This window comes from Myxococcus guangdongensis (genome assembly GCF_024198255.1).
Taxonomy (GTDB): domain Bacteria; phylum Myxococcota; class Myxococcia; order Myxococcales; family Myxococcaceae; genus Myxococcus; species Myxococcus guangdongensis.
Genome location: NZ_JAJVKW010000005.1, coordinates 171,485 through 228,281, shown reverse-complemented (window position 1 = coordinate 228,281; position 56,797 = coordinate 171,485). Strand labels below are relative to the sequence as shown.

At 69.9% G+C, this 56,797-nt stretch carries 51 protein-coding genes (1 of these 51 only partly in view); 18 read left to right on the top strand and 33 right to left on the bottom strand.

The genetic code is table 11. The features are described 5' to 3' along the window. The 12 genes from LXT21_RS17490 to LXT21_RS17435 form a co-directional block, all read left to right on the top strand. Positions 1 to 489, top strand: partial view of an efflux RND transporter permease subunit gene (locus tag LXT21_RS17490; RefSeq protein WP_254039284.1) — the 3' end only. The gene continues 2,655 nt to the left of window position 1, outside the view; the window shows 489 of its 3,144 coding nt (coding positions 2,656-3,144); the start codon falls outside the window, past its left edge; the stop codon is at positions 487 to 489. Positions 490 to 863: 374 nt separating this feature from the next. Beyond that, the gene (locus tag LXT21_RS17485) at positions 864 to 3,236 is read left to right on the top strand and encodes a DNA gyrase/topoisomerase IV subunit A (protein WP_254039283.1); all 2,373 of its coding nucleotides are present in this window, start codon (positions 864 to 866) and stop codon (positions 3,234 to 3,236) included. A gap of 12 nt (positions 3,237 to 3,248) precedes the next feature. Continuing rightward, a complete protein-coding gene (locus tag LXT21_RS17480) occupies positions 3,249 to 5,180 on the top strand; it encodes a DNA gyrase/topoisomerase IV subunit B (RefSeq protein WP_254039282.1) in 1,932 nt (643 codons plus the stop codon). Positions 5,181 to 5,284: 104 nt separating this feature from the next. Continuing rightward, on the top strand, positions 5,285 to 6,811 hold the full coding sequence (locus tag LXT21_RS17475; protein WP_254039281.1) for a PEGA domain-containing protein: 1,527 nt from the start codon (positions 5,285 to 5,287) through the stop codon (positions 6,809 to 6,811). A 56-nt stretch (positions 6,812 to 6,867) separates the two neighbouring features. Then, positions 6,868 to 8,079 (top strand): PEGA domain-containing protein, encoded by a 1,212-nt coding sequence (locus LXT21_RS17470; RefSeq protein WP_254039280.1) that lies wholly within the window; start codon positions 6,868 to 6,870, stop codon positions 8,077 to 8,079. A 48-nt stretch (positions 8,080 to 8,127) separates the two neighbouring features. Beyond that, the gene (gene sppA / locus LXT21_RS17465) at positions 8,128 to 10,605 is read left to right on the top strand and encodes a signal peptide peptidase SppA (protein WP_254039279.1); all 2,478 of its coding nucleotides are present in this window, start codon (positions 8,128 to 8,130) and stop codon (positions 10,603 to 10,605) included. 262 nt (positions 10,606 to 10,867) lie between these two features. Next, the gene (gene rho / locus LXT21_RS17460) at positions 10,868 to 12,433 is read left to right on the top strand and encodes a transcription termination factor Rho (RefSeq protein WP_254039278.1); all 1,566 of its coding nucleotides are present in this window, start codon (positions 10,868 to 10,870) and stop codon (positions 12,431 to 12,433) included. Between the two features lie 51 nt (positions 12,434 to 12,484). Further along, the gene (locus LXT21_RS17455; RefSeq protein ID WP_254039277.1) at positions 12,485 to 12,754 is read left to right on the top strand and encodes a hypothetical protein; all 270 of its coding nucleotides are present in this window, start codon (positions 12,485 to 12,487) and stop codon (positions 12,752 to 12,754) included. Between the two features lie 3 nt (positions 12,755 to 12,757). Beyond that, a complete protein-coding gene (locus LXT21_RS17450; protein WP_254039276.1) occupies positions 12,758 to 14,647 on the top strand; it encodes a DUF4129 domain-containing protein in 1,890 nt (629 codons plus the stop codon). Then, positions 14,640 to 15,923 (top strand): DUF4350 domain-containing protein, encoded by a 1,284-nt coding sequence (locus LXT21_RS17445; RefSeq protein ID WP_254039275.1) that lies wholly within the window; start codon positions 14,640 to 14,642, stop codon positions 15,921 to 15,923. The genes LXT21_RS17450 and LXT21_RS17445 overlap by 8 nt, the downstream gene beginning before the upstream one ends. After that, positions 15,920 to 16,918: an AAA family ATPase gene (locus LXT21_RS17440; RefSeq protein ID WP_254039274.1), complete on the top strand. Its 999-nt coding sequence runs from the start codon at positions 15,920 to 15,922 to the stop codon at positions 16,916 to 16,918. The genes LXT21_RS17445 and LXT21_RS17440 overlap by 4 nt, the downstream gene beginning before the upstream one ends. Next, the gene (locus LXT21_RS17435) at positions 16,915 to 18,222 is read left to right on the top strand and encodes a DUF58 domain-containing protein (RefSeq protein ID WP_254039273.1); all 1,308 of its coding nucleotides are present in this window, start codon (positions 16,915 to 16,917) and stop codon (positions 18,220 to 18,222) included. Before LXT21_RS17440 ends, LXT21_RS17435 begins: the two co-directional genes overlap by 4 nt. Positions 18,223 to 18,323: 101 nt before the next feature. Here the strand turns inward: LXT21_RS17435 and LXT21_RS17430 are convergent, their stop codons facing one another. Both LXT21_RS17430 and LXT21_RS17425 read right to left on the bottom strand, forming a co-directional pair. Next, on the bottom strand, positions 18,324 to 18,767 hold the full coding sequence (locus LXT21_RS17430) for an inorganic diphosphatase (RefSeq protein ID WP_254039272.1): 444 nt from the start codon (positions 18,765 to 18,767) through the stop codon (positions 18,324 to 18,326). Between the two features lie 39 nt (positions 18,768 to 18,806). Next, positions 18,807 to 19,823: a stage II sporulation protein M gene (locus LXT21_RS17425; protein ID WP_254039271.1), complete on the bottom strand. Its 1,017-nt coding sequence runs from the start codon at positions 19,821 to 19,823 to the stop codon at positions 18,807 to 18,809. 72 nt (positions 19,824 to 19,895) lie between these two features. Here LXT21_RS17425 and LXT21_RS17420 point away from each other — a divergent pair, with 72 nt between their 5' ends. Then, entirely contained in the window at positions 19,896 to 21,398 is a 1,503-nt protein-coding gene (locus LXT21_RS17420) for a hypothetical protein (protein WP_254039270.1), read from the top strand. A gap of 113 nt (positions 21,399 to 21,511) precedes the next feature. Here LXT21_RS17420 and LXT21_RS17415 read toward each other — a convergent pair whose 3' ends face one another. After that, a complete protein-coding gene (locus LXT21_RS17415; RefSeq protein ID WP_254039269.1) occupies positions 21,512 to 23,071 on the bottom strand; it encodes a bifunctional metallophosphatase/5'-nucleotidase in 1,560 nt (519 codons plus the stop codon). 243 nt (positions 23,072 to 23,314) lie between these two features. Between LXT21_RS17415 and LXT21_RS17410 the strand changes: the two genes are divergently transcribed. Next, the gene (locus tag LXT21_RS17410; protein WP_254039268.1) at positions 23,315 to 25,174 is read left to right on the top strand and encodes a hypothetical protein; all 1,860 of its coding nucleotides are present in this window, start codon (positions 23,315 to 23,317) and stop codon (positions 25,172 to 25,174) included. A gap of 240 nt (positions 25,175 to 25,414) precedes the next feature. On the opposite strand, the gene LXT21_RS17405 is transcribed toward LXT21_RS17410, so the two are convergent. Then, positions 25,415 to 28,543 (bottom strand): cyclic nucleotide-binding domain-containing protein, encoded by a 3,129-nt coding sequence (locus tag LXT21_RS17405; protein WP_254039267.1) that lies wholly within the window; start codon positions 28,541 to 28,543, stop codon positions 25,415 to 25,417. A 151-nt stretch (positions 28,544 to 28,694) separates the two neighbouring features. Here LXT21_RS17405 and LXT21_RS17400 point away from each other — a divergent pair, with 151 nt between their 5' ends. Then, positions 28,695 to 29,552, top strand: a complete 858-nt coding sequence (locus tag LXT21_RS17400; protein ID WP_407666994.1) for an RDD family protein — start codon at positions 28,695 to 28,697, stop codon at positions 29,550 to 29,552. Here the strand turns inward: LXT21_RS17400 and LXT21_RS17395 are convergent. Further along, positions 29,494 to 30,012 (bottom strand): outer membrane beta-barrel protein, encoded by a 519-nt coding sequence (locus LXT21_RS17395; protein WP_223746608.1) that lies wholly within the window; start codon positions 30,010 to 30,012, stop codon positions 29,494 to 29,496. The two genes, LXT21_RS17400 and LXT21_RS17395, sit on opposite strands and share 59 nt — an antisense overlap. Positions 30,013 to 30,112: 100 nt before the next feature. Between LXT21_RS17395 and LXT21_RS17390 the strand changes: the two genes are divergently transcribed. Further along, positions 30,113 to 31,174: a tetratricopeptide repeat protein gene (locus LXT21_RS17390; RefSeq protein ID WP_254039266.1), complete on the top strand. Its 1,062-nt coding sequence runs from the start codon at positions 30,113 to 30,115 to the stop codon at positions 31,172 to 31,174. Positions 31,175 to 31,208: 34 nt separating this feature from the next. Further along, entirely contained in the window at positions 31,209 to 32,264 is a 1,056-nt protein-coding gene (locus tag LXT21_RS17385; protein WP_254039265.1) for an FHA domain-containing protein, read from the top strand. A gap of 73 nt (positions 32,265 to 32,337) precedes the next feature. On the opposite strand, the gene LXT21_RS17380 is transcribed toward LXT21_RS17385, so the two are convergent. From LXT21_RS17380 to LXT21_RS17245, 28 genes are all read right to left on the bottom strand, one after another. After that, on the bottom strand, positions 32,338 to 32,853 hold the full coding sequence (locus LXT21_RS17380; RefSeq protein WP_254039264.1) for a tetratricopeptide repeat protein: 516 nt from the start codon (positions 32,851 to 32,853) through the stop codon (positions 32,338 to 32,340). 50 nt (positions 32,854 to 32,903) lie between these two features. Further along, entirely contained in the window at positions 32,904 to 33,980 is a 1,077-nt protein-coding gene (locus tag LXT21_RS17375) for a DUF1521 domain-containing protein (RefSeq protein ID WP_254039263.1), read from the bottom strand. Between the two features lie 164 nt (positions 33,981 to 34,144). Beyond that, on the bottom strand, positions 34,145 to 36,268 hold the full coding sequence (sctV, locus tag LXT21_RS17370; RefSeq protein ID WP_046712721.1) for a type III secretion system export apparatus subunit SctV: 2,124 nt from the start codon (positions 36,266 to 36,268) through the stop codon (positions 34,145 to 34,147). 98 nt (positions 36,269 to 36,366) lie between these two features. Continuing rightward, the gene (locus tag LXT21_RS17365) at positions 36,367 to 36,849 is read right to left on the bottom strand and encodes a tetratricopeptide repeat protein (protein WP_254039262.1); all 483 of its coding nucleotides are present in this window, start codon (positions 36,847 to 36,849) and stop codon (positions 36,367 to 36,369) included. An 87-nt stretch (positions 36,850 to 36,936) separates the two neighbouring features. Further along, positions 36,937 to 37,386: a hypothetical protein gene (locus tag LXT21_RS17360; RefSeq protein WP_254039261.1), complete on the bottom strand. Its 450-nt coding sequence runs from the start codon at positions 37,384 to 37,386 to the stop codon at positions 36,937 to 36,939. 163 nt (positions 37,387 to 37,549) lie between these two features. Further along, positions 37,550 to 37,765, bottom strand: coding sequence for a hypothetical protein (locus tag LXT21_RS17355; protein ID WP_254039260.1), 216 nt, complete (start codon positions 37,763 to 37,765; stop codon positions 37,550 to 37,552). 156 nt (positions 37,766 to 37,921) lie between these two features. Further along, positions 37,922 to 38,515, bottom strand: a complete 594-nt coding sequence (locus LXT21_RS17350; protein WP_254039259.1) for a hypothetical protein — start codon at positions 38,513 to 38,515, stop codon at positions 37,922 to 37,924. Between the two features lie 122 nt (positions 38,516 to 38,637). Then, positions 38,638 to 39,102, bottom strand: coding sequence for a SycD/LcrH family type III secretion system chaperone (locus LXT21_RS17345; RefSeq protein WP_254039258.1), 465 nt, complete (start codon positions 39,100 to 39,102; stop codon positions 38,638 to 38,640). Between the two features lie 4 nt (positions 39,103 to 39,106). Then, the gene (locus LXT21_RS17340) at positions 39,107 to 39,586 is read right to left on the bottom strand and encodes a hypothetical protein (RefSeq protein ID WP_254039257.1); all 480 of its coding nucleotides are present in this window, start codon (positions 39,584 to 39,586) and stop codon (positions 39,107 to 39,109) included. 53 nt (positions 39,587 to 39,639) lie between these two features. Beyond that, complete coding sequence (locus LXT21_RS17335) at positions 39,640 to 39,921, bottom strand: EscU/YscU/HrcU family type III secretion system export apparatus switch protein (RefSeq protein WP_254039256.1); 282 nt, start codon at positions 39,919 to 39,921, stop codon at positions 39,640 to 39,642. 46 nt (positions 39,922 to 39,967) lie between these two features. Beyond that, complete coding sequence (gene sctU / locus LXT21_RS17330; RefSeq protein ID WP_254039255.1) at positions 39,968 to 41,050, bottom strand: type III secretion system export apparatus subunit SctU; 1,083 nt, start codon at positions 41,048 to 41,050, stop codon at positions 39,968 to 39,970. A 22-nt stretch (positions 41,051 to 41,072) separates the two neighbouring features. Next, positions 41,073 to 41,891 (bottom strand): flagellar biosynthetic protein FliR, encoded by an 819-nt coding sequence (locus LXT21_RS17325; RefSeq protein WP_254039254.1) that lies wholly within the window; start codon positions 41,889 to 41,891, stop codon positions 41,073 to 41,075. Continuing rightward, entirely contained in the window at positions 41,888 to 42,151 is a 264-nt protein-coding gene (fliQ, locus tag LXT21_RS17320; RefSeq protein WP_046712711.1) for a flagellar biosynthesis protein FliQ, read from the bottom strand. The genes LXT21_RS17325 and fliQ overlap by 4 nt, the downstream gene beginning before the upstream one ends. Before the next feature lie 13 nt (positions 42,152 to 42,164). Continuing rightward, positions 42,165 to 42,992 (bottom strand): type III secretion system export apparatus subunit SctR, encoded by an 828-nt coding sequence (gene sctR / locus LXT21_RS17315; protein ID WP_254039253.1) that lies wholly within the window; start codon positions 42,990 to 42,992, stop codon positions 42,165 to 42,167. A 13-nt stretch (positions 42,993 to 43,005) separates the two neighbouring features. After that, the gene (locus LXT21_RS17310; protein WP_254039252.1) at positions 43,006 to 43,569 is read right to left on the bottom strand and encodes a FliO/MopB family protein; all 564 of its coding nucleotides are present in this window, start codon (positions 43,567 to 43,569) and stop codon (positions 43,006 to 43,008) included. A gap of 620 nt (positions 43,570 to 44,189) precedes the next feature. Continuing rightward, positions 44,190 to 45,614, bottom strand: a complete 1,425-nt coding sequence (gene sctQ, locus LXT21_RS17305; RefSeq protein WP_254039251.1) for a type III secretion system cytoplasmic ring protein SctQ — start codon at positions 45,612 to 45,614, stop codon at positions 44,190 to 44,192. Then, a complete protein-coding gene (locus tag LXT21_RS17300) occupies positions 45,611 to 46,510 on the bottom strand; it encodes a flagellar hook-length control protein FliK (RefSeq protein ID WP_254039250.1) in 900 nt (299 codons plus the stop codon). The genes sctQ and LXT21_RS17300 overlap by 4 nt, the downstream gene beginning before the upstream one ends. A 33-nt stretch (positions 46,511 to 46,543) precedes the next feature. Then, positions 46,544 to 47,032, bottom strand: coding sequence for a flagellar assembly protein FliH (locus tag LXT21_RS17295; protein ID WP_254039249.1), 489 nt, complete (start codon positions 47,030 to 47,032; stop codon positions 46,544 to 46,546). Between the two features lie 86 nt (positions 47,033 to 47,118). Then, positions 47,119 to 48,432, bottom strand: a complete 1,314-nt coding sequence (sctN, locus tag LXT21_RS17290; RefSeq protein WP_254039248.1) for a type III secretion system ATPase SctN — start codon at positions 48,430 to 48,432, stop codon at positions 47,119 to 47,121. Positions 48,433 to 48,457: 25 nt separating this feature from the next. After that, positions 48,458 to 49,132: a FliH/SctL family protein gene (locus LXT21_RS17285; RefSeq protein WP_046712704.1), complete on the bottom strand. Its 675-nt coding sequence runs from the start codon at positions 49,130 to 49,132 to the stop codon at positions 48,458 to 48,460. A gap of 24 nt (positions 49,133 to 49,156) precedes the next feature. Further along, positions 49,157 to 51,535, bottom strand: coding sequence for a hypothetical protein (locus LXT21_RS17280; RefSeq protein ID WP_254039247.1), 2,379 nt, complete (start codon positions 51,533 to 51,535; stop codon positions 49,157 to 49,159). 74 nt (positions 51,536 to 51,609) lie between these two features. Next, positions 51,610 to 52,425, bottom strand: a complete 816-nt coding sequence (locus tag LXT21_RS17275; protein WP_254039246.1) for a type III secretion protein — start codon at positions 52,423 to 52,425, stop codon at positions 51,610 to 51,612. Positions 52,426 to 52,528: 103 nt separating this feature from the next. Then, complete coding sequence (locus LXT21_RS17270; protein ID WP_254039245.1) at positions 52,529 to 52,921, bottom strand: ATP-dependent helicase HrpB; 393 nt, start codon at positions 52,919 to 52,921, stop codon at positions 52,529 to 52,531. Positions 52,922 to 52,961: 40 nt separating this feature from the next. Next, the gene (locus LXT21_RS17265; protein ID WP_254039244.1) at positions 52,962 to 53,798 is read right to left on the bottom strand and encodes a sigma-70 family RNA polymerase sigma factor; all 837 of its coding nucleotides are present in this window, start codon (positions 53,796 to 53,798) and stop codon (positions 52,962 to 52,964) included. Between the two features lie 7 nt (positions 53,799 to 53,805). Next, on the bottom strand, positions 53,806 to 54,198 hold the full coding sequence (locus LXT21_RS17260; protein ID WP_046712700.1) for a hypothetical protein: 393 nt from the start codon (positions 54,196 to 54,198) through the stop codon (positions 53,806 to 53,808). Positions 54,199 to 54,217: 19 nt separating this feature from the next. After that, the gene (locus LXT21_RS17255) at positions 54,218 to 54,652 is read right to left on the bottom strand and encodes a tetratricopeptide repeat protein (RefSeq protein ID WP_046712699.1); all 435 of its coding nucleotides are present in this window, start codon (positions 54,650 to 54,652) and stop codon (positions 54,218 to 54,220) included. Positions 54,653 to 54,744: 92 nt separating this feature from the next. Beyond that, positions 54,745 to 55,308, bottom strand: coding sequence for a hypothetical protein (locus LXT21_RS17250; RefSeq protein WP_254039243.1), 564 nt, complete (start codon positions 55,306 to 55,308; stop codon positions 54,745 to 54,747). Positions 55,309 to 55,443: 135 nt separating this feature from the next. Further along, positions 55,444 to 55,725 (bottom strand): hypothetical protein, encoded by a 282-nt coding sequence (locus LXT21_RS17245; RefSeq protein ID WP_254039242.1) that lies wholly within the window; start codon positions 55,723 to 55,725, stop codon positions 55,444 to 55,446. Positions 55,726 to 56,000: 275 nt separating this feature from the next. On the opposite strand from LXT21_RS17245, the gene LXT21_RS17240 reads away from it, so the two are divergent. Beyond that, complete coding sequence (locus tag LXT21_RS17240; protein ID WP_254039241.1) at positions 56,001 to 56,648, top strand: hypothetical protein; 648 nt, start codon at positions 56,001 to 56,003, stop codon at positions 56,646 to 56,648. The last annotated feature ends 149 nt before the right edge of the window (positions 56,649 to 56,797 follow it).

Here is a 56,797-nt window from a genome sequence, read left to right as displayed (position 1 = left end):
CGAATCTTCGCGGGCGTCCCCTTCGCGCTGATGGGCGGCGTGCTGGCGCTGCTCGCGCGCGGGCTGCCGTTCTCCATCTCCGCCGCGGTGGGCTTCATCGCCGTCAGCGGCGTGTCCGTGCTCGGTGACATGGTGCTGGTGTCCCGGCTGAGGCAGCTGCTCGGACAGGGACGCGCCCTCCCGGAGGCACTGCGCGAGGCCGCCGTCTCCCGTCTGCGCCCCGTGCTCATGACGGCCTCGGTGGCGGCGCTCGGCTTCCTCCCCATGGCGCTCAACACGGGCATCGGCGCGGAGGTCCAAAGGCCGCTGGCCACCGTGGTGGTGGGCGGCGTCCTGTCCTCCACCCTGCTGACGCTGCTGGTGCTGCCGGCGCTCTACTCGGTGCTCAATGGGAGTCGGGGACGCGGGAGCGGAGGCGCTCCGGATGACACCAGGGCCGCGGACAGGCCCCTTCCGGCCCCGGACGAGCAGGCACGCGCCGCGTCCTGACGAAGCCCGTGACACGGTGCATCAGGGGGCGACCGGGCGGCCGAACGTTCCCTGGTCGCCCTACCCCATGGGCTCCAAAACCCACCTGCATGGCCCATCCTACCCGCACCCACCGTCTCGCCCACCGGGGAGTCTCGTACGCCCCGGCCGCCGGAATTTCAGGGGGTTACAGAGATGTTCCACCCTGGAGTGGGACTGGACGAAGATTCAGGTGGGATGCCTCGGAGTACGTGCAACCCCCCGAATTCGTTCCCTTTGTCAGGGGGCCATGGTAGTCCCGGCGCTTTGTTGAAGATTTCAGAGTCCATGGCGCGGGGTGCGCGAGTCACGCACCGCGTTCGGGTACGAGACGTTCTCACCTGGGTTCGAAGAGCATGCGCGCAGAAGCCGAATTGAAGACGCGAAAGAAGCAAGGGGGCTCGGGCGGCGGGGGTGGTGCCGCGGGCGCCGGTGGCGGGGGGGATGGGTTCGTCCCGGCCTCCCTGGCCGACGAGGCGCGTCGCCGGTACATCAACTACGCGCTGTCCGTCATCACCTCGCGCGCCCTGCCGGACGTGCGCGACGGCCTCAAGCCCGTGCAGCGCCGCATCCTGTACGGCATGTGGAACGACCTGAACCTGTCGTTCGACACGAAGTACCAGAAGTGCGCCCAGGTCGTCGGCGCCATCATGGGCCGCTACCACCCTCACGGCGACGCCTCCATCTACGACGCGCTCGTGCGCATGGCGCAGGACTTCTCGCTGCGCTACCCGCTGGTGGACGGCCACGGCAACTTCGGCTCGCTGGACGGCGACTCCGCCGCCGCCTACCGCTACACCGAGTGCCGTCTGGACAAGCTCGCCACCGAGATGCTCGGTGAGCTCGAGCGCAAGACGGTGGACTTCCGCCCCACCTACGACGGCACCCGCAACGAGCCCATCGTCATCCCCGCCCGCGTGCCCCAGCTGTTGATGAACGGCACCACGGGCATCGCCGTGGGCATGGCCACCAACATCCCGCCCCACCACCTGGGCGAGCTGGTGGACGCGCTCGTCGCCCTCATCGAGAACCCGACGTTCCAGACCAAGGACCTGCTCAAGTGGGTCAAGGGTCCGGACTTCCCCACCGGCGGGCAGATCCTCAACGACAAGAAGGAGCTGCGGGAGATCTACGAGACGGGCCAGGGCAGCATCCGCATCCGCGGCGAGTGGGACACCGAGGAGCTCAAGCGCGGCGGCACGCAGATCATCGTCACGTCCATCCCCTACACGGTGAACAAGTCCACCCTGGTCTCCAAGATCGGCGACCTGGTGCGCGAGCGGAAGCTGCCGCTCATCGTGGATGTGCGCGACGAGTCCACCAAGGACGTGCGCATCGTCCTGGAGCTCAAGAAGGACGCCAACGCCGAGCTGGTGATGGCGTACCTCTACAAGCACACGCCGCTGCAGACGACGTTCGGCGTGAACCTGACGTGCCTGATTCCCAGCGAGGACAACCCGGAGGTCGGCACGCCGCGCCGGTTGGACCTCAAGAGCATCCTCCAGTACTTCCTGGACTTCCGCTTCGCCGTCGTCACCCGGCGCTACCAGCACGAGCTGGGCGAGCTGCAGAAGCGCGTGCACCTGCTCGAGGGCTTCGAGAAGGCCTACGACGCGCTGGATGAGATCATCCGCATCATCCGCCAGTCCGAGGGCAAGCAGGACGCGGCCCAGAAGCTGATGAAGCGCTTCCAGTTGGACGAGCTCCAGGTGGACGCCATCCTGGAGATGAAGCTCTACAAGCTGGCCCGCCTCGAGATCCTGGTCGTCCAGAAGGAGCTCAAGGAGAAGCGCGCGGAGATCAAGCGCATCGAGGGCATCCTCAAGGACAAGAAGAAGGTCTGGTCCACCGTCAAGGACGAGCTCGGGGAGATCAAGGGCAAGTACAACGACAAGCGCCGCACCAAGATCGGCGGCGCGGGTTCGGAAGAGGTGGAGTTCAACGCGGACGCGTTCATCGCGGACGAGGACGCCCACGTGGTGCTCACCCGCGACGGCTGGGTCAAGCGCGTGCGCGAGGTGAAGGACCCGTCCTCCACCCGTCTGCGCGAGGGCGACGCGGTGATGGCGGTGCTCGCCGGCAGCCTCAAGGCCAACCTGGTGCTGTTCAGCAACTTCGGCACCGCGTACGTCACCCGCTTCAACGACATCCCGGCCTCCACCGGCTACGGCGACCCGATCCAGAAGCTGTTCAAGTTCGACGACGGCGAGCGCGTGGTCGCGGCCTGGTCGCTGGACGCCCGCCTGCACGCCCCGGCGAAGCTGGTCGGCGTGACGAAGCAGGGCATGGGCATGCGCTTCCTGCTCGAGCCGCACCTGGAGGTCTCCACGCGCGCCGGCCGTCGCTACGCGAAGACGGGCGAGGGCGATGAGATCATCGGCGTGCGCGAGGCGGGCGAGAAGGACCTGCTCGCGGTGCTGACCCGGAAGACCAACGCCCTGGTGTGCAAGGTCGCGGAGGTCAACGAGCTGGCCGGCCCCGGCAAGGGCGTCACCGTCATCAAGGTGGATGACGACGACCAGGTGGTGGAGTTCCTGGTCAGCGCGCCCAACCAGAAGGACGCGAAGATCGACTTCGACACGCAGAAGGGCCGCAAGCTGCAGCTCGCTCCCGCCAAGTACGGGGTGACGGGCCGCGGCGGCAAGGGCCACGAGATGTCCAAGCGCGACGCGGTGGAGGACGTGGCCAAGCTCCCCGTCTTCATCCCGTTGCCCGAGAAGAAGGATTAGCCAGAGGACGCCATGGCGACGAAGAAGGAAAGCTACACAGGCGCCGACATCCAGGTCCTCGAGGGCCTGGAGCCGGTGCGCAAGCGCCCGGCCATGTACATCGGCGGGACGGACGGCACGGGGTATCACCACCTGCTGTGGGAGATCCTCGACAACTCGGTGGACGAGGTCATCAACGGCCACGCCACCACCGTCGAGGTCGTACTCCACAAGGATGGCCGCAGCATCACCGTGGTGGACAACGGGCGCGGCATCCCCGTGGACATCATGCCCAAGCTCAAGAAGCCCGCCGTGGAGGTCATCCTCACGACGCTGCACTCGGGCGGCAAGTTCGAGCAGGGCAACTACATCCACTCCGGCGGTCTGCACGGCGTGGGCAGCTCGGTGGTCAACGCGCTCTCGCGCAAGCTGACGATTGAAATCAAGCGCGACGGCAAGAAGCACGTCCAGACGTACGCGCGTGGCAAGCCCACCAGCCAGCTGAAGGTGGAGGGGCCCGCGCGCGGCACGGGCACGTCCACCACCTTCGAGCCGGACCCGGAGATCTTCGGCGAGAAGCTGAAGTTCGACGCGGAGCTGGTGCGCGAGCGGCTGGAGGCCAAGAGCTACCTGCACAAGGGCATGACGGTCGTCTGGAAGGACGAGACGGCCAGCCCCGCCGTGTCCGTCACGTACAAGCACGACGGCGGCATCGCCGAGTACCTCACCAAGGTGGTGAGCGAGCGGGCCAAGCCGCTGGTCCCGACGGGCAGCGTCACGTTCTACCACTCGCGCGACAACGGCGTGCGGCTGGAGGCGGCGCTGGGCTGGACGGAGGCCACCGACGAGCACATCCGCTCGTACGTCAACGGCATCCCCACCAACATGGGCGGCACCCACGAGGCGGGCCTGAGGGCCGCCGTCGTCAAGGCGGTGCGCAACTACATCGAGACGCACGACCTGACGCCCAAGGGCGTGTCGCTCACCGCGGAGGACATCCGCGAGGGAATCACCGCGATTCTCTCCGTCTACGTGGTGGAGCCGCAGTTCCAGGGGCAGACGAAGTCGCGTCTGAACAACCCGGAGGTCACCGCCCAGGTGGACGGCGTGCTGCGCCCCGCCCTGGAGAAGTGGCTCAACGACAACAAGAGCATCGCCGAGGCGGTGGTGGGCCGCATCATCCTGGCCGCCCGTGCCCGCGAGGCCAGCCGCGCCGCGTCCCAGGCCGTCAGCCGCAAGACGGCCGTCAGCCACCGGCTCAACCTGCCGGGAAAGCTGGCGGACTGCTCGTCCACGGACCCCAACGTCAGCGAGCTGTTCCTGGTGGAGGGTGACTCCGCAGGTGGCTCCGCCAAGCAGGGCCGGGACCGGCGCACCCAGGCCATCCTCCCGCTGCGCGGCAAGGTGCTCAACGCGGAGCAGGCGTCCACGGACAAGGTCGCCGGCAACAAGGAGCTCCAGGACATCGTCAGCGCGCTGGGCTGCGGCATCGGCGCGGACTTCGACATCTCCAAGCTGCGCTACGGCCGGGTGTTCCTGCTGATGGACGCCGACAGCGACGGCCACCACATCGCCACGCTGCTGCTCACCTTCTTCTACCGGCACCTGCGTCCGCTCATCGAGAGCGGCGCCATCCACATCGCCCAGCCGCCCCTGTTCCGCGTGGACATCGGCAAGGAGACGTACTGGGCGCTGGACGAGGCGGACCGGGACCGCATCATCCGCGAGAAGGTCAAGGGCAACGCCAAGCCCAACATCATGCGGTTCAAGGGTCTGGGCGAGATGACCGCGGACGAGCTCAAGGAGACCACGCTCGACCAGAAGAACCGGATGAGCCTGCGGGTCACCATCGACAACCCCATCGAGACGGACCGCGTCATCAATGACCTGATGGGTCGAGACGTGAGCGCGCGCTTCCGGTTCATCATGGAGCGCGCCGGCGAGGTCGAGGCGCTGGACGTCTAACCATCCGTCATCCTGCCGAGAGTCCCCGCCACCCCGGGTGTTGCCCCGGGGGCCGAGGCGGGGGCTCGTGACGGCCCTTTCTAGCTCGGCTAGATTCCGACGCCGTGAACACCTTTCGCCGACTCGCCCTGCTGCTCACGCTGCTGTTGGCCGTCCTCCCCGCCCACGCCCAGACGACGCGTAAGAAGGCCGCGCGCAAGAAGGCCACCCCTTCCAGCAAGGTGGTGAAGGCGAAGAAGAAGAAGCCCAACATCAAGGGCCAGAAGACCCCGGTCACCGACGAGCCGACGGACGTCCAGGACGTCGACTCGCCCCAGCCGCTCGTCTTCGGGGACCCCGAGCAGACCCAGCCCGCCACCGACAAGCCCGTCACCACGGACAAGCCGACCGTGGCGACGCCCGTGAAGCCCCCCACGACGAAGCCCCCGGAGGCCGTCGACCCCAACGCCCGGCCCTCGCTGGCGAACACCCCCGCGGTGGCGTCCGGCTCGGTGGCGCTGTTCTCGGTGGCCCGCACGCCCGCCACGACGGAGGCGGCCGCCCGCCTGGAGGGTGAGCTGACGAGGCACCTGCAGCGCGGCGGGGACATCCCGTTCGTGGACCTGGGCACGGCCTTCCCGCCCCCGGAGCCGACGCCGCTGACGAAGGCGGACGGGCTCTACGATGAGGGCCGCACCGCGTACGACAACCTGGACCCGGAGCTCGCCGAGACGAAGTTCCGCGCCGCCGCCGAGGCATACGAGCAGTCCCCCGCCGACTTCCGGCCGGAGCGGCTGGGTGAGACGTTCCTGTTCCTGGGCGCCGCCAAGCTGCTCAACGGTGACGCCGCCGGCGCGAAGGCCGCCTTCGTACGCGCCGCGGTGGCGGAGCCCTCCACCCGTCCGGACAAGGCGCTCTTCGGCCAGGACGTGCAGAAGGCCTTCGACGACGCCCGCGCCGAGGTGAGCGCGCGTCCCGCCGGCACGCTCGTGGTGGAGTCCAAGCCCGCGGGCGCCCGGGTGAGCGTGCGCGGCCAGGAGCTGGGCGTGACGCCGCTGAGGGGTGTGACGGTGCCCGCCGGCCACCACGCCGTGGTGGTGACGCTGCCGGGCCACACGCCCTACGCCGAGTACACGGAGGTGAAGTCCGGCGCGAGCTCGCAGGTGAAGGCGACGCTCGAGCCCGGGCCGGGGCTCACGGCCATCCGCGACGCCTCCGCGCGGGCCGGTGGACAGGCCGCCTTCGAGAGCGAGACCCTGCCCCCGGACACCGCCGCCATCGCCGACCGGCTGGACGCGCGCTACGTGGTGGTGGCCGCCGTGTCGCAGGACAAGAAGGGCCGGCTCAAGGCGGAGCTTCAGGCGTGGGACGTGCGCACCCAGGCGCGGCTGCGCGGCGTGGACATCGACCTGTCGGGTCGCGAGCGCGACCAGAGCCCCGAGGCCGCCGCCCAGCAGGCGCGCGACTTCATCCAGGGCGCCATCTCCCCGCGCGTCGCCGAGAGCGGCTCGTCCGGCCAGTCCCTGCTCAAGCGCCCCTGGTTCTGGGCCGTCGTCGGAGGCGCCGCGGCGGTCACGGCGGGCGCCGTCTTCGTGGCGACCCAGGACAAGGGCCGCCCGTTCAACCCCATCACCGGAGGAACAGGCTTCTGAGTTCCGGGTTGAATGACGGTTCGCCCGCTCGCGTCGCTCGTTTCAGAGGTTACCCCATGAGAGCCCTCGTCCTCGCCCTGCTTCCCTCGCTCGCCCTGGCGGCGTCCCCCGCGCCCGCGCGGCGCGCCACCAGCCTCCTCATCCCCATGGACCCCGCGGCCGAGTCTGGCAGCGTGAAGATGGAGGGCTACATGAACGAGGCGCTGGGGAACTTCGCCGGGTTCACCGTCCGCAAATCCGAGGAGATTTTCGGGCTGCCCGCCGACCCCAACGCCCAGTCCGCGATGGAGCGCGCCCGCAAGGGGTACTCGGAGAGCGCGGCCGCCTTCGACAAGAAGGAGTACGACGACGCGGAGACGAAGGTGCGCGCCACGCTCAAGGAGCTGCAGGCCGCTCCGGCGGCCATGCGGGGCTGCTCGCCCCTGTGCGAGTCGCTGGCGCTGTACGCGGCGCTCCTGCACCTGCGCGGTGACGTGGAGGAGGCGAAGCTGGTTCTCATCGACCTCATCGCCGCCTCGCCTACCTTCGAGCTCAACCCCAAGCGCTTCAGCCGGGACTTCATCGCCCTGCGCGTGCAGGTGGCCACCGGGCGCACGTCCCAGCTGCGCGGCAGCGCCACGGTGAAGTCGCGGCCCGCCGGCGCCCGCGTCTACGTGGACGGGGAGCTGGCGGGGTACACGCCGGTGACGATTCCCGCCCTGACGGTGGGCAAGCACCTGTTGCGCATCGAGCGGCCCGGCTTCCGCCAGTACGGGCAGCTCATGGAGGTGACGCCGGATGACGTGGAGGTGAGCACGGAGCTGGTGCCCACGGCCGCGTACAAGGCCTACGACGCGCAGCTGGACCGGGTGGCCAGCGAGGTGTCGCGCGGCATCAGCCAGGCCAACGGCGTCGCGGGGCTGGGCAAGTCGCTGGGCCTGGAGCGGGCGATGATTGGCACCGTGCGCAGCCACGGCGAGGGCACCGAGCTCATCCTGGGCTACTACGACTTGCGCAACGGCCGGAAGCTGGGCGGCCGGCGCGTGGTGCTCCAGGGCGACGAGTTCGGTCAGCTCAAGTCGGAGATGGAGCGCATGGTGAATCAGCTGGTGAACACCAGCGAGGGCGGCGCGGAGAAGGTGGTGCGCAGCTCGGATCCGCTCGACAACCGGGGCGGCACCGAGGACTGGGGCGCCGAGGACCGCGGCGGCCGGACGCGCAAGCAGGAGAAGACGAAGAAGCCCGGGGATGATCCGCTCGACGGGGTGTCTGGAACCGAGGACTGGTGACACGAGGCGCTTGTCCCCGGACGGGCGATGCCTAGAGTCCGGGGTTCTATGCGCCTGCTCGCCCTCCTGCTGCTCCCGTCGCTCGCGCTCGCCCAGACGAGCTCCATCGTCCAGGCCCCCCTGCCCTCACGGGGGCTGACGTTGCCGCCCACCGGCGCCGCGCTGGTGGATGAAGCCACGGCCCTGTCGCTCAACCCCGCGGGCCTGGGCTTCATGCGCTCCGGCCAGCTGTTCTACCTGCACGAGCGCAACCTCGAGCAGGACAGCACCGCCGACGGCCTCTTCCTCGGCGCGAAGCTGCTGGGCATGGGCCTGGGCGCGTCCATGGAGTGGATGCGCCCGCGCCACGGACCGGACTACCGGCGCACGTCGCTGGGCCTGTCCTTGGGCGACCCCACGCTGCAGCTGGGCGCCTCGTGGCACACGTTCGGCTCGGACAACGTGGACGTGGACTCGCTGGACACCTTCGACGTGGGCCTCACCTCCCGGCCCGCCCGCTACCTGTCGCTGGCGGCGGTGGCCAAGAACCTCAACGCCCCGCGCGAGGGGGACTTCAAGCTCGAGCGCGCGTACGACCTCGGCCTGGGCCTGCGCCCCCTGGGAGAGCGCTTCACCCTGGGCGTGGACTGGCTCTTCTCCGAAGGGGCCTTCCGCCAGGGGCAGGCCACGTACACGCTGCAGGCGGAGGTGATTCCGGGCCTGCGGCTGGGCGGCGGCGTGTCCCACGGCTTCGTCGACGCGGTGCCGCTGGCGCTCCAGTTGGCCGTGACGGTGGACACCGGCCACCTGGGCCTCACCTACGCGGCGGGCGGCGGGGAGAACGGCACGGACCACGTGGCGCAGGTGCGCCTGTCCCTGGAGAACTACCGCTCGCTGCGTCCGCCCGGCGGCGTGGTGACGATGCTGGACCTCAACGACGTGCTGGCGGGCGGCGGCAGCCCCCTGTTGTCGCTGTTGGGCGTGAGCGAGGCGGACCCGTTCCTGCGGCTGTCGCGGTGGCTGGACCTGGCGGCGAAGGACGAGCGGCTGTCGGGCGTGGTGCTGAAGATGGAGGGCCTGCCCGGCGTGGACTGGGGCAAGGCGGAGGAGCTGCGCCAGGCGGTGCTGCGGCTGCGCGCTTCGGGCAAGCGGGTGATGGCGGTGCTGCTGTCGGCGGATGACCTGGGCTACTTCGTGGCGTCCGCCGCCGAGCGCGTCTACGCGCTGCCCGAGTCGTCGCTGCCCATCAACGGCCTGGTCGCCAATCTCCAGACGTACGGCGGGACGATGCAGAAGCTGGGCGTGACGTGGGACGTGGCGCGCGTGGGCAAGTACAAGACGGCCCCCGAGCAGCTCACCCTCACCGAGCCGAGCGAGGCCTCGCGCGAGGTGGTGAACGCCTACCTGGACAACGAGGTGGCCTGGTACGAGCGCGCCGTCACCCAGGCGCGCAACGTGCCGGTGGAGAGGCTGCGCGAGCTGTGGGCCGCGGGGCTGGCCACGCCGCAGCTGGCGCTGAAGCTGGGCTTCCTGGATGGCCTCATCCTGCCCTCGGAGCTGGACGGCAAGGTGCGCGAGCTGGTGCCGGGCGGGCGCTTCAGCGCCACGTACGCGCCGCGCGACGAGCGCGAGGGCCGCTGGGGCACGCGCCGCCGCGTGGCGGTGGTGCCGGTGCTGGGGACCATCGCCGGCGGCAAGAGCCGCGAGGACCCGCTGGGCTTCAGCCGCATCGCCGGCGCGGAGACGGTGGTGCGCGCGCTGGAGGCGGCCAAGGCGGACCCGTCCGTGGTGGCCATCGTCCTGCGCGTGGACTCGGGCGGCGGCGAGGTGCTGGCGTCGTACCTGATGTACCAGGCGGTGGTGGACGCGGCGAAGGTGAAGCCCGTCATCGCCTCCATGGGCGACGCGGCGGCCTCCGGCGGCTACTACGCGGCCATGGGCGCCACGGAGGTGTTCGCGCTGCCCACGACGATTACCGGCAGCATCGGCGTCTTCTACTTCAAGCCCGCGCTGGAGGGCCTGTTGGGCGAGAAGCTCGGCGTGAGCCAGGAGACCCTCTCGCGCTCGCCCATGGCGGACGTGTTCGGCATCTGGAAGGCGTGGACGCCCGAGCAGCAGACCGCGGTGCAGCGTTGGGTGGATACGTCCTACGACATGTTCATCACCGAGGTCGCCAAGGTGCGCAAGAAGGACAAGGCGGAGGTGGACGCCGTCGCGCGCGGCCGGGTGTGGAGCGGCAACGACGCCCTGGCGCGCGGGCTGGTGGACCGGCTGGGCGGCCTGCAGGACGCGGTGGAGTCGGCCCGCCGACACGCGGGCGTCCCGGCGTCGGAGGAGCTGGACCTGGTGGTGATGGGCGAGGCGCGCGGCTTCTTCTCCGGCCTGGGTGGGGAGCCGGGCGTGCAGGCGGCGCTCGCCCTGCTGCCCGCCACCCACGAGCCCTTCCCGTCGGCCTTGCGGGAGCTGGCGCGACAGGCGGGCGTGGACCTGGAGATGCTGCGCCCGGGGATGAAGGCGATGATGCCCTTCACCCTCACCGTCCGCTGAGGAACCCCCAGGCGGGCCGCGAGGTCGGCCCGCCAACACCGGGTGAAAAAACCGGGAGCGCCGCGAGGCTCCTCTGTTAGTGTTGTCTCCGCACTCCGGTCGGCCTTGGGCCACCAGGGTGTTCCAGGGACCGGCGGTTCGGCCTTTCGCGTATCTCGAAGGCCCCGCGCCCGGCTTCCTGTCCCACAGCCTGAGTCACCCTGCGTCCCCCCGCCCTCCCCTCGGGATGGCCCGTGAGGGGCGCACACGGTCTGGAAACCTCATGAGCGAAAACTCCGATAACCGCGACCCCCGTGATGCCACCCCGCCGCCCGCGGCTGCCCGTCCCGTCCCTCCTCCCGAGGCGGATGACGACGGCGACGAGGGCGACGACGAGGGTGGCGACGAGGGCGAAGGCGGAGGCGCATCCGCGTCGGGCGGGCAGCCCGGCCAGCCTGGTCAGGCCGGGGGCCGCCGCCGCCGTCGGCGCCGTCGTCGTCGTGGCGCGCAGGTGCTCTTCACGCCGGAGGGTCAGGCGTACCGCATGACGGCGGGCCCGGACGGCCAGCAGGTCCAGGTCTTCCTGACGCCGCAGGAGCTGGAGCAGTACAAGCAGCGCCAGGCCCAGCAGCAACAGCAGCCCCAGCAGCAGCCCCAACCCCAGCAGCAGCGGGAGCAGGGCCACAGCGGAGGCCATCAGCATCAGCGCCAGCAGCACCACGGCGGCCAGGGCCAGGCGCAGCAGCAGTCCAACCTGGCGCCGGTGGAGGGCGTGCTGGACACGGAGGCCAAGGGCCCCAACGCGTTCCTGCGCCAGCTCAAGCGCAACCTGCTGGCGGCGCCGGACGACCCTGAGCTGCCCAAGAACCTGGTGCAGAAGCTGCGGCTGCGTCAGGGCCAGTACCTGACGGCCTTCGCGCAGATGCGCGGCCAGAAGGGCGTCATCCAGAAGGTCGACACGGTGGACGGTCTCCCGCTGGAGGGCGTGCCCCGGCTGCCGCACTTCGCGGACCTGACGTCGGTGGACCCCACCGAGCGGCTCAAGCTGGAGAACGGTCACAAGGAGATGGTGACCCGGGTGCTGGACCTCATCTCGCCCATCGGCAAGGGACAGCGCGCGCTCATCGTCGCGCCCCCGAAGACGGGCAAGACCATCATGCTCCAGCGCATCGCCCAGGCGGTCATCTCCAACCACCCGGAGGCGCACGTCATGGTGCTGCTCATCGACGAGCGGCCCGAGGAAGTGACGGACATGCGCCGCAGCATCAAGGCGGAGGTGCTCGCGTCCAGCTCGGACCGGCCCACCGGCGACCACCTCAAGCTGGCGGAGCTGGCGCTGGAGCGCGCGCGGCGCCTGGTGGAGACGGGCAAGGACGTGGTCATCCTGCTGGACTCCATCACCCGGCTGGCGCGCGCCTTCAACAAGGAGGTCGACAACTCCGGCCGCACCATGTCCGGCGGCGTGGACAGCCGCGCGCTGGAGCGCCCCAAGCGCATCTTCGGCGCCGCGCGGGCGACCGAGGAGGCGGGCTCGCTGACCATCATCGGCACGGCGCTCATCGACACCGGCAGCCGCATGGACGAGGTCATCTTCGAGGAGTTCAAGGGCACGGGTAACTCCGAGGTCACCCTGGACCGCCTGCTCGCCGAGAAGCGCGTCTTCCCCGCGGTCAACATCGCCCAGTCGGGCACGCGCAAGGAGGAGAAGCTCTTCACCCTGCGCGAGTACGAGAAGGTGAAGAAGCTGCGGCAGATGCTCTTCGCGGTGAAGCCCGTGGAGGCGATGGAGGCCCTGGTGAAGCGGCTGTCGCGCTACACCTACAACGACGAGTTCCTCGACGAGCTCTGAGAGGTGCGCTGGGGGTGGTGTGGCGGGCCCGGCTCTGCTTAAGGTGGCGGCATGATTCAGGGCTCGGGCCGCTGCCACTACCACCCGGAGCGCGCCGGCCTCGGTGTCTGCGTGGAGTGCCGGCGGGTCATCTGCCGGGAGTGCACCACGCAGTTCGAGGGCATCAACCGGTGCGCGAGCTGCCTGGGGCGACGCCTCCAGGCACTCGAGGGCCCCGCTGAGCGGCGCGAGTGGACGGTCGGCAACGGCCTGCTCGCCCTGGTGGGCGTGGCCATCGTCTGGGGGGGCGTCTATCTGGGCATCCACCTGGTGACGGGCTGAGCCATGGCCGTCTCCGCGCTCGAATTGCGGCCCCGGAACGCCATCGCGGTGATGGACGCGGCGCTGCGCCTGTGCGCCCGGAGCACGGGCGTCTGGGCCCTCACGCTGCCGGGGGGCGCCGCCGTCATCGCCGCCGTGCTGTACGTGGCGGAGGCGATGCGGATGGGGCACTCGCTGGTGCTGCCGTCGCTGGCGTTCACCCTCGCGTGGTTCGTGCGGGGCGTGGGCCAGAGCGCCGCCGCGCACCATGTGCAGGGGGTGTTGCTGGGCACGGCGGAGCCCACCACGTGGGCCTCGCTGAAGGCGGTGCTGGCCAGGCTGCCCTCGGTCTTCGTGGCGGTGGCCTACCTCTTCGTCTTCAACACGCTGCTGTTCAACCTGACGTTGGGCATCGCGTTCTTCGTCGTGTCGGCGCAGAGCGTGGGCTACGCGGCGGTGATGGAGGGGCGCGGCTCGGTGCTGCGGCTGTATGGCCAGTGCTCGAGGCTGTTGGGTCCCGCGCGCGGCACGGCGACGAAGGTGCGCTTCCTCATGTCCGTGCAGGTGCTGGTGTTCTTCAACCTGCACATCGGCCTGAACTTCCTGCTGATGATGGCGCGCAAGCTGTTGGGCGTGGACCTGACGTTCGCCGAGCGCTTCGCCTCGCTGGACAACCTGCCCTGGCTGCTGTTCCTGGCCGCCCTCACCTTCACGCTCTTCGAGCCCGTGCGCGCCGCGGCGGCCACGCTGCTGCTCGTCGACGGGCGCGTGCGCCAGGAGGGGTTGGACCTGTTGGCCGCGGCGCAGCAGCTCCCCGCGCGCTCCACGGGCAAGCCCCTGGGACAGCGGAGCGCGGCGATGCTCGCGGTGGTGTTGGGGCTGGGACTGCTGACCGGGACACCGGCACGGGCGCAGGAGGACGCGCCTCGTGCGCCCGTCACCTCGAGCCGCGAGGCCGTGCGCCGGCTGGGACAGGTGGCCGCGGCCTGCGAGGGCGAGGGGCCGGAGGAGGACGCGCGCTTCGAGAAGCTCGGCTCGCTGGGGAATGGTGAGCGCGGCAAGTTGGATCGACTGGTGCGCGCGGTGGAGCGGCAGGCCTACGACGACGAGGACTGTGACTCGGCGCTCGGCACGCTGGAGCAGGGGTTGGAGCAGGGCTCGCGGACGGTGCAGGCCCAGGCGACCGTGGATGCACGCCAGGCCTCGGCGCGGGCCCGGGACATCCTCGCGCGGCCGGAGTTCACCGTGGCGCCCAAGGTGGAGAAGGCCGCCGAGGAGCCCCCTGAGCCGACCCAACCTCCGGGCTGGTGGCGCCGCTTCACCACCTGGCTGGGCGAGTTCCTCAAGAAGCTCTTCGAGCGGGACGAGGCGCCGCCCACGCGGAACTTCACGCCGCCCGTCGTGTCCGGTGGCGCCGTGGCCAACACGCTGGTGGTGGTCATCGCGGGACTGACGGTGGCGGTGCTGCTGTATGTGCTCTGGAGCGCGCTGAAGAAGAACGTGCGGCGCAAGGCGGGCGAAGGGCTGGAGGTGTCCACCCTGGACGCGTCGACGCTCGCGGGGGACGCGGGCCATGCGCTGTCCCGGCCGCCGGAGGGCTGGGCGCAGCTCGCGGACGAGCTGGCCGCGAAGGGGGAGTATCGCGAGGCGGTGCGCAGCCTCTACCTGGCGCTGCTGTCCCGGCTGCACCGCGATGGCGCGATTCTCTACGACGTGACGCTGTCAAACTGGGACTACCTGAGCCAGTTCAAGGGGCGCATGGAGTGGAAGCCTCGCTTCCGAGAGCTGACGCTGCGCTTCGACTTCGCGTGGTACGGCAACACGCCGGTGGGCAGCAGCGGGTACCAGGAGTTCCGAGCGCTCAGTGCGCCGATGCTCGCGGCGCCCACGCCCCAGGAGGCCGCCGGTGCGTGACCGCCTCCCCTTGCTGACGGTGGGCGCGCTGGTGCTCACCGTGGTGCTCGGCTCGCTCCTGCTCTCGAGCGCGCGTCGTGGTGAGTTCGCCGACACGCTGTCCACCTACCGCGCCCAGGAGGACGGCGCGCGCGCGCTGTACCTCCTGGCCGAGGAGAGCGGGCTGCCGGTGTCCCGCCGCATGGCGGACTTGCGCATCGGCACGAAGGGTTCGACGACGCCGGTGCTGCTCGCCGTGGAGGTCCAGGGCTCGCGAGAGGACGACCTGGAACAGACGCAGCTCGCCGCCGAGCCGGACGCGGGCTTGGGCGACGAGCTCGTGCCGCGCACGGGCTTCAACACCTTCCGAGCCACCGAACTCGACGACCGCGAGGTGACGGAGCTGCTCACGCAGGTGTCCGCGGGCCGCTCCGCCGTCTACGTCCCCTGGGGCTCGCGGGAGAACCCGCTGCTCGACGCCTTGAGCGTCAAGCTCATCAAGGCCGACACGACGCTGCCCATGCGCACGCTGGTTCCCCCCTTCCCCTCCCCGTACACGCTCGGCGTGGAGCGGGTGGAGGTGAAGGTGCAGGCGTACCTGGAGCTGCCGGCCACCGCGGTGCCGGTCCTCGAGGACGAGCGCCTGGGGCGCATGGTGGCGGCGGTGGTTCCGCACGGCCAGGGCCGGGTGCTCGTGCTGGGCGCGCCGGAGCTGGCGATGAACGTGGCCCTGTCGCGCGCGGACAACGCGCAGTTCTGGCTCTCCGCCCTGGCGGCGCTGGGCCCCGGCCCCTACGAGTTCGACGAGTTCCACCACGGCTTCACCAACGAGCGCTCCGTCGTCGACTTCGCGCGGCGCTACGGCCTGCACTTCGCGGTGCTCCAGCTGCTCGCGGGCGTGGCGCTCTGGTCCGTGGCGCTCAAGCGCTTCGGCCGCCCCCGCCCCCCTCCCGAGTCCGTCCGCGTGGGCGCCACCGACGCCCTGTTCGCCATGGCGCGGCTGTACCGCGAGGGACGCCACCACGGCTTCGCGGCGAAGCTCGTCGCCCGAGGACTCACCCAGGAACTCGCGCTGCACGCGGGCCTGCCCGCCCACGCGGCGCCCAAGGCCGTCTCGGAGGCGCTGAAGGAGCGCGGCCGGGAGGACCTCGCGCGCGGCCTGCGCGAAGTGGTCGGCCGGGCCGACACGGTGAACAACGACTCCGACCTCCAGCAGCTCACCGCGCGCGCGGCCACGCTGCGGCAAGGTCTCCACCCCGCCGGCCAGGTCCGGCGCAGCACTTCCGGTACCCCATGAACGCGAATGACTCCGCCTCCCCGCTCGTCCAGACCGGCTCCGCCGTGCAGGCCGCCCACGCCATTCGCGAGGGCGTGCTGCGCGAGGTGCGCAAGGCCGTGGTGGGCCAGGACGAGGTGCTGGAGCTGATGCTCTGCGGCCTCATCGCCGGCGGCCACGTGCTGCTGGAGGGCGTGCCCGGCGTGGCCAAGACGCTGATGGCCAAGGCGCTGGCGCGCAGCATCGGCTCCGACTTCAAGCGCATCCAGTTCACCCCGGACCTGATGCCCGCGGACATCCTGGGCACCAGCGTCTTCGACTTGAAGTCCCAGGGCTTCGTGCTGGTGAAGGGCCCCATCTTCACGGACCTGCTGCTGGCCGACGAAATCAACCGCGCCCCGGCCAAGACGCAGTCCGCGCTGCTGGAGGCCATGCAGGAGCGCGGCGTCTCGCTGGAGGGCCGCAACCTCCCGCTGTCTCCCCTCTTCACGGTGTTCGCCACGCAGAACCCGGTGGAGTCGGAGGGCACGTACCCGCTGCCCGAGGCGCAGCTCGACCGCTTCCTGCTGAAGATCGACGTGGGCTACCCCGCGCCCGAGGAGGAGGACGCCATCCTCGCCTCCGTGCACCGGGGCTTCGACGCCGGTGACCTGTCACGCGCGGGAGTCCACGCGGCGGTGACGAAGGAGGGCCTCTTGGGCGCGCGCGCCGCGCTCAACGAGGTCAACGTGGAGCCTCCGGTGCTGGGCTACATCCGCAAGCTGGTGTCGGCGACGCGGACCTCCAGCCGCATCCGCCTGGGCGCGGGCCCTCGCGCGGGCGTGCACCTGCTGCTCGCGTCCAAGGCGCTGGCCGCCCTGCGCGGGCGCAACTTCGTCACGCCGGATGACGTGCGCTTCCTGGCGGGCCCGGTGTTGAAGCACCGCCTGCTCCTGTCGCCGGACGCGGAGCTGGACGGGGCCACGCCGTCGGACGTGCTGCGCGAGGTGGTGCAGGCGGTGGAGGTCCCTCGGTGATTCCCACCGGGCGCCTCTGGGCGCTGTTCGCGCTGCTGGCCGTGCCCATGATGGCCGCGGGGTTCTTCCCGGGCCTGGGCGGCGCCGTGCTGGCGTTGGACGCGCTGGCCCTGGCGCTCGCCGTGGTGGACTTCCTGTGGGCGCGCTCGGTGCGGCTGGAGGCGCGGCGCGTGTTGCCGCAGCGGCTCAATGTGGGCGTGCCCAACAAGGTGGAGCTGCGGCTCGTGCACCGGGGCGGCCGGACGGCGCGGGTGCGCGTCAAGGACGGCGTGCCGGAGTCCTTCACCGCCGAGCCCGACGAGGCCACGCTGGAGCTGCCCCCGGACAGCGAGACGCGCTGGGTGTACCGGGTGACGCCCGCCCGGCGCGGCCGCTTCGACTTCACGGAGGTGACGGCGCGAGTGGCGGGCCCGCTGGGGCTCGTCCTCCACGAGCGCGTGTTCCCCACCACGCAGACCCTCTCCGTGTACCCGGACCTGCGCGGCGCCAGCCGACTGCTCTTGTCCGGAGCCGCGCTGGACCTGGTGAACCTGGGCCTCCGGCAGCTGCGCCGCGACGGACGGGGCAGTGAGTTCGCGCGACTGCGCGACTACGCGCAGGGAGACAGCGCGCGCGACGTGGATTGGAAGGCCACGGCCCGTCGCGGACGGCCGGTGACGCGGGTGCTGGAGTCGGAGCGCTCCCAGTCCATCCTCATCTGCGTGGACGCGGGCCGCTCCATGGCGGCGCAGGTGGACGGGCTCACCAAGCTGGACCACGCGGTGAACGCCGCGCTCTTCCTGGCCTTCGTCGCCGTGCGCAACGGAGACCGCGTGGGGCTCGCCGTCTTCGCGGATGGCGTGAAGACGTACCTGCCCCCCGCGGCGGGGCGGATGCAGTACCGGAAGATGGTGGACGCGCTCTACTCCACGACGCCCAGCCTCACGTACGTGGACTACCTGGCGCTCTTCAAGGAGCTCAACGTCCGCCTCACCCGGCGCAGCCTGCTGTGTGTCTTCACGGACTTCCTCGACGAGGAGCAGGCGTCCACCATGGTGGCCCCGCTCCATCGGCTCGCGCGGCGGCACGTGCCCCTGTGCTTGTCGGTGAAGGACACGGCGCTGCAGAAGCTCCTGCGCACGCCGCCTCCCGGTCCGGAGGAGGCCTTCCAGCACGCCGTGGCCTCGGAGCTGCTCTCGGACCGCGAGGTGCTCAAGGCGCGCGTGAGCCAGGGCGGCGTGCAGATGCTCGACGTACAGCCGGATGACCTGAGCCTCGCGGCCGTCAACCGCTACCTCGACATCAAGGCCCGGGGCGTCCTGTAGCCCCGCCATGCGCCCGCGCTCCCAGCTTGGGCGCCGCGCGGGATTCCAGGCGGAGACGTGGGTGGGACCGCTGACGCAGGGCGCGCCGAGCTACCGCGTCCTCAGGATGTGGAAGACACGGATGACGGCACCGGCAGCCACCCCGTGAAGCGGGTGTCCGTGTCGTTGCCGCGCACGAGGTGCAGGCCCCGCTTGAAGAGCGCGTAGACGCGGAAGAAGGACTCCAGCCCGGCGCGCTCGGCGGCGCTCATCGGGGCCGCGCCGAAAATCACCTTCGGGTCGCCCTTGCCCGAGTCGACGAAGCCGAGCACCCCCACCACCGGCAGCCGCACCCGCTGCCCGCGAGCGAGCCGCGCGCCCAGCACCACCGCGTCGAGCGGATCTCCATCATCCGCCACGAGCCCCGGGATGCTGCCGTAGTTGTACGGACACGGCACCGGCGACACGAAGTCCACCGAGCCATCCGCGCGCCGCTTCACGAACGAGAAGCGGGGGCACTCGATGAGGACCTCGGGCAGGGCCGGCAGTGGGGGCAGGAGCAGCACCCGCCCCGTGTAGCACGGCCCCGACTCCCACGATGCCCGTCAGGACGCCGGGGGAGCGTCCGAGCCTGGCTCGGCCGGGTGGGAGTCTCGCAGCCAGTCCGAGAACAGGTACGCATAGACGCCCGAGCCCACCACCAGGGCGAACGTCACCTTGAAGGCCACCGACAGCTTGGGCGGATGGATTTGCGACACGGTGCCCTCGATGAAGCCCGCGAGCACGAACAGCGCGAGCGTGCCGAACAGCAGCTTCACCGCCGTCACCGCCTCCATGCGCAGCGCCTGTCCCCGGGTGAGCCCCTTGGGGGCCACCAGCCCCCGCGCGATGACGAGCCCCGCCGCGCCCGCGATGCAGATGGCCGTCACCTCCGGGATGCCGTGCGGGAGGATCCACGCCCAGAACCAACCGGCCATGCCCTTCGCGGCGTACACCTGCGCGAGCGCGCCCAGGAACAGTCCATTGACGAACAACATGATGGCCGTGCCCAGCCCCAGCGTCACCCCCAGGGCGAAGGCCAGGAAGGCCACCTGGATGTTGTGCGTGAAGAGGTACGACGAGAAATGGGCCTGCTGGTCGGCCGTCATCCCCTCGCCCTTCGCCTCGTCGGCGGCGCGCTGGACGGGGTCCAGCTCCAGGTGCTCGGCGGGCACCAGGTAGTGCGCCGCCTCCGGGTCCACCAGCATGCCCAGGTAGCCGAAGCCCCCGCCCGCGAGGAACAGCAGCACCGCGGCGATGTACATGCGGACCTCGCGGTGGAAGAGCGCCGGGAAGCCCCGAGCCACGAAGCCCCACACGTCCGCGAACCGGGGACGCCGCCCCGGGTAGGTCAGCGCATAGGCCCGGCCCACCAAATCGTTCAGGTACGCGCTCACGTCCGCCGAGCCGCTGCGGGCCCGGACCCAGAGCAGGTCGCTCGACACGGCGCGGTAGAGCTTCCCGAGCGTCCTCGCGTCCTCCAGGCTCAGGCCCCGGAGGCCCCGGGTCTCCGACTGGTCCAGCAGCCGTTCGAGCTTCTCCCAGCGAGGCCGGCGCGACTCGATGAACTCCGCCATCTCCATGACGACACTCTAGCCCAGCAGGGAGGGATGCCCACCCTGCCCTACGGGCGACAGTTGTGGGAAAACAGGAACATGACGTGTCGGCTGGCGTTGCTGGGGAGCCTTCTGGCCTGTGTGACGGGGTGCAGCTCCATGCGAGCGCTGTGTCCCCTCGAGGGCGGCCGTCCCTGGGTGGAGGTGAAGAGCCCGCACTTCACCGTCCGGACGAACCTGGACGCGGAGACGTCCGCCGACGCCGCGCGGGATTTGGAGATGATGCGCCAGGGCCTCTTGCAGGCCTGGGGCGGCAGCTTCGACCCGCCGGGCACCGTGGAGGTCATCGTCCTGCGCAACCGCCGGGAGCTCTCCGAGTTCACCCAGGTCAGCATCGAGGGCTTCTCCGCGACGATGGCCGAAGGCCCCGTGCTGGTGATGGCGGGCCACAGCTACGCGCTCAGCGAGGAGGGCGCGGACGTCTCCACGCAGGCCCACGAGCTGACGCACTACCTCTCGCAGTTCGCGCTGGTGCGGCAGCCCCGCTGGCTGTCGGAGGGGCTGGCCACCTATCTGGAGACCATCGCGCTCAAGCCGGAGAAGCAGGAGGTGGTGCTGGGGGCGAAGCACGGCCCCTTCCTGGACATCGCCCGGCGCAACGGCTGGCGCACGCTGGACGAGCTGTGGGAGTGGGACCGCCGCGGGCCGATGAGCACCGCGGAGTCCCAGCAGTACTACGTGTCCGCGTGGCTCTGGGTGCACTTCTTCATCAGCCAACACGCCGAGCGCTTCGAGCGCTTCCAGAAGCGGTTGATGGGCGGGGAGGATCCGCGCGTCGCCTGGGATGCGTCGTTCCACGGCGTGAAGGACCTGGCCGGACAGGTCCACGCCTACGCCCTGGGCACGGTGCCCACGCGCTCTCCGACCATCACCGCGCCGCTCTTGCCCGTCTCCGGTGACATCGACATCCGGCCCCTGGAGCCCGCGGAGGTGCATGCCATCCGCGCGCGCCTCTTCCTGATGACCCCGGGAGGGTCCTCGCCCGAGGAGCGACTGGAGAAGGCCGAGTTCGAGATGGCCCAGGCGCTGAAGGAGGACCCGGGCAACTTCACCGTGGCCCTGTTGCGCATCCGCAACACGGCGGAGCCCGAGCAGCAGCTGGTGCTCGCACGGGCGCTGGTGGGCCGCAGCCCCGAGAACGGCAGGGCCTGGGACGCGCTCGCCCAGGCGCTGGACGCCGCGGGCTACGCGACGGAGGAGCAGGAGGCCGCGCGGCTTCGAGCGGTGGAGCTGATCCCCGACAACGTCGGCGCCCAGGAGGGGCTCGCCCGCTACTACGCGCGCACGGCCCAACCCGAGCGGGGGCTGGCGGCGGCGCAGCGAGCCCTCGCCCTGGCACCAGGGAACGCGAGCGTGCTGGACACGTACTCCACCATCCTCTTCCAGCTCGGCCGGTGCCAGGAGGCGCTCGCCACGCAGCAGCTCGCGGTGGAGGTCCTCTACGAGGGCACGCCGGTGAGGTTGAGCCAGACGGTGCATGACACGCTGGCGCGCTACGAGGCCGTGTGCGGCACGGCGACCTCGCCCATCGGCGGTGAGTAGCCGCGCCTCCGGCGGACGACGGGCCACGGACATCGAGGCCCGCAACGACGAAGCGCCGGAAGAGCCCCGCTGGGGACCCGTCCGGCGCCTCGGACACCCCGCGTGGGCGCGGGTTACTTCAGCTGCTTCTCCAGCGGCTTCTTCTCGTTGGAGTCGAGCTGCTTGGTCCAGTCCACCACGGGCGTCTGCCACGCCATGCCCGTCTCGGTGGGCTCGGGGGCCAGCTTCTCGAACTCGAAGCCGTCGCCACCGAAGTACAGGTACTCGACCGTGGCGACCGTGTACTCCTTCGCGGGGTCCAGCGCCTTGCCCTTGGCGTCCTTGAACTTGCCCTTCCCGGCGGCGGTGAAGCCGGAGATGAGCGCGTTGGGGTTGGCCAGCTGCTTGGCCAGGTCCTCGCCCTTGAGCTTCACGACGAGCAGCGAGTTCTCGAACGGCATCACCGTGTAGATGCTGCCGCGAGTCACCGCGCCCGCCGGCAGGTCGCCGCGGATGCCGCCCTTGTTGAGGATGGCCGCGTCCGTGCCGAGCGACTCACGCACCGCGCCCGCCACCCACTTCGCCATCTGCGGCGAGGCCTGGGTGATGCCCGTCTTGGTGAAGCCGATCTGCTGGCCCAGCACCTCGTCGAGCTGCGCCTTCCACTTGGCGACCAGCTGCGCCGTCTCGGCGTCGGGCGTTCCACCGGCCACGTCGACGAGCTTGCCCTCGAACTGGGTGACCTTCTCGCCCGCGGGCTTCGCCGGGTCGAAGGTGATGTGCGCGCTCAGGTACTTGGAGAAGCCGCGGTCCAGCGACGCGAAGATGGTGCCGTTCTCCTTCGAGTACACCTGCGCGGGGCAGCGGCCGCCGGCCACGAGCGCCAGCTTCCACTCGGGGTGCTTGGCCACCACCGGCTGCAGCTCGGTGACGCAGGTGTCGGCGACGACGACGACGGTGTCCGCGCCCGCCTTGCGGGCCTCGGGGATGGCGCTGGAGAGCGCCTCCTCGTAGCCGGTGACCTCGAGCCCCTCGGCGCGGCCGGCCATCGCCGTGCGCACGGTCTTCTCGGAGGCCAGGCCCACGACGCCGATCTTCAGGCCGCGGCGGTCGAACACCTGGAACGCGGGCAGGGACATGTCCCCCGCGAGCGCCGGGTCCTTCACGCGCAGGTTGGCCGCGAGGAACGGGAAGCCGCCGGAGGCGCGGTTCTTGAGGAAGGCCTCCTTGCCGAACGCCAGCTCGTGGTTGCCCATGGCGGAGGCGGCGTAGCCCATGCGGCCCATGACCTCGGCCGTGGGGGCGCCCAGGAAGAAGGACGACAGGGCCGGCCCGTTCCAGTGGTCGCCGGTGGCGAGCGCCAGGGTGCCCGAGTCCGCGCACGTGGCCTGGCCATCCTTGACGGGGCCCGGACAGTGCTTCTCGTTGTTCACCCATTGCCCGAGCAGCTCGGCGGCGCCGCCCTTGCCCTCGACGGGCTGGAGCTGGCCGAACGTTCCACCGGTGACCAGCAGCGTGACTTCGCTGGGCACGGCGGGCTTCGCGGAAGCGGCGTCCGGCTGTTCGGTCGCGGGCGCGGCGGGAGGGGGACTGCTCTTCTCGCAGCCGGCCAGAGCGCCGAGCGCGAGGACCAGCACGCCGGACAGGCGCGACTGGCGGGAGGGACGGAAGCGGTAGCAGGGGGTCGAGTTCACAGCAGCGCCGTTTAGCACAACTCCGGACGTGATACGGTGGCCGGCGTGTCGGATCATTCGGCCCCTGAAGCCCCACCCTCACGCGCAGGAGAGCAGAGACAAGACGCGGCGAGCGGGGAGAACCCTTCCGGTCGTACCTCGACCCAGCATTTCTGGGAAGAGCTGCAAAAGGGAGCAACCCATTTCCAGGAGCACGGCTCCGGGGTCGGCCAACAGGGTCGGCTGAGGCAGTTCGCCCACGGGTTGAGCCTGCCCTTCCACATCGCCCGAGCCTTGCTGGCGGACTCCGCCGCGCGCTCCCGGTACCTGCGTGTGGGGATGATGCAGACGATGGTCGCCCTGGCGCTCGCCCTGACGTGCATGGGCTCGGCGAAGAAGGCCGCGAACGCGGTGGACGAGCGGCGGGACGCGGCTGTCGAGGCGGAGGTCTCCAAGGTCTTCCAGGCGGCCGCGCAGGCACTGACGGCGGACAAGGCGAAGGAGCGCGATTCGGAGAGGATGGAGCGCCGCCGCGAGCGACGCCGATGGCGTGGGGCCAAGGAGCTTCCGGAGCAGGAAGCCACGTCGAAGACCCAAGCCGGAGATGAGACATCCGCGCCACGGGGAGCGGCCGGAGCCATCGCGGGCACGGCCGCCGACACCGAGAACGCCGAGCCGGTGGACGGCGATGAGTCCTCGGATGAGCAGGCGGTCGCGGAGCCGGGTGACGAAGAGGAGTCCTCCGAGCAGGAGCAGACCTCCGGGACACCCGCGCCAACGCCCTTCGCGAAGAAGCCCACCCCGACGCCCTCAGCTGGAACGTCCGAGACGGTGTCGCCGGAGCAGCCCGCGAAGACAGGAGACGAAACGCCGGCACCCAAGCGCCAGGCTCAAGCCTCCGAGAAGCACGCGGCGACGACGAAGACCACCGCGCCAACGGATGACCGCGCGACCTCCGAGAAGCACGCGGAAGCACCGCGGCCCGCGGAGACCGCCATCCCGGGTACGCCCACGAAGGAGCCGAACACCACCGAGGACGGCACCCCGAAGGCCCCGGAGAGCACCGAGGCCGTGCTGGATGACGTGGACTCACTGCCGCCCGATGTGCGGGAGAGCCTGAAGGCCGCCAGTGCCGCCATGAAGCAGGCCCTGGCTGCGGAGGCCGCGCGCGACAAGGCCTTCGAGCAGCGGGTTCGCGACGTCGAGGCCGCGGCGAGCGGACAGAGCGACGGCGGGCCGTCCTTCTCGAACGCGCTGGGCGCACTCATCGCCGACGCGATCGCGACGGAGACCAAGAAGGGCAGCGCCCGGGAACAGACGGGCGGCGACGCGGCGGGTGAGCCCCCCGCGAGCAAGCCCCGGAAGAAGGTCGAGCCTCCGGAGGAGGACGCCCTGCCCTTCCTCTCGTTCAAGGGGTTCTCGTTGATCGGCCTGCCGTTCTGGATCGCCCTGTTCGCGGCGATGCAGCTCGCGCAGTGGGTCATCATCGCGCTCTCGCGCGACTACCACGACGTCATCTCGCGCGACGCCAGCCTGCTCACGCGCATCGAGCCGGAGGACGAGGCCTTCACGCCGCACGTCCGCTTGAACGTGCAGTGGCTGCGCAAGAAGGTCCAGCGTCGGGTGCGCGCGATGCTTCTGTTCGCGGTGGGAGTCCCAGCCGCGGTCTTCATCGTCTCGCCCTTGTTCTGCACGGGATTGAGCAGCCCGTTGATCACGGTCATCACCTCGCTGTGGGGTGTGTGGTGGCTGATGGTGTTCACCGCCGCCAAGAGCTGCCATGCCTGGGACACGGTGGAGGGCCAGCGGCCTCCCTGGTTCCTGCGCGCGTGGACGGTGCTCACCACCAAGGTTCCCGGTCTGCGGTGGGGGATTCTCCAGCGCTATGGCGCCATGTGGACCCGGCGCACGAGCGAGGTCTACGCGCCCGTCGCCTCGGTGGAGCGTCACCCGTGGGCGTACGCGGGGCTGTCCCTGGTCCGCTTCGTGGGCTCCTTCGCCCCGCTGAAGTTCTTCGTGCGGCCGCTCATCCCCGTGGCCTCCGCGCACATCCTCCAGCACGAGCGAGCCCGCCGGCTCCCGCCCACCAGCACGGGCCCGGACCACCCCGCCAAGGACACCTGAGAGGACTCCGCGTCGCCGGGCTGAACGCACGGCGCTCGCCACTCAGCTGCCCTCGAGTGCCTCGCGGTCAGTGGCACGCGGCGCTCGCATCGAAGCACCCAGGACGCCGAAGCGCGATGAACCGCGCAGGCCGCGCTGGGTGCGCTCCTCCGTCGTCGGCTACGAGCCCGCTGACACAGGCCCCGTGCGCAGCGGCACGAAGCATCGAAGCCCCCGAGAAGCCGAAGCACGGCGAACCGCTCAGGCGTCGCCGCCCCGGGTGCGCTTCTCCGTCGTCGGCGGCTCCGAACCCTCGGGAGCAGGCCCCGTGGGAAGTGGCGGCGCGGTGGGCGCCGCGGGCGCGGTCATCTCCAGCCGCTCGCCCGTCTCGCGCGAGTCCGGCAGCGCGATGAGCGCCTGGAGCTGCAGACTCACGGCGCGGAAGAACCCCGTGAGCAGCTCGGGCCGGTCCGCGAGCAGGTCCAGGAAGTCACGTCGGTCGATGATGAGCACCCGCGTATCCACCGCGGCCACCATGTCCGTGGGGCGCGGCGCTCCGTCCAGCAGGCTCACCTCGCCGAAGGCCTGCTTGCCCTGGAAGCGCAGCACGTGCTCGCCGTCATGGAACGCGTCGATGGCGCCGTCGACGATGACGTAGAGCGCGTCGCCTGGGTCGCCTTGCGCGTAGATGCGCTCACCGGCGCGGAAGAAACCCTCTCGGGCCACCGCGGCGATGGCCGCGATGTCATCCACGTCGCTCTGGGAGAAGACGCTCACGCCCTCCAGCTCGAACATCCGTTGGACAATGCGGTCGCTCAATTCACCCTCCTGCGGGAGCACGTCCAGCCCGTTCACCCGCGCGATGTGGCGGGCGCACGCGCGCAGCACCACGTCCTCGCTCTGCACCAGCGCCGCCAGCCTGCGCCACAACCGGCCCGACGCCCCGGGAGGCAGCTCCCGGTGGTGCGCCTCCACCTGCTCCATCACCAGCTCCCGGTCCTCCTCGGAGAGCAGGTTGTCCAACAACTCCAACGCCAGCGCCCGCCGCCGCGCATCCTGCCCCACCAGGTTGTAGTGGATGCCGCGCATGCGGTGCGACGAGTCCAACAACCCCAGCAGGAAGAACGACAGCTCGAGCGCCTGGTCCAGCCGGTCGCCCACCGCGCGGGTGAGCAGCGAGCCATCCCCCAGCGCCGCGCGCACGTCGCGATAGGCCCCCACCAGCGCCCGATACGTGTCCCGTCGACGGCCCAGCGCCTCGCGCACGCGGTCCACATCCACCGGATGCTCGGGGTGCTCGTCGCGAAGCCGCGACAGCTGCGCGCCGATGCGGAAGTGCAGCGAGGCATCATCCCGCACGTTGGAGAACAGCAGCGCGTCCAGCGCCGCGGGCGTCCCGATGCCCCGAAGCACGCGAGGCAGCTGCAGCCGCATCGCCAGCGGAGCCTTCTTGTTGTTGAGGTGCTCCTCCACCAGCGGCGTCACCGCGTCACCCAACGCGATGAGCGCCTCGCGGGCCGTCTTGCGCTCCTCGCGCCACGTGAGGAAGGGCAGCAGCCGGGGCGCGAGCTCCACGTACCCGCCCTCCCCCACCGCGGCCAGCGTCACGCGCCGCACGGTGGTGTCCCCATCATCGAGATACCGCGCGAGCGGCCCCGCGAAGCGCGCGTCCTGGAGCCGCCCCAGGAGCTTCGCCACCTCGCGGCGCTCCATCACCGGAGCCCCTTCACCGCGCGCGAGCAGCTCCTCCAGCGACGACAGCGCCGCCGCGCTCCCCGTCGACTTCACCAGGGCGCCGATGGCCGCGCACCGCAGCCCCACATCCGGATGATTGAGCAGCGCCGGCAACAGCCGCTCCGCCCGCTCCGGAGACAACCGCGCCAGCGCCCACACGGCCTGGTCCCGAGGCCGACGAGGCCCCTCCTCCACCAGTCGCTCCAGCACGGGCGCCAGCTCGCGCGCCTCCAGCTCCAGCGCCAGGGCCACGCCCCGCTCCAGCACGCGCTCGTGGGGATGCCGCAGCAGGGCCGGCAGGTGCTGACGCAGCGACACCTCGGCCTGCTCCATCAGGTCCACGGCGCGGAGCACGCGGTCCGGCATGGGAGCCGACAACGCCTCGGTCAGCAGGCGCTGCTCCTCCTCCCCCTCCAGCTCCACCTCCTCTTCCTCGTGCGCGCCCACCTGCTCACCCAGCGCCGCGACGTAGGCGGGCTTGAGCCGCACCAGCAGCAACGCGAGCGCCGCGCACATGGCCACCACGGCCACCGCCATCGACATGCCCGTGGCGGCGCGCCCCGCGCCGATGAGCAGCAGGCCGGCCACCACCACGCCGCTCTTGCGCAGCAGCCCATCCACCGCCGCGCGCAGCCCCTCGCGCTGGTCATCCGGCACCGCCGCGTAGAGCAGCTGGATGCCCACCGGCAGGATGGAGTAGCTCACCGCCGTCTCCACCAGCCGCAACAGGTGCACCGGCCACAGGTCGGGCGTCACCAGCGTCGCGCCCGCCAACGGCGCGAGCACCAGCGGCACCAGCGCCACGTAGCGCAGCAGCCCCAGGCGCTTGAGCAGCCGCTGCGTCAACAGCAGCTGGAACGCGACGCAGAACAGACCAATCCACAGCTGCAGCGAGCCGAAGAGCGCCGCCAGCGCGTCCTCGCTGAGCTGGCCCTCCAGCCGGATGCGGAACAGGTAGTCGACGAAGGACGACAGCACCGCGAACGAGATGCCCAGCGCCGCGAGCACCTGCGCGTAGGGGCTCTCCGCCAGGTAGCTGAACGCCATGAACGACGTGGGCGCCGGACGCCCCCTGGGCGGAGGCGGCGGCTCACCGCGATACAGGTGGTGGAAGATGGCGCCCGCGACCAACAGCCCCAGCCCGCCACTCACCACCATGGCCGGCGTGCCCAGCCGCTCCGCCAGCCCCTGGACCAGCAGACCTCCGACGATGCCGCCGCCCATGGCGAAGCCATTGAGCGCGGTGAAGGCGCGCCGGGCCTCGCGCGCATCGAAGGCGGACGCCATGCGCGCCCAGAACCGGAACGACACGAACGTGGAGAACGTGTCCGCGAACAGGTACAGCGCCAGCGCCGAGGTGCTCACCCCCACCGACAGCGCCACCGCCAGCCCCATCGACACCACGCCGCCCAGCCCCGTCAGCACCCCCGGCGACTCGAACGGCGAGCCGGGCTTGAAGCGCGGCAGCACCGTCAGCGCCGCGGTGATGAGCGCGCCCAACAGGTACAGGTAGGGCAGCGCCTGCGAGTCGAAACGCGACAACACCAGCGCGTTGGCCGCCGTCTTGAGCTGCGTCACCCCTGCGATGAGCGCGAACTGAAAGGCGGCCGCCGGCAAGAGGCGGCGGTTCCAGGATGAGGTGGCGGAGGGGGGCACGTTGCGCGAGGGGCGGCGAGGCTACCCCACCACCCCGACAGCCATGATTAACACAGACGCCCGTCCGGCCGCGCCCCCCACGGGGCACTCGCCGGGTGCTCGGCCAGGCAGGGCTCCCGAAAGGCTCACCTGGGAATACCCGGGGCCACCCATGCTCCCCCGCATGCCCGGAGAGCCGGCTAGACTGCCCGCCGTGACGACGGCCACCGACACCTTGCTGGACGGCACCCACACGGTGCTCACACCGGAGTACGTGGAGTTCCGCTTCACGCTGGCGGGCCTGTACTCGCGCTTCCTGGCGTGGCTGCTGGACTCGGTCATCGTCGTGGTCATCAGCCTGGCGGTCATCCTGGGGCTGAGCCTGGTCATGGCCGCCTTCCCCGGCGTCGCGAGCGCCCTGGGCATCGTCGTCTACTTCCTGGTGGACTGGGGCTACGGCATCACCCTGGAGACGCTCTGGAGCGGCCAGACGGTGGGCAAGCGCGCCCTGTCCCTGCGGGTCATCCAGGAGAGCGGCGTGCGCATCGGCTTCTACCACGCGGCGCTGCGCAACCTGGCCCGTCCCGTGGACCGCCTCCCCCTGCTCTACCTGGTGGGTGGCGTGACGGCCCTCGTCTCCGGCTCGCAGCAGCGACTGGGGGACATGCTCGCCGGCACCATCGTCGTGCGCGAGCGGCGGCTCAAGGTGCCCTCCGCCATCAACGCCTCCGGCGAGGAGGGCCTGCTGGCGGATCCGCTCTTCGTCTCGCGCGTGAAGCGGCTGTCCACGGAGGAGCGGGAGCTGGTGCTCACCGCCGTCCTCCGCCGGGACGAGCTGCGCATGGAGGCCCGCCTGCGCCTGTTCGCCGCGCTCGGAGCGCGGCTGCAGGACGCGCTGGCCATGGAGAAGCCGGCCCACCTCTCCGACGAGAAATGGACGCTGCTCGTCGCCGCGGCCCTCCTGCCCAACGCTAGAAGTACGCCGCCACGCCCGCAGACAGCGTCAGCGAGTTCTGCGTCTTCTCGTTGAGGGCGATGTAGAAGTTGTACTGCGCCCGCAAGCCCACGCTCACCGAGTCGGACATGAAGAAGTCCACGCCCGCGTTGGGACCGATGCCGACGAAGTTGCTCATGCTCTCCTTGAAGACGATGAGGTAGCTGATGTCGGAGCCGAGGTAGGGGCGGATGCTCTCCTCCATCAGCAGGTAGCGGATGCCCAGCGACGGGGCCAGGCCCACCACGCGCTTCCGGGCCGGGTCCGTGGTGTCGCGGGGGAAGGCCACCTTCGACAGGGACACCAGCTCGAAGCCGTTCTCGATGTAGAGGCTCGCGTCGATGCCCAGGAAGAAGGCGTCGTCCAACCCCTTGGTGCGGTTGAAGTCCATGTAGCCCAACGACAACCCGAGGCTGCGATTGGCGAACTGGGCGTGGGCCGGGGCCGCCCCGAGCAGGGCCAGCGCAAAGGTGAAAGCACAGAGCAAGGTACGCATGGACGGCCACTCTAATCGTGCAACCCACCGAAATCAGCCCGGATTCAGGCCCCGCCGGGGCGTTGCACGACAGGAGGCGCTCTCCTACACTCGGCCGGCCATGCGCCTTGCCCGCCTCGTCACCACGGTCTCCCTGGTCTGCGTGCTTCCACTCGCCGGCTGTCTCTCCACGCCGCCGCCCCACGAACGCGCGCTCATCAACAACGAGCTGTGCGCCCAGGAGCTGCACAACCAGAACCTGGTGAAGGCGGAGGTCTACTGCGACCTGGGCCTGGAGTTCTCCCCCCAGTACGCGGACCTGTGGGCCAACAAGGGCATCATCGCGATGATGTCCGGCCGCAAGGAGGACGCGAAGAAGCACTTCATCAAGGCGCTTCGCTACAACCAGGAGCACCTCCAGTCCTACCAGAACCTGGGCTACCTCTACGCGGAGGAGGGCGCCTACGGGAAGGCGCACGACAACTACCGTCGCGCCCTGAAGGTGAACCCGGACAACCTGGACACGCGCTACAGCCTCGCGGTCACGATGATGAAGATGAAGAAGTACACGGAGGCGAAGAAGGAGTTCCGCACCCTGCTCGCCATCAATCCGAACCTGGCCGCCGCCCACCACTCGATGGGCATCATCGCCTTCGAGGAGGACCAGTACGAGGAGGCCGCGGAGCACCTGGCCCAGTCGGCGGCGACGGACCCGAACAACCCGGACGTCTGGCACGACTACGGCAACACGCTGATGGAGCTGGGGCGCTTCGTCGACGCGCGCGAGGCCTTCGCCAACTGCATCCAGTTGGACGCCAAGCTGACCAGCTGCGTCAACAACCTCGCCCTGGCCCAGCGCAAGGCGGCGCTCACGGACGCCGGTCTGCGCGAGGTCAAGGACACCCAGCAGGCGGAGAACTCCGCCCCCGCGCTCTACACCCTCGCCCGCACCTTCCGCGAGAAGGGGCTTCTGGCCGAGGAGGAGACCACTTACAAGAAGTGCGTGAAGCTGGAAGGGAAGTACGCCCCCTGCCACTTCGGCCTCTTCGAGCTCTTCCAGGACGCCAACAAGCACGAGCACGCCGAGGTGGCCTGCAAGAACTTCCTGAAGTATGCGACTTCCGAAGAGTTCCCCACCGAGTATCAGACGTGCGAGAAGTACCTGAGCAACGCGACGTTCTGATGCCCCGCTGTTCCCTGCAAGCACCACCCCCTCGATGAGCGTCCGTCTCACCGTCACGCAGCGCAGCGAGGCCGGAGCCAAGGGCACCGAGCACGTCCTCACCGAATCAGTCATCACGCTGGGGCGCGACAAGTCCTGCCAGGTGGTCCTGGCCCAGCAGGCGGTGTCGCGCAACCACGCGCGCATCTGTCAGGAGGGCACGCTCTTCTTCCTCGAGGACCTGGGCAGCGCCTACGGCACCCAGGTCAACGGCAAGCCCCTGCCCAAGGGCGAGAAGCGCCTGCTGCGCAACGGCGACGTCATCGCCATCGCCCAGTACGACGTGCGCTTCGACAAGGTGACGGAGCTCATCAACGCGGACGCCACGTCGGAGAAGACGTCCTTCATCGCGCGCGACAACCTGAAGGACGTGATGCGCGGGCTGTCCTCCTCGGAGGAGCGCTACCTGCGCATCATGAACGGGCCGCGCGAGGGCGAGCGCATCGAGGTCGCCGACGCGTCCGAGCTGGTCATCGGCCGGGACGAGAAGGACGTGGACATCGTCCTCAAGGACGACCTCACCTCGCGCAAGCACGCGAAGATCCGCCGTGACTGGTCCGGCACCCACGTGGAGGACCTGGGCAGCCGCAACGGCATCAAGGTCAACAAGAAGCGGGTGAACCGCAAGGCGCTCAAGGACAACGACGAGGTGGAGGTGGGCGGCACGCGCTTCCTCTACGTCGACCCCGCCGAGCCCGCCGAGGAGCCCGTCCAGCTCGCCACCGACGTGAAGAAGGCCCCGCCTCCGTCGCCCTCGCGCCCCGCGCCGGTGCGCAAGGAGAAGCCCCCGGAGCCGGAGCCCGAGCCCGCCCCCCCGGAGCCCGAACCCGAGCCCGCTCCCCCAGAGCCGGAACCCGAGCCCGAGCCCGAGCCGGGTCCCATCGAGGAGCCCTTCCAGCCCTCCCAGGAGAACTCCGTGCCGGACGGGGTCGCTCCGGGCGGCGCCATGGCGATGCTCAAGGACAAGCAGAAGCTCGTCCCGCTCGTCGTCATGGGCGTGGTGGGGTTGGTGTTCCTGGTGCTGCTCATCGCCGTGGTCGCCGGCGCCTGAAGCCCTGGGGAGTCACGGGGCGCGAGGAGGAAGGCGCGCCCTGCTCGGTTCTCACCACAGGGACGGCGTCACGTCAGCGCTTCGGCGGGGCGGCCTTGAGCGACTCGGCCTGCTTCTTCAGCGCGAGCAGCGTGCTCCGGGCGCGCTGGGTGGAGCGCTTCTTCAGGCCTGGATCCAACTCGATGGCCCGGCCCAAGTCCTTGAGGCCCTCCGGGACCTGGCCCCGGCGCAGCAGGATTTCACCGCGGCCCACCAGCGCATCCCCGTGCGAGCCATCCAACGCGAGCGCGCGCTGATAGGCGTCGAACGCGGCATCCACGCGCTCCAGCGTCAGCAACGTGGCGCCCAGTTGGGTGTGGAAGGCGGGCTCCTGGGGCGCGGCCGCCACCAGGCCCTCGAAGATGTCCAGGGCCAGCCGGGTGCGGCCGGCCTGGAGCATGTTGTGGCCAATGGCGGCGTACTCGAAGAGCCGCTCGCGTGTCATTCCCAGGAACTGCCCCAGCTGCAGCTCGCCCTTGACGAGCTTCTCCACCAGGGCCTTCGGAATCTGCACGTCCGCTGAACCACCGCTCTGCGGTTTGCCGCTCACGACCACCTCGCGAGAGGCCCCTCTTCCAGACAGGGCCCCCCTGCCACGAGTCAGATGAAGATGCTGCTGCGCGGCTTGATCATATCATTCAGCGAGTTGATCTCATCCAGCGCCTTGAACATGTCGGTGACCGACTTGAAGCGGTCCTCGATGGGCTGCTCCTTCTCGGACTCCTTGGGCTTGCCCAGCGCGGCGATGGCCTCGCTGATGTGGTCATTCACCTTCTTCATCAGCGCGTCGCGCTGCTGGGTGATGTCCGCCGTCTTGGCCGTGTCCTTCTTCTCCTTGGCCGGCTCGGGCAGCAGGTTCAGCACGGAGGGAGTCTCCTTGTACTGGAACTCCAAGTCCTTGCCGTGCTTGAAGGTCGCGCCGCCACCCTCGTCACCGACGACCTCCTTGCCCACGTTCGCCCAGTCGTCGGAGTCCTTGCCCATGACGAGCAGGTCCCGGCTGCTGTGCTTGAACGCGTCGTCCCACTGGAAGGCCACGGTCGTCTCGTAGCCGTCCTTGGTCAGCTCACCGACCTTGCCCTTGCCCTTGTCGATGTCCGTCACGGCGATGCGGTCCGCGCCGTTGGTGACGTCCAGCCGGCCCGTCACCGTCATGCCCGCGTTGCCCCAGGGCACGGTGGTGCAGTTGATCTCCGTGCCGTCCGGCAGCTTGAACGTGGTGTTGCGCTTGAAGTCGAACTTGCCGCCGTCCGACTCGTCGACGTGCGGATCACCCCAGATGCGGGTGCTCTTGTTGTCCGGTCCGGAGATCTTCCACTCGAACTGGCCCAGCTGCTCAATCTTGTAGCCGCCCGGCGTGGTGATGGTGCCCTTGTCGTCCACCTTCAGCTTGTCCGGCGGACGGAAGGTGTTCTCGGTGATGACGGGCTTCTCCGCGGGGAACGTCCCGCTCGTGCCCGCCGCGCCGCTGGTGTCGCCCGGCTTCCCCGCGGACGAGAACGAGTTCTCGCCCAGCTGGTTGAGCTGCTTCACCGTCGCTTCCATCTCCGCCAGCGCGCGGTCGACCGTCTTCTCGATGAGCGCGAGGTTCTTCGTCAGCTCTGCTTCACTCAGGCCGACCTTGGAGCTGGTCGAGGTGGTACGCGGAGCGTTGCCGGCTTGGGTGACACCCGTCATGGACTTCCTCCCGAATCTCGGGGAATCCCGTGCTGAAGAGCAGGCATTCCCGCCGTACTTCCATTGTCGGTCTCAAGACTCGCGAGTTGCGTTCAAACGCGAGGATTCCGATCAGGACGGCGCGGGGTCAGAGGTGACGCCCCGCGCCCTGCCCTGCCCGGTGACTACCGGGTGGAGATGCGCGCCACCGGCTGGATGTTCAGCTCGGGGGACAGCTCCTGGTAGCTGAGCACGGAGAACGAGGGGTTGAACTCGTACTCCAGCAGCTTGCGCACGTAGCGCCGGATGTCCATGGCGGTGAGGATGACGGGGCGCTGGGCGGACGGCGGCAGGTGGCCACACTCCGAGCGCACGGCCTGGACGATTTCCTGCGCCAGTTCCGGCTCGAGCGCCAGGTGCGCGCCCGCCGAGGTGCGCTTGATGGAGCCGCGGATGGCCTCCTCGATGTTCGGGTCCAGCAGATAGACCACCAGCGTGCCGCTGCCTCGCGCGTACTTGTGGGAGATGTAGCGGCGCTGCGAGGCACGGACGTGCTCGGTGAGCATCACGTTGTCCGCCTCCACCTGGCCGTACTCCGACAGGGCCTGGAGGATGCCGCGCAAGTCACGGATGGAGATCTCCTCCTCCACCAGGCGCTGGAGGATGTCCGTGAGCTTCAGGACGTTGACGACCTTGGGGATGACCTCCTTGACGATGGCGGGGAAGGCCTTCTCCAGCTGCTCCAGCATCGTCTGCGTCTCCTGCACGCCGACGAACTCCCGCGCGTTGCGCCGGAGGATGGCCGCCACGTGGAGGATGATGTAGCCGGGCACGTCCCACGTCGTCAGGCCCGCGGCCTCCAGCGTGTCGCGGTGCTGCTCGGGCACCCACGCGGCCGGCTGGCGGGTGGCGGGGTTGATGGCCTCGAAGCCCTGGATGTTCATCAGGCGCAGGCGGTCCACCGTGTCGTTGACGAGCACGTGGCCCAGCGTGGCCTGGCCGGTGACGACCGGCACTTCGTTGATCTGAATCTGGTACGCGCCCGGGGGGAGCGACGAGTTGCCGCGCGCGCGCACGCCCGGGAAGCGGACACCCAGCTCCACGAAGAGGCCATCGCGCATGAACGGGATGAGCTCGAAGAGGAACTTGCCGTTGTCCTGACGCGAGTCCACGTACGGCACCAGCGCGTCGGAGACCTCCAGGACGATGGGCGTGACGACGGGGATGAAGAGCTCGGAGTCCGGGTTCATCGGCTCCTTGGGCGCCGGCTCCGACGACATCGGCGTGCCCAGGTCCGACTCCATGGCCGGCCCGGCCTCCTCCACCATCTGGTCCTGCTTCTGCTTCTTGAGCATCGTCCACGCGCCGAAGCCCGCGCCGAAGCCCAACAGGAAGAAGGGAATCTTCGGCAGACCCGGCACCAGGCCCAGGACGATGAGCATGCCCGCGGCGATGGCGATGGCCTTCGGGTACGCGGTCAGCTGCGTGCCCATGTCCTTGCCCAGGTGGGCGCCCTCCTCCTCGCCGCCCACGCGCGTCACGATGATGCCGGCGCAGGTGGAGATGAGGATGGCGGGAATCATGCCGACCAGGCCGTCACCGATGGTGAGCAGCGTGTACTTCTGCGCCGCGTCGCCCGCGGACATGCCCTTCTGCGTCACGCCGATGATGAGGCCACCGACGATGTTGACGACGGTGATGATGATGCTTGCGATGGCGTCGCCCTTGACGAACTTCATGGCGCCGTCCATGGCGCCGAACAGCTGGCTCTCGCGCTCGAGGTCTCGGCGCTTCTTCTTGCCCTGGTCCTGGTCGATGGAACCCGCGCGCAGGTCCGCGTCGATGGACATCTGCTTGCCCGGCATCGCGTCCAGGGTGAAGCGCGCGGCCACTTCGGCGACGCGCTCCGAGCCCTTGGAGATGACGATGAAGTTCACGATGACGAGGATGAGGAAGAGGATGGCGCCGACGACGAAGTTGCCCTGCACCACGAAGTTTCCGAAGGCGACCACCACCTCACCCGGATCTCCCGTCAGCAGGATGAGCCGTGTGGTGGAGATGGTCAGCGACAACCGGAACATCGTGGTGATGAGCAGCAACGTCGGGAACACCGACAGGTGCAGCGCCGCCGGCACGTAGAGCGACACCAGCAGCAGCACCACCGAGATGCTGATGTTCAGCGTCAGCAACACGTCCAGCAGCAGCGGCGGCAGCGGGACGATCATCATCCCGACGATGGCCACCACGACAATGGCCAGGACGATGTCGGAGTACTTCGAGAGGAAGCTGTTCGGATTGGAGGCGGACATCAGAGGATACCCATCCTAGTCCGCGCCCGGCCCCGGGCCCAAGGGGGGCCTCATGAGCCGGGCGGGGGGTTCCGTCCGGAGGGACGGGAAAGGCTTCTTCAGGAACGCTCGGAGCCGGAGTCGCGCTCGGGGGCGCCGGACTGGGCCTCCTCCACGCTCTCCAGGGCGGCGGCCGCCAGCATCCGCGCGCGACCGCTCAAGGGGTCCTTGCCCTCGGGGTCCAGGGACACGGCGTGGTTGAAGTCACGCGCCGCCTCCATGACCTTGCCCTGGCGCAGGTGGACCTCGCCTCGGTTGACGAACGGCGTCAGGTCCGAGGGGTCCAGCTCGATGGCCCGGTTGAAGAAGGCCTCCGCCTGGTCCAGGTTCTCCAGCGCCAGGTGGCAGGCGCCGAGCGCGGTCTGGAAGTAGGCCTCGGAGCCATCCATGGAGGCCAGCTCCTCGAAGAGGGCCAGCGATTCCTGGAAGCGGCCATCCTGGAACAGGTCGAAGCCTTGGGTGGCCCGCTCGAGCAACTCGGGACCGGACAGCGGCTTCACTTCATTCTCGGAGACCGGCGCCTTGGCTTGGGTCGTCGTCATCTGGACTCATTCCCGGGGCGAGTACGGAAGGCGGACGGGACTCTAGCCCGCCTCCAGCGAGGCCACCAGTCGGGGGACTTCGGACGGCTACTCGTCGAAGCCGTCGCGGGCCTTCTGCAGTTGCTTCTTCAGGTTGGCGATGGCCATGTCCACGCCCTTCTGCGCGACGACGGCGCTGAACATCTGCGCCTTGAAGCGGTCCGTCACGTGCTTCTTGATGTCGTCCAGCGACGCGTTGGGGTTGTTCTTCGTGTACGCCGCCACGTCCGCGTCCAGCTTCTTGGTCAGCGTCTCCGTGGTGGACTTGGAGAAGAACCCCAGGAACGCCTGGTTCTCCAGCACCTTGTCGGTGCCCACCGCGTCCGCGTACTTGGCGCGATCCTCCGACGTCAGCTTGTCCGCCGGCTTCTTGCTGATGTCGTCCATGATGGCCTGCTGCTTGGCGCGCTCGGCCTTCGGGTCCGACGGGGTGGCCTCCGCCTGGCTCGTCTTCGCCGTGGACGTGGGACGGGAACCGCCATTGACAGGAGCGACCATGGATTTCTCCAAAAGGGGTGGGTTGAAGGAATTCTCGTGAGCGCGGCTGGAAAGTTTCGGACAAGCCGACACGACGTGTCCACCGGGCCCGGAAATGAACTGGCCCCGCAGCAGCTCCGAGAGCTGTTGCGAGGCCAGGGTGCAGCAGGCTGCGCTGTGACGACTAGCGCATGTTGCCGATGATGGCGCTCTGCATCGAGTCCAGCTTCTTCATGGACGTCGAGATGAGCTCCACCAGCTTGGCCTCACGCTGCATCTGCTCCTGGGCCTGGAGGAACGGGCGCTGATCCTCGGGGGCCGCCGCGATCATCGCGTTGGAGGCCTTGGAACCGGCCAGGATGCTGCTCGCAGCGGCGTTGAAGTTGGCAGAGATGGTCATGGTCGTTCTCCGTGTGATTAATTCGTGAGTGCTGCGGGGCGAAGTGCAGCGGCGGCTACAAAAAGATTATCGGGGGAGGGGCTCCGAAGTTTCCTGCGAATTATCCGGATCATTTCCGGCTTATTCGCCCGTCCCGGATCCCCTCCGGAAACGGGCTTAACCCTTGAGCTTTCCGAGGCTCGGGTTCTTCATCCAGGCCTTGAAGGACTCCAGCTGCTGCTGCTCCTTCTTGGGGTCGGCGGGGGCCGGAGGGGCGGCGTTGGGGTCCAGGGACAGGCCCCGGCGGCCGGAGCCGCTCTCGAAACCGTCCTTGGCACCGGCCGGGCCTGCCGGGCGCGCGGCGGCGGGCGCCGGGGCGGCTGCGGGCTGGGCCCCCGGGGGCGCGAAGGCGTACTTCTCGGCGAACTCCGGGTTGGCCTCCTTCACGGCGTTCTGGATGGACATGCCGTAGGTGGAGAGGCGCTCCGACAGGTAGCTGACCACCATGCCCAGCGTGGGAGGCACGGGGAGGATGGGGTTCGCCATGAAGCGCTCGAGCGCGCTGGACACGTCGCCGTAGAGCCGCTCGTCGAACGGGGCGCCCGGCGTGGTGGACGACACCAGCATCTTCATGGTGCGGACGACCTGGAGGAAGCTGCCCTCGGCCGTCTTCGACTGCTTCTCCAGCTCCGCCAGCAGCTTCTCGCGCTTCTCAACCAGCGCCGCGGGCTCTGGCGGCAGCGCGCCCATCTTCGCCTTCTGCGTGCTCATCGAATGACTCTCCACCTCTCCACAAAGAGGGTTGGGGTGAGTGAACCCGGGGAGCCTAGCAGACTGTTCCAGGCTCACCTACCCGGCGTCTGGTCGGAGCCGGACGCCGGAGTGTGCCGGACTCAACGCCGGGAGAGCGCCGTCACCATGGCGCCGGCCTTGCGTACCACTGGATCATCCTGGGGCGTCATGGCCGCGGCGCGGCGGAGGTCCTCCAGCGCCTGCTGCTTCTGACCCAGGGCCAGTTTCACCTCGGCGCGGCCCACGTAGACGGACGGGTCCTGCGGGGACAGCTTGGCGGCCACGTCGAAGGCGGCCAGCGCGCCCTGCCCGTTCCCGGCGGCCATCTCCACCACGCCCAGGGCCTTGGCGAAGTAGCCGTCCGTGGGGTTCACGGCGTACAGGCCCTGGAAGAGCGTGCGGGCCTCGTTGATGCGCCCCTGGTAGAAGAAGAAGTACGCCGTCTTGGCGATGGCGTAGAGCTCGTCGTTGGAATAGCCGCGCACCTCGCGCAGCGTGGCCTTGCCGTCCGCCCAACGCTGCAGCCGGGCCGCCAGCTGCGCCTCGTCCTGAGGGTCCTCCGGCATGGCGCTAGTAACCCTCGTCCTTCTGCTCCGCCCACATCCGGCGGATGATCTCCTTGGTCTCCTCGTTCACCTGGTCCACCAGCGTGAGCATGGAGGCCTCCCGGTTGAGCAGGGCCTTGAGGCGCTCCAGCCGGTCCGGCGTCGCGTTGATGCGCGACAGGCCACGTTCCATCAGGTGGCGCGACTCGTCGCTCCCCCGCCCCGCCACGCTGGCCAGGTGGGGCCGGTCGCTGAAGCCCTCCAGGTCCGCCTCGTGTCCGCCGGGGTGCGGCGGCAGGGGCAGGCGGAGCTCCTCCGAGGAGTGCGCCGGACCGATGAAGTCCAGCAGCGCCGCCGAGGCGAGCGCCGGGTTCTTGGGGTTGCCCGTCTTGCGCAGCTTCTTTCGGTCGACCTGGGACGGGTCGACCAGCCGCTCACGGACGCTACGGGGTCCCCCCCAGGGCCACTGCGGTCCACCAGGAGGCTGATTGTTGATTCTGGCCATCGTCGATTCCGGAGCACACCCCAGACAGGGGGGGGTCGTCCAGCCCCCCTCGCCTACCTGCCGCCCGAGGCGGCCTGTTCCTGCTGGAGCTCGTAGATGAAGTTGAGGACCTCGGCCACCGCGTCGTACAGCTCCTCGGGCACCTCCTGGCCCACATCCACCCGGTACAGCGCGTTGGCCAGGGGGATGTTGCGCATCACGGGGATGCCGTGCTCCTTCGCGATGGCGCGAATCTTCTCCGCCTTGAGCCGCAGGCCCTTGGCCACCACGCGCGGCGCGCCGTCCTTCTCCTTGTCGTACTTCAGCGCGATGGCGATTTCGGCGTCGTCACTCATGGGCAGCTCCGCGAAGTCCCGGCGATTGTAGCCTCACCCCACCCCGTCACGCGCGGGCCGCGGGGGTCTGGGGGGCGCCGTTCTTCAACTCGTAGACGAAGTTGAGGACCTCGGCCACCGCGTCGTATAGCTCCTCCGGCACCTCGTGGCCCACCTCCACGCGCAGGAGCGCGTGGGCCAGCGGCACGTTGCGCAGGGTGGGGACCTCCTGCTCGCGGGCGATGCCCTTGATGCGCTCGGCCTTGTGGTCCACGCCCTTGGCGAGCACCCGGGGGGCGCCGTCCTTCTCCCGGTCGTACTTGAGGGCCACGGCCACGTGGTCCGGGTTGGTGACGATGACGTCCGCGTCCCGCACGGCCTCCATCTGCTGTCCCTCCATGATCTCCTGGTGGAACTCCTTGCGCTTGGCCTTGTGGTGCGGGTCGCCCTCGCTCTCCTTGTACTCCTTCTTCACCTCGTCCTTGGACATCATCATGTCCTTCATGAAGGACTTGCGCTGCCACCAGACGTCGAAGATGGCGAAGATGACGAAGAGCAGCGCCACGCGCGCGGCCACGCGCGTCACCAGCTCCCCCATGATGACCATGATGGTGTGCGTGTCCTGGCGCACCGTCTCCAGCACCATGGGCATCGCGTCGCGCACCACGCCGTAGACGACGTAGGCGGTGACGGAGATCTTGATGAGGTTCTTGAGCAGCTCCACCAGCGACTTCTTGCTGAACATGTTCTTCAACCCGGCCAGCGGGTTGAGCTTGTCCAGCTTGGGCATCAGCGGGTCCATGGTGAACAGGGAGCCCACCTGCAGGAACTCCATCAGCCCGCCAATCACCGCGCCGCCCAGGAGCACCGGCATCGTCACCAGGAGCAGCGCCCGCACGCCCAGGTAGAGCAGCTGCCCCGTCGCGTCGGACAGGTCCCCGCCCCGGGCCATGTGGTCGAAGCTGAAGAGGAAGAGGCTGGAGATCTCCTTCTCGACGTTGTCCCAGGTCGCCTTCACGGCGGCCAGGCCCACCACGAGCACCGCCACGCCGCTCAGGTCCTTGCTCTTCCAGACCTGACCCTTCTTGCGAGAGTCGTCGAGCTTCTTCTGCGACGGTTCCTCTGTCTTGTCTCCACTCTCGTCGGACATGGCGCGCTGTTTTCCGTGGGCGCTAGGCCAGCAGCCGAAGGGCGTCGTGCAGCACCTTCAGCATGTGGGCCAGCTCGTCCTGGATGCGGCCGATCAACGTCCCCAGCACCAAGAAGGTGATGAGCACGCCGACGAGCGGCTTGATGGCCATGGAGATGAAGAACACCTGGATTTGCGGCGCCACGCGGTTGATGGCGCCCAGCGCCACGTCGGTGAGGAACGCGGCCAGCATGGCGGGAGCCGCCAGCGCCAGACTGACGCGCAGCATGTCCGCGAAGACGCGGATGAGCAGGTCGAAGAAGGTCCACGAGCCCTGGGTGAAGCGCGGGAAGCCGTCCAGCGGCACCAGCACGAGGCTCTCCGCCAGGGCGCGGATGACCAGGTGGTGGCCGTCCAGGGTGAGGAAGAGCACCACGGACAGCTGCACCTTCAGGTTGGAGAAGAGCGAGACCTGCTGGCCGAGCTGCGGCACGTAGAGCTGGGCGTTGTTGCTGCCGGACATGGTGTCCGCGAGCGTGCCGGCGATGCGCGCGGCCTCGAACACGCTGTTGACGACGAAGGCCATGGAGAAGCCGATGAAGATCTCCTTCGCCATCAGCGCGATGTACGGCAGCGCGCTCAGGGGGATGGTCGTCACCGAGTGCGCGATGGACGGATACAGCACGATGGCCAGCGTCAGCCCGATGCCCATCTTCATCTCCGTGGGCACCACCTCGCCGCCCAGGAAGGGACTGAAGATGAGCACGGGCATCACCCGGCACATGAGCAGGGCGACCGTGAAGATGGCGGCGGAGAAGTTGGTCCGGGCAGCCAGCTCGGACACGAGTTCCGCGGCGTTCATTTGATGAGGGCGGGGAACCGGTCGAAGACGTGGAACGTGAAGCGCACCAGCTGGCTGCCGATCCACGGGCCCGTCATGGCGAGCACCCCGAAGACGATGATGACCTTGGGGGCGAAGGTGAGCGTCTGCTCCTGAATCTGCGTGGTTGCCTGGAACAGGGAGATCATGAAGCCCACCAACAGGCTCATCAACACCGGGGGGGCCGAGACCACGAGCACCAGGAACAGCGCTTCCTGGGTGATGAACGTGAGCTGGTTCATGGGTGCCTTCCTCTTACAGGTAGCCGACGACCAGGCCCTTGGCGATGAGGTACCAGCCGTCCACGAGCACGAACAGGAGCAGCTTGAAGGGCATGGAGATGGTGGTCGGCGACAGCATGTGCATGCCGAGCGCCAGCAGGATGTTGGCCACCACCATGTCGATGACGATGAACGGCACGAAGAGCAGGAAGCCAATCTGGAAGGCCTCCTTCAGTTCGGACACGACGAAGGCGGGGATGATGACCATGAAGTCCTCGCTCTTCACCGAGTCGCGCTCCTCGCCCGTGCGCATCTTCTTGGCCAGGTTGAAGAAGAGCGAGCGGTCCTTCACGGTGACCTTCTTCATCAGCCACGCGCGCAGGGGTTCCTTGGCGCGGTCGGCGCCCTCCAGGAGCGTGCCCACCTTGGCGGAGGAGAAGTTGCCCGCGCCTCCGGTGTCCCAGATGTCCACCTCGGAGGCCCGGTACATCGCGGTGCCCACGGGGGCCATGATGTAGACGGTGAGGATGACGGCCAGTCCCGTGATCACCTGGGTGGGGGGAATCTGCTGGGTGCCGAGCGCCGAGCGGACGATGGAGAGGACGACGGAGATCTTCACGAAGCTCGTCACCATCATCAGCGCGAAGGGCACCAGGCCCATGGCGGCGAGCGCGAGGATGAGGACGAGGGGGCGCGAGGTGAAGGAGTCCGCGCTCACCGCTTCGTTGGCGACGGAGTCGGGGATGCCGCCCGGGCGCTTCTTCTGCGCGAGCGCGATGAAGGGATGCAGCGACACCACGGCCGCGAACAGCCAGGGCGCGACGCGCGGAAGACGAGGGAGGGCGGGTGTCAGGGCGTTCACGGGAAGGGGGCCATCAGGCGCCAGGGGGCTCGGACGACGAGCCACCGGAGCGACGGGAAAGGAGCTTCTGGAGGAAAGGGCTGAGGGGGACCACGTTCGTCTGCGGGCGCTGTGCCCGGATGCGCTCCACGGCTTCCGCATCCAGCTTCGACAGCAACTGCAGGCCCGCCTCGCCGCCGCCCACCAACAGGTATTCGTCCGCGGCCTTCACCACGAAGAGCGCGCGCTTGGGGTCCAGGGTGAGCCGCTCCACCACCGAGACCACCGTCTGCCGCCCCGGGGAGGCGGACTGCAGGCCCATCAGTCGGCGAAGGCCCACGTTCAACGTCAGGTAGATGGACGCCACCACCGCGCCCAGGACCAGCAAGGTGCGCACGAGCATCCAGCCCATGCTCTCCGGCTCCGCCTCCGCGGCTGCTGCGGCGTCGATGGCCGGGTCCTCCCAGACGGGCGCCTCGCCCGCGCCCGCTCGACGCGGCGCCTCGGGGGCCTTCGCGGGGGTGTTCTCGAGGGGCGTGGCGGACGGCGCGGACTCCTCCCCCGTCGCACGCACAACAGCCGGGGTGGGCACGGCCATCGCATCCGTGGCGCGCCCGGAATGCGCGGCAGCGCCGGCGGCGATCGAGGGTGACGTGGGGGCAACCGCAGCACGCGTGCCGCGTCCGGAATCCGCGGCAGCATCGGCTGCCATCGTGGGCGCAGCCGCCGCGCCCGTGCCGCGTCCAGAAGGCGCCTCGGCGCCAGCGGTCAATGTGGTTCCGGTGGATGCAGCCCTCTCTCCCGTGGCGCGCGCGGAAGGCGCCACGGCTCCGGTGGAGGATGACGTCCCGGGGGATGCAGCTGACTCGCCCGTGGACGGAGCGGCGGCCGGCGTGGGTGCCGCCGCGCCACCCGCTGGAGCAACTCGCGGCGTGGCGGCTGGAGGCACGGCGGCGGCGCCCTGCCCTGCCTGTGGCGGCGCCACGGCCTCCCTCGCCACGGCCCCAGTGGGCGCGGAGGGAACAGGCGAGGGGCTCGCCACGGGCGCTTGCGCCCACACGGACGTGGGCGCGAGCAGCAGCGTGACGCCCAGGGTCAGGCGCGAGAGGGGGGTGCGGAGGACTGCCATGGCTGGGGGGCGAGGCTAGTTCAAAGGCCGGAGGACCGCCACGGGCCCCCGTCTGGCAGCCCGCTTGCTTCCAGTCCTCGCGCGGGGCCTCAGCTCGCCAGCGTGGTGACGCGCACGCCGAGCTGGCCTTCCATCTCCACCAGCTCACCGCGGGCCACCACCTTGCCGTTGATGGACAGCTCCACCGGCTCGCCAGGGCCCCGGCTCAGCTCGATGACCTGACCGGCCCGCATGCCCACCACCTGCTCGGCGGTGACCGGGATGCGCGCCAGCTCCACGGCGATCTGCAGCGGCACGTCGCCCAGCAGGTCGCTTCCGTCCGGCTTGTTCACGTCGTCCAAGGGCGCCCCTTCGAGCTCCGGAGGAACGTCCAGCTCCGGGTTGGTGAAATCCTCTTCCTCGTCCCGTCCCCCACCCTCCTCGGTGGCCGAGCGCGGGTTCCCCGACTCCCCGGGGATGATGCCGGTGATGCGCGCTTGATAGCGCCCGTCCTCGACGAAGACCTCGGCCTCGGCGTACCCCGAGCGCCCCGCGCCCAGCCGCAGCTGCGCCGTGCCCGACTCGCCCCGGTCCGGCCGCGCCGACAGCACGTCCACCAGGACCACGTCCTTGACGCGCAGGCTCGCCAGGTCCTGGGTGGTCAGCTCCGCCGTGCCAATCTCCGCCCGCAGCCACCCGCGCACCGCCGACAGCCGCCCCGCGTTCGCCGCCAGGTCCGCCTTCACGCGGGCGCGCCGCTGGGCGCTCTCCACCGCGGGCTCGGCCGCCTCCAGCACCGCCGCCGGCACCACGAACCGCACCATGCCGCCGTGCGGCCCCAGCGTGGCGTTCAGGTGCACCGTCAACATCGGCCCGTCGTCTCCCAGGCGCGCGGACACCTCGTCCACGCCTCGGGCGACACCGTCCAGCCTCGGGCGGGGCACGCCGGCCTGGAGCGCGGGCACCAGCACCCGCAGCGCCTCCAGGATGACGTAGCCCATCACGCCCTCCTCGATGTCCGTCAGGGGCCTCAAGCCCACCGTCTCGCCCGCACCGCCCAACAACAGGTCCACCGCCGTGTGCGCCAGCGCCAGCTCCACCTCGAGCGCCGCCCGCCCCTGCAGCGCCCCCGGGGCCAGCACCGCGAGGAACGTCGGGTCCCCCAGGAAGCGGCGCAGCTCCGCCATGGGTCGCACCTGCACGGACTCCAGCGACAGGCCGACCTCCGCGTCGAAGAGCCCCTTGAGCCGGGCGGACACCCCCGTCAGCGTCCCCTCGTTGGGCGTCAGCCAGCGCAGCCGCTCGGCGAGCTGCCCCTGCGCGCGCGACACCTTCTCCAGCCCCTTGAACGTGAAGGGACGCCAGGCGCTCCGCTCGACCTTCTCCGGCCGGTCGACCTTCTCGGGACGCGGCTCCACCTTCTCCGGCGCGCCGGCCTTCTCGGGAGGAGGACGGACGGGCTTGAGGTTGCGCAGGTCCACGAGCATCGTCCGCTCGTGTACGCCGGGAGACTCGTCCTCCGGCTCCACGCTCATGTCTTCGCCTCGAAGCGGACCGTCTCGAGCTTCAGGCCCCGGCCCCCGAGCGCGGTGCGAAGCCCGTCGCTCTGCTCCTCGAGCATCTTCAGCACGTCACGGTTGGTGCCGCTGAAGGTGGCGGAGATCTTCCCGTTGCGCGCGCTGACCTTGATGGACAGGCCGTTGAGCACGTCTCCGCGCAGGTCAATCTGGAACTCGGCCAGACCCGCGGCGTTCGTCCCCACGCGCACGCGGTCGACGATCTTCTGGGCGATCTCGCTCGCCATGGCGCGCAGCCGCTCGGAGCCCGCGGTGTCCTTGGGCTTGGCCACCGGCACCGGCGCCATCAGCGCGGGGTTGAAGCGGAAGCCCGCCCCCATCTCCGTGCCACCGCCGCCCTTCTTGTCCTCCTTGCCGCCGCCACCGCCACTGCCCTTGCCGCCCGCGTCCGCGTCCGCGCGAATGGCCGCGCCGCGCTCGGAGCTGACCTGCCCCAGGGCCGAGTCGGCCTTGTCCATGTCCTTGTCGCGGCTCTCGGAGGTGCGCTGGGTCTCCTTGGCGTCGGAGGTGCGTGAGCCGGAGCGGGCCTCCGAGGTGTTCGTGTCCGCGCGACGCTGCGTCTGGGCCAGCGTGGTGGCGGGGTTGCCACCCATCTGGGGCGGCTGCTGGAGGTGCTCGCCGAAGGTCTTCCCCTGCTGGGTCGCCTTGGCCAGCACCTGACGGGCCAGCCCTCCCGGCGTCTGCGGCGTCTGGGTGGGCGCCGTCGCCTGGGGCTGCGCCTGCGGCTGCATCAGCTTCTGGAAGGCGGACGTGCCATCCTGGCGCTTCTTGGCCTGGCCCTCGGCGAGCTTCTTCTCCTGCATGATGCGCTCGGCCAGGCGCGCTGCTTCACGGTCGTCGTCGACACGGCTCATGACATCTTTCCCGAGGGATGGGGTGGCGGCAGGTTACTTGCGCTGCCGAGCCAGGAACAAGGCGTTGCCAATCTCCTCCTGGCTCAACTCCTCGCGCTGCTGGCGCTCTTGCTTCACCTGCTTCTGCCAGGTCTCCTTGTGCTTCTCGATGGCCTTGAGCTCCTTGGCCGCCTCGGCCATCTCCCGGCGCCGCTGCTCGACCAGGCGCTCGGCCACCTTCACCGCCTCGCGCTGACGCTCGACCTCCAGCGCCACCTGCGCCTCCTCGTCCTTCAGGCGCTCCTCGAAGCGGCCCATCATGTTCATGCCGTTGATGCCGGCACCCTTGGCCATGATCTCCTTGAGGTAGGCGGCGACCTTCTCCTTGCGCTCGCGCTTGCGCCGCTCCAGCTCGTCCACCAGACGCTGGAGCTCCACCTTCTCGCGCTCCAGGGCCTTGATGGCGTCGGAGAAGGCCTGCTCGGCCTCCTCCTTGGCCCGGGTCCGCATGTCCAGCAGGGTCTGCAACCGGTACGGGGGCATGGTGCCCCCATCCTACCCCGGTTTCCCGGAGGTGCACCCCTGTCCAGTGGGCCAGGGGCGGCCGGGCCCACCCTCCGGGGCGGACCTCACTCCTCGAACAAGGCCACCAGTTGCTCCACCGTCTCCTCGAACCCGGAGTTGGAGTGGGTGTCCTGCTTGAGGAAGTCGATGATGGCGTCGTACTTGTCGATGGCGTAGTCCGTGCGGGGGTCCGTCCCGTACTGGTAGGCGCCCAGCAGGATGAGGTCGCGCTGCTTCTCGTACGTGGCCAGCGTCTCGCGCAGCTTGCCCGCGGCCTTCTTGTGCTCCTTGGAGACGATGCCGCTCATCACACGGCTGAGGCTCGCGAGCACGTCCATGGCGGGCCACTGGTTGCGCTCGCCCAGGGCGCGGTTGAGGATGAAGTGGCCGTCGAGAATACCGCGGACCTCGTCCGCGATGGGCTCCTCCATGTCACCGCCGGCCACGAGGCACGTGTAGATGGCGGTGCACTTGCCCTTCTGCGAGTTGCCCGTGCGCTCCAGGATGCGCGGCAGCATGGAGAACACGCTCGGCGGATAGCCCTGACGCGCCGGGGGCTCTCCCACCGCGAGGCCAATCTCACGCTGGGCACGCGCCAGACGCGTCACCGTGTCGAGCATGAAGAGCACGTTGCCGCCGCGCTCGCGGAAGTACTCGGCGATGGCGGTGGCGACGTACGCGGCGCGCAGACGCACGAGGCTGGGCTGGTCGGACGTGGCGCACACGAGCACGGAGCGCTTCATGCCCTCCTCGCCCATGGCGTCCTCGATGAACTCGCGCACTTCGCGACCACGCTCGCCGATGAGCGCCACGACGCACAGGTCGGCCTGGGTGTTGCGCGCTATCTGTCCCATCAACGTCGACTTGCCGACGCCGGAGCCGGCGAAGAGGCCCACGCGCTGGCCCTCGCCGACGGTGAGCAGTCCGTCGATGCAGCGCACCCCCAGGGGCAGCGGCCGCTCGATGCGCTGACGGGTGAAGGGGTCCGGACAGTCGCGGTCCACGGACCAGTCGATGAGCCCCTCGTCCGGCAACGGACTGCCGTCCATGGGCTCGCCGATGCCGTTGAGCACGCGGCCCAGGAGCGCCTCGCCGCACTTGATGCTCAAGGGCCTGCCAGTGGGCACCACCTCGCTGTCCGGGCCGATGCCGTACAGCTCGCCCAGGGGCATGAGCATGACCTCATCGCCCTGGAAGCCCACGACCTCGGCCTTCACGGCGCCGCGGGCGCGGCTCTTGATGAGCACGAGTTCGCCCACGCGGACGTTGGGGACGCTCGCCTTGATGATGAGGCCGGTCAGCTCGGTGACGCGGCCGCGGACGCGGACCGTCTGGGCGTCCTTGATGAGGTCGAGATAGCGCGAGAGGTCGATGGCCATGGACGTGGGCTCCTTCCCGTCCCGGCTACGCCGGGCCTTCCTTCGGGCCGTTCTGGTCGGGCAAGAGCACGCTCTGGAGCATCTCCAGCTGCGTGGGCAGCTGCGCGTCCACCGTGCCGAACTCCGTCTGGACGATGCAGCCCACCGGGGCCACCTCGGGGTCCTCCTTGATGGCCAGGTCCACCGCGCGGCCGATGAGCTCCATCAGCACCGGCTTCTTCGCGCGCAGCACCGCCGCCGTCTTGGGATGCACCCGCAGCACCATGGACCGCGCGCTGCGCAGGTTGTCGATGGCCGACGCGCACAGCTCCAGCATCAGGTCCGGGTCCTTCTCCAGGCTCCGGCCGATGATCTTCTCGCCGACGCGCAGGCCCAGGGCGATGACGTCCTGCTCGTAGGTGGCGAGAATCTCCCCCGCCTGCATCTTCGCCCGGAGGATGATCTCCGTGGCTTGGGCGAGCCCTTCCTGCCGCCCCTCCTCACGCGTCTTCACGAGGAGCGCCTCACGCTCACGCTGCGCCTCCGCGAGGATGCGCTCCTTCTCACGCTGCGCCTCCTCAAGGATGCCCTGGGCACCCTGGCGCGCCTCGAAGACCTCGGCGTTCATCACCCCCGCGCGCGGAGGCCGCAACACCGGCCGCTCCGACACGACGGACGGCTCGGCCGTCCCGTCTCCCTTGATCACCTTGCCGATCGCCATGCGCCGCTCCTTGCGGGCCGGATGCTAGCGCGTTCCGCCTCGAGGTCCACGCCCGCCCGAGCCCGACGACGAAGAGTCGTCCGTCCCAGACGGTGAACGGGGCCTGCGCTGTACGGAGGTCCCCTCCTGCCCACCCGCAGGCGCTGGCCCCGCTGCGGTGCCAGCCCGCCCGGCCAGCACCCGAGGAGGCCGCTCCGCCCCACCCTCGCGGGGAGGCTCGGGGCGCACCGCGGCGATGCTGACCGACGAGCGCGAGCGGAACACACGCGAGCCCTCCGAGTCCTCCCGAGCCCCAGGGGCCTCCGGGCGCGGACGCACGCGGGAGCCGGCCTCTGGAGGACGCTGGATACGAGAGCCCCCGGCGGCAGGCGCCACTCGCGAGCCATCACCGGCGGGCGCCACACGAGAGCCCCCAGCAGGCCCCACCCGGGAGCCATCACCGGCGGGCGCCACTCGCGAGCCATCACCGGCGGGCGCCACGCGTGAACCCCCAGCGGGCCCCACCCGCGAGCCATCACCGGCGGGCGCCACACGCGAGCCCCCGGCGGGCCCCACACGCGAGCCATCACCAGCAGGCGCCACACGCGCCCCTCCAGCGGGCCCCACACGCGAGCCATCGCCAGCAGGCGCCACTCGGGAGCCTCCGGCGGCCGGTGCCACCCGGGAACCATCGCCCGCGGGCGCCACCCGCGAGCCATCAGCGTCAGGCGCGACACGGGAACGCTCTCGGGCACCGGGAGGCATGGGCTCACCGGCGGCCGCGCTCGAGGCCCGAGGCCCCCCCAGACGCGACGGAGGCGGGCCGATGCGAGCACGCGCCGGGGCCTCGGGCGCGCCCGAGGCGGCACTCGGCGGCGGACGGGGACGCGCCCCACCCTGCCCCAGGCGCGACGGCGGCGGGCCGATGCGAGCACCCTCCGGGTCCACCCGTCCGGGACGAGCGGACCGGGGCTCGACTCCAGACGCGTCCCTGCGGGGCACCGGGGCCGTGGGGTCTCGCCGGCCACCCGCCGACGTCCCATCCCGGCGCTGCACACCCGACGCCTCCGGGGACGCCCCGGGCTCACGGCGAGGCGGAATCCGATGCATCGCCGAGCCGTCCGCGGCCCCGTCCTTGGGACGGCTGACGCGCGAGGCCTCTCGGCTGGACATGGCGCCCGCGTTCCTCGCGGCGCGCTCGGCCATGAAGTCACGCCGGGCCGCGGGCTCCGCGCCAGGGGGACGACGGGGAGCCGGCCCACCCTGCCCGGGCGCTGCCTTGGGCGCACCCGGAGCGGGACGCGCGGCCATGGGCTCGCGAGGAGGAGGACTCGCGGCATCGCGACCGGCGGGGGGCGCGGCATCTCGACCGGCGGGAGGCGCGGCGGGACGTGAAGCCGCGGCAGCCGCGGCGGCCTTGCGTGCACCGGGCGGAGGCGGCAGCACCGCGGACTGACGCGGCGGAGGAGGCGTGGCCAGGCGCACCGGCCGCTCGATGAGCCCGCGCGAGGCGAGCCGCTCCAGGTCCATCACGATGTCCGTGCGTCCACCGTCACCCCGCGCTGGCTGCCGGTTCCGCTCCTCGCGCAGCCACTTCGCGATGAGCCCACCGAACTCGCCCCGGTACTTCTCCACCATGCGCGCGGCGAACTCCGCGGACTGGGCCACGCACGCGCGCACCAGGCGCTGCACGCCCGCGCTGCGGATGGAGCCCGCCGGATTCCTCAACGCGTCGTGCTGCTCCAACTGCGCGCGCGCATCCTCCTCGGGCAGCTTGCGCGGCGCGTTCGCCGCCACGGACTTGGAGGCGAGCAGCTTCAGGTCCGGAGGCAGCGGCTCGAGCAGGGCCTCGCGCTCCGCGTCGGGGAGCCCCGCCAGCGCCGGCCCCAGCACGCGCGCGCCCAACCGGTCGCACACGGTGAACAGCTCGCGCTGCGTGAGCAGCAGCACGTCGGAGAACTTGAAGCCCGCCGACTCCGAGGTGCCCGTCTCGCGCGCCAGCGCCTCCTCGAGCTTCCACCGGACGATGTCCAGCACCTGGGGCCGAACCTCGCGGGTCAGCTTCACCCGGGGCGGCGGAAGGTGGCCGCGCACGGCCTCGGCCAGGGCCGCGGGCAACGCGCGCAGGACAATCTCCACCAGCGCCCCACGCTCGCGCTGCAGCAGCGCCGCCAGCCGCTCCGGCTCCGCGGTCCACAGCTGCCCGCGGCGGTCCTTCACCAGCCGCTTGATCTCCTGGACCAGCGCCGGGATGCGCTTGTCGCGAGGAATCTGGAGGATCTCCTGCGCGCGGTGGCGCAAGAGCTCACCTTCCTCCGTCGGGAGGTGCTCCATCGCGCCCAGGCTCTCCTGCCCGCCGAACGTCACGGCGGTCAGCAGCAGCATGCTCTGGCGCTTGTTGAGCGAGGTGAAGAACGAGTCCAAACGTCACCTCGCGGGCCCCACCGACGCCCGCTGGGAGGGAAGAAGGCGCCCCCTCGAAGGGGGCGCGGAACCGGTCAGGCCTCGGGCGGGCGGACCCGGGGGCGGGGACCCCGCGCCGTGGGGGCGTTGCCGCCACCACCGCGCATGATGGACCACGCCGTCACGCCCATCATCCCGAGGATGAGCGCGAAGGCTCCGGCGATCATCACCTTGAACTGGCTGGCGCTGGAGGCCGTCATGCGCAGACCCAGCACGTCCTGCTGCCGGTTCTCGTCGGTCTTCTCCGCCTTGGGCCCCAGCGCGGGCGTCATCAGCACCGTCACCGCGTCCGGCTTCATCTCCGGCACCGCCGTGGCGACGAACGCCTTCACCGCGTTGACGTCGATGGGCGGCTTGCCCTCGGCGCCAGGCCGGAACTTGATGAACACCGACGCGGACGGCATCGGCTTGTTCTCCGGCTGCGTCAGGTCGTTGTTCTCCGGGACGCTGACAATCGCGCGCGCCTCCAGCACGCCGTCAATCTGATTGAGCGCGTTGGAGACCTCGCCGCCCATCGCCTTGAGGAGCATGGCTCGCTCCTCCGTGGCGGTGGGCACCATGCTTCCCTTGGCGAAGTGGGACAGGCCCTTCTCCACCGGTCGCGGAAGCGAGTTGAGCTTGAGCAGCTCCGCGGCCTCGGCGGCATCGGTCTTCGGTACGGTGATCATGAACCGGACCTCGTTGCCGCCTTCCTCCTTCTCCTTCTTCGCGTTGATGCCGTTCTTGCTGAGCAGGACGTAGATTTCGTTGGCGTCCGCCTCACTCAGGTCGTGCTGGAGCTCGATGTGACAGCCCGTCACGAGCACGAGGGCGAGGAGCGGGGCGACAAACGCTTGCGGTCGGCGAATCATGGGCACGGGGAGCTTACTAGGGCCTCGGAAAACGCGGAAGGGCGCCCCCTCCAACCAGGAGGAGCCGCCCTTCGTCAAGCGCCACCAAGGACGGTGGACGGACTCAGACCTGCGTCTTGACGACGTCCTTGAGACCGGTGGTCGCCTTCTCCACCACCTTGCTCGTCAGGTCCAGCTGCTGCGTGTACTGATACATGGACGCCTGCAGGGAGAGCAGCTCCGCGTTGGAGAACTGCTTGCCGCTGGCGGCCTGGGAGATGATCTTCTCCAGGTTGCCCTGACCCTTCTCCAGGTCACCGAGCACCTGCTCCATCATGTCGGTGGACTTGGCCGTCTTGCCAGTCTCCGTCTTCGCGGCGACGGGCTCGGCCGCCTTCGCGGACACGGGCTGGGCGGCGTTCGCGCTGACCTTGTTCAGGCCCGCCTTCTCCGTCTTGTTGACGGTCTCCACCTGCCGGACCATGTCCGTCTTCTGCGTCGCCTGGGCCTTGTTCACGCCCTGCGCGGCGTCCACCTGACCGGCGCCCTGCGCCTTGTCAGCGAGAACTCCGTCGAACTTCGACGCGCCCTGCTTCGTCGTCTGCTGAGCGCCCTGATCCTGCAGCTTTTGCTGCGCCACCTGTGCCGCGGAGATGCCCGCCATCGGACCCGCCATGTGACAGCCTCCTTGCATCCGTCGAGGTCGGAGGAAGTTCCTCCTCCTCGTTCAAGAGTTCCTTGAGGCGGTCGATGGCGCGCGCGTGAAGCCGAGACGCCCAACTCTTCGACTGCCCGATTTCCGCCCCCGCCTCTTCCAGCGTCCTGCCCTGGAAGTAGTACCCCTGAAGAAGCTTTCGCTCCTTCTCCGGGAGCTTCTCGATCGCCGCCCGCACCCGCGTCTTCAGCTGCTCCTGCTCCAGCCGGATGTCCACCGGCAGGGACTCGTCGGTGTAGCCCGCGCTGTCCGCACCCTCCAGACTGGACGCGAACACCATCGCCAGTCCCTGCACAGCATCCGAGATGTCACTGACATCATCGTCGAATGAGCTGCCGCGGTTGCTTGAGCCCGACTCTCTGTCCGACAAATTCCCCAGATACGCCGCCGCCCGCTCCCCGACATACGCCTGCCGGGCATCCGAACCCCGCAGGACGCCCATCTTCCGAAGACCGTCGAAGATGGCGCCCTTGATGCGGTAGTGGGCGAAGGTGAGGAAGTTGGCGCCCACCTTCGGGTCGAAGCGCTCGGCGGCCTCCAGGAGGCCTATCTGTCCGTACGCCACCAGTTCGTCCAGCTCAAGCTGGGCGTTGAACTGCTTGCGCACGGTCGCCGCGAGGGACCGAACGTAGGGGCCGTACTTGGTGAGGATGGCCTGTCTGTCGTCGCCCAGTGGCAAGCGCTGCTCACTCGGCCTTGGACCACAGCCGCTCGAGAACCTGGTTCAGCCGCGGGTCATCCTGCAGTGCGTCCGCAATCTTCGTGGTGAGGGAGGAGGACTTCATGCGCAGCTTCTCCTTCAGGACCTCGGCGACCAACGCCCGCGTCGCCTCTTCCTTGCTCTTGAAGCCCCCGTTCTTCAACCCGCGGGCAATGGCCATCGCCTGCGCGGCGACCGGGTCCGCGGCCTGGGGGCCCTGGACGTTGCTGGAGCCTACCAGACCGGAGACTCCGACGAGAGACTCCGCCTTGTCCACCCGGGCACCGAAGGCCCCACCCGTGGGCGCCGCGGACGACGGCCCCTTCGCGCCACCGGCGCGCCCCTTCCCTCCACCGCGTCCAACGCCACCGACAGCCATGGGTGAACCTCCCCTGCCCCTACTTCTTCGCGGGAGGCAGGACTCCCGCATCCTTCGCCTGGAGGAGCGCCTGCGCAAGACGCGCCCCGTCACCTTCCGGCTCCAGGTCGATGGCCGCCTTGAGCTCCTTGAGCGCCTCCGGCACCTTGCCCAGGAACAGGAGCGCCTCGCCCACATGCGCGCGCGGCAGCGACGCCTGCGGGGCCAGCCGCTGCGCGGAGCGGTAGGCCTGGAGCGCCTTGTCGTGACGGCCCTGCGCGAACTCCACGGCGCCCAGCCCCAGCTGCGGCACCTCGCTCTTGGGCATCAGCGCCGCGGCCCCGGCGAAGATCTCCTTCGCCTTGTCGAACTGTCCCATGTCCAGCCACAGGTAGCCGGCCTCCAGCAACACCATGGCCTGCTGGCGCCCCAGGGGGACCAGGCTGTTCGAGATCTCCGAGACGCTCTCCGCCATGGACTTCGCTCTTCCTTTCCGCGCCCGGCCAGGAGGGAAGCGGCGCCGCTCCCCTCCCCGCCGTGCTTCGGCCCGACCCAGGCCCTACGGGCCTAGCGGACGTTGCTGATGGAGTTCTTGATGCAATCGTGCCGCGACTTCATCACGTTGGAAATCGCCGTGAACGTCTGCGACTCCTGCTGGATGGCCGCCTGCAGGTTGAGCAGCTTGGAGTTCTCCGCCGCCATCTGGTTCAGGGAGAAGTTGCCGCCGACGGTGTCCGACGTGCTGGTGCCCAGCGCGCCCGTGCCCGGACCGGCCACGCCGCCGCCGATGCCACCGGCCACGCCGCCGATGCCCGCCGCCGCGCCGCCCACGGAGGCGCCGACGCCGCCGCCGCCCACGCCCACCGCGGTGCTCATCACGCCGGCGTAGGGGCCAGCGCCCGAGCCGCTCGTGTTGGACAGCGTGTGCACGGAGGAGACCGCCGCGGAGACGATCTGCCCACCGGGAATCATGCCGGCCACCGCGCCGACGCCCGTGCCCACCGCGCCGGCCGCGCTGTTCAGCCCGTTGTGGAGCCGAGCGCCGAAGCCCGTCTCAGGGGTCTGGCGCGCCGTCGTGACGTGAGTGGAGAGCCGGATGCTGGGGCCCTGCATGCTGTTGATGTTCGCCATTTCATCCTCCAGGCGCTGCGAGAAGAAGAAGACAGAGCTCCCGGATGATCCAGTGCTCTTTCTCCCATTATCGTCCCGGCGCTCCGCCAGTTGCCTGCCCGGAGCTAAAAACCGTGACGAACGGGTAAAAGCCCGTCATTTCCGACCCTTGGCTCCCTTGGCCTCGGCGATCAGCCGCTCGCGGGTGTCCACCAGCAGCTCCAGCAGTTGCTCGGCGTGGGCCAGCGCGGCCTGGGCCTTCTTGCCCACCTCCACCTTGGGGCCCTTGAGGCCGGCCAGGCCCTCCTTCACCGGGGCGAACAGCGCCCGGACGTCCTCCGCGGGGGTCGCCTCCAGGAGCGACTCGATTGCGGGGTACGAGGGCGCCGGAAGCTCCTGCGGCGGGGGGGCGGACGACGGCTTGGCGGACGGGGGCATCGCGGAGGGGGTCTCCTGTCGGGCCCACGGCGCGAGGGCCGCGGGACGCTTGCCGACAGGACGCTAGGGGAAAAGCGCCCCCTGCTTCAAGCCGCCTCCCATCCCGCCTCGTGGGATGGGCGGGCCCCAGGCCCACCGGCAGGGGAGGAACCGGGCACGCGCCAGCCTTGCCCCCCCAGCCCTGTCCTCTTCCACCTCCGCACCTAGCTTTTGCTCCAGCGGGGGATGACGCACCACGCAACGCCCCCCGTCGCACTCACACAGGAGACTCTCCCATGAAGAAGCTGATCGGGATTTTCGCGGCGCTGGCGCTGGTCGGGTCTGGCACGGCCCTGGCGGGCGACGACAAGAACAAGCCCCAGACGGACACCTCCGCACAGGGGGGTTCGGGCACCTCAGGTACCAGCAGCATGCCCCAGGACAGCACGATGCAGCCCGGCAGCTCCGTGGGCGGCTCGGGCTCCACCATGGGCACCGGCTCCACCATGGGCTCCAACGCCATGGGCCAGAAGGAGCTGAGCGGCAAGGTGGTGAAGACCGAGAGCAGCAAGGTCTTCGTGCAGGACGCGCAGGGGGCGGTGGTGCCGCTCGACATCGACAAGGGCACCATGTTCACCGACCCGACCCTCAAGAAGGCCAAGGACCTCAAGGAGGGTCAGGAGATCCGCGCCAGCTTCGAGGTGAAGGAGACCCGGAACATGGCGAAGAGCATCTCGCTGTCGGGCACCGGCGGCGCGGGCACGGACGTCATGCAGCCGGACTCGTCCATCAACCAGGGCACCGGCACCCAGGACAACGGCAGCCTGGACACGGGCACCACGCATGAGCCGGGCACCGGCGGCTCCGGCATGGACTCGACCAAGAACCAGGACCTGGGCGGCGACACCAGCAAGGACAAGGGCACCAGCCCCGACACGTACTAGCGCCACCGGGCACGCGCCCGAGTGACGCCCCTCCCACGAGGGGACCCGAGGCCCACGGCCCCCACGGCCGTGGGCCTTCGTTCCGCCCCGCCCCACCCGACGCTCCGGGGCGGGCCATTCACTTCATTCAGTATTGACTGAATGGTCTG

Excerpts from the sequence above, each read along its gene's own strand:
- LXT21_RS17255 (WP_046712699.1), bottom strand. The coding sequence starts at position 54,652 with ATGGCGGAGAGCGTCTCGGAGATCTCGAACAGCCTGGTCCCCCTGGGG.
- LXT21_RS17450 (WP_254039276.1), top strand. The coding sequence starts at position 12,758 with ATGGCCGTCTCCGCGCTCGAATTGCGGCCCCGGAACGCCATCGCGGTG.
- LXT21_RS17485 (WP_254039283.1), top strand. The coding sequence starts at position 864 with ATGCGCGCAGAAGCCGAATTGAAGACGCGAAAGAAGCAAGGGGGCTCG.
- LXT21_RS17400 (WP_407666994.1), top strand. The coding sequence starts at position 28,695 with ATGCTCCCCCGCATGCCCGGAGAGCCGGCTAGACTGCCCGCCGTGACG.
- LXT21_RS17300 (WP_254039250.1), bottom strand. The coding sequence starts at position 46,510 with ATGAGCCGTGTCGACGACGACCGTGAAGCAGCGCGCCTGGCCGAGCGC.
- LXT21_RS17240 (WP_254039241.1), top strand. The coding sequence starts at position 56,001 with ATGAAGAAGCTGATCGGGATTTTCGCGGCGCTGGCGCTGGTCGGGTCT.
- LXT21_RS17395 (WP_223746608.1), bottom strand. The coding sequence starts at position 30,012 with ATGCGTACCTTGCTCTGTGCTTTCACCTTTGCGCTGGCCCTGCTCGGG.
- LXT21_RS17420 (WP_254039270.1), top strand. The coding sequence starts at position 19,896 with ATGACGTGTCGGCTGGCGTTGCTGGGGAGCCTTCTGGCCTGTGTGACG.
- sppA (WP_254039279.1), top strand. The coding sequence starts at position 8,128 with ATGCGCCTGCTCGCCCTCCTGCTGCTCCCGTCGCTCGCGCTCGCCCAG.
- LXT21_RS17360 (WP_254039261.1), bottom strand. The coding sequence starts at position 37,386 with ATGGTCGCTCCTGTCAATGGCGGTTCCCGTCCCACGTCCACGGCGAAG.
- LXT21_RS17325 (WP_254039254.1), bottom strand. The coding sequence starts at position 41,891 with ATGAACGCCGCGGAACTCGTGTCCGAGCTGGCTGCCCGGACCAACTTC.
- LXT21_RS17345 (WP_254039258.1), bottom strand. The coding sequence starts at position 39,102 with ATGCCGGAGGACCCTCAGGACGAGGCGCAGCTGGCGGCCCGGCTGCAG.
- sctV (WP_046712721.1), bottom strand. The coding sequence starts at position 36,268 with ATGTCCGCCTCCAATCCGAACAGCTTCCTCTCGAAGTACTCCGACATC.
- LXT21_RS17310 (WP_254039252.1), bottom strand. The coding sequence starts at position 43,569 with ATGGCCGTGCCCACCCCGGCTGTTGTGCGTGCGACGGGGGAGGAGTCC.
- LXT21_RS17425 (WP_254039271.1), bottom strand. The coding sequence starts at position 19,823 with ATGGAGATGGCGGAGTTCATCGAGTCGCGCCGGCCTCGCTGGGAGAAG.
- LXT21_RS17340 (WP_254039257.1), bottom strand. The coding sequence starts at position 39,586 with ATGGCCAGAATCAACAATCAGCCTCCTGGTGGACCGCAGTGGCCCTGG.
- LXT21_RS17455 (WP_254039277.1), top strand. The coding sequence starts at position 12,485 with ATGATTCAGGGCTCGGGCCGCTGCCACTACCACCCGGAGCGCGCCGGC.
- LXT21_RS17350 (WP_254039259.1), bottom strand. The coding sequence starts at position 38,515 with ATGAGCACGCAGAAGGCGAAGATGGGCGCGCTGCCGCCAGAGCCCGCG.
- LXT21_RS17470 (WP_254039280.1), top strand. The coding sequence starts at position 6,868 with ATGAGAGCCCTCGTCCTCGCCCTGCTTCCCTCGCTCGCCCTGGCGGCG.
- rho (WP_254039278.1), top strand. The coding sequence starts at position 10,868 with ATGAGCGAAAACTCCGATAACCGCGACCCCCGTGATGCCACCCCGCCG.
- LXT21_RS17365 (WP_254039262.1), bottom strand. The coding sequence starts at position 36,849 with ATGACGACGACCCAAGCCAAGGCGCCGGTCTCCGAGAATGAAGTGAAG.
- LXT21_RS17480 (WP_254039282.1), top strand. The coding sequence starts at position 3,249 with ATGGCGACGAAGAAGGAAAGCTACACAGGCGCCGACATCCAGGTCCTC.
- LXT21_RS17285 (WP_046712704.1), bottom strand. The coding sequence starts at position 49,132 with ATGGCGATCGGCAAGGTGATCAAGGGAGACGGGACGGCCGAGCCGTCC.
- LXT21_RS17355 (WP_254039260.1), bottom strand. The coding sequence starts at position 37,765 with ATGACCATCTCTGCCAACTTCAACGCCGCTGCGAGCAGCATCCTGGCC.
- LXT21_RS17375 (WP_254039263.1), bottom strand. The coding sequence starts at position 33,980 with ATGACGGGTGTCACCCAAGCCGGCAACGCTCCGCGTACCACCTCGACC.
- LXT21_RS17245 (WP_254039242.1), bottom strand. The coding sequence starts at position 55,725 with ATGCCCCCGTCCGCCAAGCCGTCGTCCGCCCCCCCGCCGCAGGAGCTT.
- sctN (WP_254039248.1), bottom strand. The coding sequence starts at position 48,432 with ATGGCCATCGACCTCTCGCGCTATCTCGACCTCATCAAGGACGCCCAG.
- sctU (WP_254039255.1), bottom strand. The coding sequence starts at position 41,050 with ATGTCCGACGAGAGTGGAGACAAGACAGAGGAACCGTCGCAGAAGAAG.
- sctQ (WP_254039251.1), bottom strand. The coding sequence starts at position 45,614 with ATGAGCGTGGAGCCGGAGGACGAGTCTCCCGGCGTACACGAGCGGACG.
- LXT21_RS17275 (WP_254039246.1), bottom strand. The coding sequence starts at position 52,425 with ATGATTCGCCGACCGCAAGCGTTTGTCGCCCCGCTCCTCGCCCTCGTG.
- LXT21_RS17335 (WP_254039256.1), bottom strand. The coding sequence starts at position 39,921 with ATGAGTGACGACGCCGAAATCGCCATCGCGCTGAAGTACGACAAGGAG.
- LXT21_RS17390 (WP_254039266.1), top strand. The coding sequence starts at position 30,113 with ATGCGCCTTGCCCGCCTCGTCACCACGGTCTCCCTGGTCTGCGTGCTT.
- LXT21_RS17250 (WP_254039243.1), bottom strand. The coding sequence starts at position 55,308 with ATGGCGAACATCAACAGCATGCAGGGCCCCAGCATCCGGCTCTCCACT.
- LXT21_RS17295 (WP_254039249.1), bottom strand. The coding sequence starts at position 47,032 with ATGCCCCCGTACCGGTTGCAGACCCTGCTGGACATGCGGACCCGGGCC.
- LXT21_RS17385 (WP_254039265.1), top strand. The coding sequence starts at position 31,209 with ATGAGCGTCCGTCTCACCGTCACGCAGCGCAGCGAGGCCGGAGCCAAG.
- LXT21_RS17260 (WP_046712700.1), bottom strand. The coding sequence starts at position 54,198 with ATGGCTGTCGGTGGCGTTGGACGCGGTGGAGGGAAGGGGCGCGCCGGT.
- fliQ (WP_046712711.1), bottom strand. The coding sequence starts at position 42,151 with ATGAACCAGCTCACGTTCATCACCCAGGAAGCGCTGTTCCTGGTGCTC.
- LXT21_RS17440 (WP_254039274.1), top strand. The coding sequence starts at position 15,920 with ATGAACGCGAATGACTCCGCCTCCCCGCTCGTCCAGACCGGCTCCGCC.